Origin of the sequence: Massilia agilis, assembly GCF_024756255.1 — a bacterium.
Classification (GTDB): Bacteria; Pseudomonadota; Gammaproteobacteria; order Burkholderiales; family Burkholderiaceae_D; genus Telluria; species Telluria agilis.
Genome location: NZ_JANUHB010000001.1, coordinates 169246 through 226916, shown reverse-complemented (window position 1 = coordinate 226916; position 57671 = coordinate 169246). Strand labels below are relative to the sequence as shown.

Here is a 57671-nt window from a genome sequence, read left to right as displayed (position 1 = left end):
ACTATGACCCGGCCAAGCCGCTGGCGTACGACACCTACCTGACCAAGGCGTACACCAACACCGACCTGTCGCTCGCTTACCGCTTTACCCGGCCGGGCATGGGCATCAGGATGCTCAAGCTGCAGCTGAACGTGTTCAACCTGTTCAACCACCAGGACGTGACCTCGATTTCGCCGGCGAAGAACGTGGCCTATGACCAGTACACGTTCCAGGCGCCGCGCAGCTTCCAGGTGTCGCTCAAGGCGGACTTCTGACCAATGCGTAGCTACGCCTGGTTGTTGGTGTTCGGGCTGGCCGGGTGCGCATCGGTCACGCCCGATTCCGCCGTGGAGCATGCCTATCTGGTGCGCGCGCACGGGGCCTCGTTGATCGCCCGTGCGCTGGTGCGCTCTGCGCAGTGTCCGGCGATGATCGTCGACGGGCAGGCGCTGCCGCTGCAGGTGCGCGCCCCGGCCGGCGAGGTGCCGGCCCGTCCGGTTGCACAAGGCCTGACCAAGCCGGCCCGCTTTGACCTGACCGTGTGCGAGGCGGCGCTGCCTGCTGGGGCGCACAGCGCGCGCGTCGGGCCGTTCGCATTGCCGGTTCCGGTGTCGGCGCCGCAGCGTATCGTCGTCATTGGCGATACCGGCTGCCGCATGAAGCAGTCCGATGATGCATTCCAACCCTGCAACGACAGCGCAGCGTGGCCGTTCGCAAGGCTGGCCCGCAGTGCGGCCGCACAGAAGCCGGACCTGGTGATCCACGTTGGCGACTACCACTACCGCGAAAGCCCTTGCCCCGCGGGGCAGGCGGCATGCGCAGGCAGCCCATGGGGCTTCGGCCAGGACACCTGGACCGCGGATTTGTTCGAACCCGCGCGACCGCTGCTGCAGGCAGCGCCGTGGGTGTTCGTGCGCGGGAACCACGAGTCGTGCGCGCGCGCAGGGCAGGGCTGGTTTCGCTACCTTGATGCTGCGCCCTGGGTCGCCGCCCGTTCGTGCGACGATCCGGCCAACGATGCCAAAGCCGCGCACAGCGACCCCTTCGCAGTGGACCTCGATGGGCAGGCCCGGCTGATCGTATTCGATTCATCCGAACAGGCCGGCGCCGGCGAGGTGTTCGCGCGCGAGTTCGCGCAGGTGGACGTGCTGGCGCAGGGCGCGGCGCACGCGGTTTTTGTCAGCCACCATCCCGTCCTTGGCCTGGGCCTGCCGGGCAAGGGCGTGCCGATTCGGGTGGCGAGCAAGGGGATGCTGTCGTCGCTGCAGGCCGCGCGCGGGGGCGCGCTGTTCGCATCCCCGGTTGACCTTGCGTTGCACGGGCACGTGCACCTGTTCGAGGCGCTCGGCTTCACCGCGGGCGGCACGCCGACCTTCGTCCTTGGGAACAGCGGCTCGATGACGGAAGGCGCATTGCCGGACCAGCTGCCACCGGGGGCTGGCGCAATCGGCGAGGTGCGTCTCGATGCTTTCCATACGCGTGCCGGCTTTGGCTTTGCGCTGCTCGAGCGGGCCGGTTCCGGTTGGCGCCTTACGGAATTCGACGAGAACGGCGCCGCCGCGCTTGTATGTATGACGTCTGCGCCAAGCCTGCACTGCGACAGGGCTGGCCAACGCCCGCCCAGCCACTGAGGCACAGCGGGCGTCACGGACGTGACATATTCGCGCTGTACAGTGAAGACCGTTTCAACAAGCGCGGGCTTCCGCCTTCCGCATGGCGCAGAAAAAGCTTCTACTGTTAAGTGCTTCGGCCGGGGCGGGGCACATGCGCGCGGCCGAAGCCTTGCGGGCCTACGCCTGCGAGGCGGACAGCCAGATCGACGCGGCGCACCTGGATGCGCTGGCCTTCGTCAAACCGCACCTGCGTAAGGTCTATGGCGACGTTTACCTGTCGCTGGTGCGGCGCGCGCCATCGCTCTGGAGCCAGCTTTACCGGCTCACGAACGAGGCCAGGCCCGGCGGCTGGCCCCACCGGGTCCGGCGCCGGATCGAGGAAAATGCGAGCCGGGGACTGGTCCGCAAGATCGTCGCCATGGCGCCCGACATCATCGTCTGCACGCATTTCATGCCGGCCGAGCTGCTGTCGCGGCAACTCGCCGCAGGCGGCCTGGCCTGCCCGGTGTGGGTGCAGGTGACCGATTTCGACCTGCACCGGATGTGGGTGCACCCCAACGTGACAGGGTACTTTGCGCCCAATGATGAAGTGGCCGCCCGGCTGCGGGCGAGCGGCGTTGCGCGGGATGCGATCCACGTCACCGGCATACCGATCATGCCCGCCTTTTCGCGCCCGCTCGAGCGCAACGCCTGCGCGCGCGAGATCGGGCTCGACCCGAACATGCAGACCGTCCTGCTGATGGGCGGTGGCGCGGGGCTCGGTGGACTGTGCGGCATCGCGCGGCAGTTGCTGGGATTGCCCTGGAACCTGCAGGTCATTGCCATGGCCGGCAAGAACGCTGCCGAACTGGCAGCACTGGAAGCGCTCGCGGCGCAGTATCCCGGGCGGCTGGCGCCGCAAGGTTACACCGACCGGGTCGAGCGGCTGATGGCGTGTTCCGACCTGGCCGTGACGAAACCGGGCGGCGCCACCACGGCCGAATGCCTGGCGATGGGCCTGCCGATGGTGCTGGTTGCGCCGATCCCCGGACAGGAGGACCGCAACGCCAACTACTTGCTCGAGCACGGAGCGGCGCTGCGCGCGTATGACGCGGCGGCGCTGGATTACCGCATCCTTCGGCTGTTGCAGGATCGCGCCGCGCTGGAGGCCATGCGGCGCAAGGCCCGGTCCCTGGGCCGGCCGCACGCGGGGGCCGCGGCGACAGCCGCCATGTTAAGAAAGTCGAACCCGGAATATGTTCTTCGCTGATGCCGCGCTGGCGGCCCAAGTCTTGCTGCCGCTGGGCGCGGTCGCCGTACTCGCCTGGCTGTTCGCGAATGCCGAAATCCATATCGAAGGCGATGCCGGCTGGGCCGCGGCCCTGCCTACCTGGCGCATCGAGGAGCACTGGCTGCTCGATATCTTCTGGGGTGGCCGCCCGCTCACGGGTTACCACGTGTGGGTGTTCTCGTTCGTGGGGTTCGTGTTCCACTTCCCGCTGTTCTTCATGGCGCAGTGGTCCCCGCAACTGGAAGCGCGCGTAGCGGCCTGCGTCATGTTCTTCTGGATCGTCGAAGACTATTTGTGGTTCGTCCTCAACCCGGCCTTTGGCTGGCGCCGCTTCAAGCCTGCGTACGTGCCCTGGCATAAGCGCTGGGTGCTCGGGGCCCCGGTCGATTACTGGATGTTCGGTGGACTGGGCGCGCTCCTTTACTGGCTCTCGTTCTGACCGGCAGCCGGTTCAGTCGAGCGCCAGCGCATGGCGCACCCGGCGGCACAGCTCGTCGGGGGTACGCGAGATCACCTCACCGGGAATGTCGAACTTGGACGTCAGCCGGTTGTGATCTTCAAAACCGTAGGACACCATGAACGGGTGCATGCCGGTCTTCACGGCGGCCACGTAATCCTTGTGCTCGTCGCCGCACACGTACGCGAGCGCCGGATTGATGTCGAAGCGCTTGCGCAGCGCGCGGAACTGGTCGGTCTTGGTTTCGCTCAGGGGGACGTGGGCGATGAAGTCGAGCGCCTCGAGGTCGACATCGTGTCGCCGGAACAGCTGCCCAAGCGTTTGCAGCGGCTGCCGGGTAATGTTGCGGGTGACGAGGCCCACCATGACATCCGGCGCCGCAACCAGCGCCCGGATCAAGTCGGCAATGCCATCGTACAGGCGCGCTTCGGAACGGTAGACCTCGGTCAGGGTATCGACGATCTTTGCGCGGCTGCCCGGGCGGATGTTCTTGCGAATGATCGACGGGAACTCTTTTACCCCGCCCAGGTACTTGAACAGATGGTGGCGCTTCTGGAAATTGATCTCGTCACCGAGCGTCAGCCCGTGCTGGGAGAAGGCGGCTTCGATCGCGGGAAAGGCGTCGATGGTGGTGCCGTCCGCATCCAGGATGACAAGGCGTTTGCGGCTGTTGAACATGGCCTGATCCGTGCTTGTGGTTGTCGAATCGTTGCGGGTGCAACCCGCCTGATTGCGATCATGGAGCACGGCTGTTACATGCGTATGACAAAGCGCCGGCAGTCAGAAGCGGTGGGCCATGGCATCAGTCCGTCCGCAGCCCATCCCTGTGTTGCTATAGCGCAACCATTGCGCCTTCACGGTCGAGATATGCATGCCGGAACGCGAGTATCGATGGACTATGAAATACATATGCGTTTAGAGTTTCGGCTTGTAGGACGGTTCCTACTGTGACAGCCTTCCCATCGCTCTCTATGAAACTCTCTTTCCGTGCAAAGCTGTTCCTTCCACTGATCATCAGCTGGGTCTGCCTCATGGTCGTGATGATATTCAATCTCACGCAAACCAAGGCATTGCGCCTCGACGAGCGCAAGGCCCAATTGCGCAACGCCGGCGACATGGCCTTGTCGATCACGAAGGAATACGGCGATCTTGCGCAGACAGGTGCCATGCCGGAAGACGAAGCAAAAAAGCAGGCCCTCGCGCGGATCAAGAGTTTGCGCTACGGGGAGAATGGATACTTCACGGTCCTGGACTCCCATCAGGTCCTGATGCACCCGATGAAACCGGCGCTGGTAGGAACCGACCCGGCGGCATTCAAGGATCCGGATGGCGTGCAGGTGTACATAGACGCCCTGAACGCCTCGCGCGATGGCGCCGCCGGCTTCACCACCTACAAGTGGGCCAAACCGGGCGATGACAAACCTGTGCCTAAGCTGGCCTACGACAACAGCTACAAGCCATGGGGCTGGACATTCATGACCGGACTCTATATCGACGACCTGGACGCGGCGTTTCACCGCGATCTGGCCGTCGCCGGGACGCTGCTTGGCGTCATCGGGATCGGCCTGACGCTGGGCATTGTCCTGATCGTGCGCAACATCGAGCGGTCGATCGGAGGCGAGCCTGAGCTTGCGGCTGAGATTGCACGTCAAATTGCTGATGGCAACTTGAATGTCGACGTCGTGACCCGACCGCGCGACCAGTCCAGCCTGTTGTATGCGATGAAGAACATGCGCGGCAACTTGGCGGGCATTGTCAGCAGGGTCCGGACCAGTACCGATACCATCGCCACCGCCTCCAGCGAAATCGCTGCCGGTAATCTTGACCTGTCGTCACGAACCGAACAGCAGGCGAGTTCGCTCGAAGAGACTGCTGCGTCGATAGAAGAACTCACGTCGACCGTCAAGCAAACCGCCGACAATGCGCGCCACGCCAATGAGCTGGCCGTGACTGCTTCCCGCATTGCACAGGAGGGCGGAAGTGTCGTCGGCCAAGTCATCGATACGATGGCGGCGATTAACGAGTCGTCGAAGAAGATCGTCGACATCATCAGCGTGATCGACGGCATCGCTTTCCAGACAAACATCCTGGCACTGAACGCAGCGGTAGAGGCGGCTCGCGCGGGTGAACAGGGCAGGGGCTTTGCGGTGGTCGCGAGCGAGGTGCGCAACCTGGCCCAACGCTCCGGCGCCGCGGCCAAGGAGATCAAGGGTCTCATCGGCGACTCGGTTGAGAAGGTCAACACGGGTGCGCAGCTGGTGGACCAGGCCGGCACAACGATGGGCAGCATTGTCGAGAGCGTCGAGGGCGTTGCTACCATCATCAGCGAGATCATGAATGCCACCCAGGAACAAACGGCCGGGATCGCTGAGATCAACCAGGCCGTTGCCCAGATGGACCAAGTCACGCAGCAAAATGCAGCGCTGGTCGAAGAAGCCGCGGCCGCGTCGGAGTCGATGCAGGAACAGGCCTCGCAGTTGGCCGAAGTGGTCAGCGTGTTCAGGCTCGACCGCGAGTTCTCAGGACAACTCGCCGCCCGGCCGCAAACGCCGGCCAAGCCGATCATCGCGAAGCCGGCAAGGACAGCCCTGCCGACCAGCAGGAGCGCGATGCCTGCGAGAGGTCGCGCTGCCCCGGCCTCGAAAGCTGCGGCTGAGTGGGAAACGTTCTAACGCTTCCACAATGGATGGTCAGGTCCGCACATAGCTGCTATGTTGGATGAATAGAAACGTCACTGCGCGAGGCGGGGAAATCAGAACCGGCGCGCGTTGCTTTTCCTGTGTTCGGCTGCCTCCTGCAGCAGCGCTGCGGCCTCGGCGCTGTCCTTGGCGGTGAGGCTGTCGCCTGTTTGCTTGACCAGGGCCAGCTGCTGGATCGCGGCCGGATATTCCAGGTCGGCGGAACGCTCCAGCAATTGGCGCGCCTTTTTCGCATCAAGCGGCACGCCGTCGCCGTCGGCGTACGCGTTCGACAGCAGGAACATCGCGTGCGCGTTGCCCCCGTTTGCCGCGACCTCGAGCCAGCGAACGGCCTGGTGCTTGTCCAGCGCAACGCCGCTGCCGTTCTTGTACATCAAGGCCAGGGCGAGCGCGGCCTTGGGGTGACCGGTGGCGCCTGCAGCGCGGTACCATTGCGCGGCGATGTCCAGCGCATTGCGGGCCCGTTCCAGTTCGCCCATCTGGAAAGCGGCTTCGGCGTCTCCGCTTTGTGCCGCCTGGCGCAGCAGGCCCACCGCCGCCTCGGCCATCTCGGGCCGGTTGCGGTACAGCAGCGCCAGTTCGCGCTGCGCGACCGGCATGCCCTGGTTGGCCCAGCTGGCAAGGCGCTGCTCGGCCTGGTAGTCGCCGCGCTGGCTGGCGCCCATTGCCAGCAATTCGATCTGGTCGGCCGAGGGCTTGCCGGTGCAGCCCGCAAGCGCGAGCTGGAGCGAGCAGGCCGCAAGCAACAGGCCGGTTCGGATTCTCATCAGGTTTTCCTTAGGAATGAGGCGGGGAGCGAGCTCCCCGCCTTGCGCCTTACTTGCTCAGGTCGATGGCGTACTTCGCAAAGCCATTCGCGTCCAGGCCGCCTTCAGCCGTCACGAGCGCCAGGCCTGCCGCCTTGGCCAGGCCCAGGTGCCCAGGCGCCGAACGCAGGACGACGGGGCCAGCCGTTGCCACCTTGACGAAGCTCCAGCTGCGCGCGCTGCCGTTGCTGCCCAAGGTCACCTTGCCGCTGGTCTTGCCCAGCTGTTGCAGGTAGTTGCTCACCACCGACTGGTTCGCGTCCGGCGACTTGATGATGGTCTTGCTGCCATCGATGCCCGGGAAGTTGCCGCCACCGCCGGCGCGGTAGTCGTTGGTGGCCACCACGAAGTCGTCGCCATCCTGTACCGGCTTGCCCAGGTAGGTGAGGTTGACGATGCGGCTGCCGACCGGCTTGGTCACGTCGATCTGGTATTGCAGGGCGTTGTTCTCGGCATAGAACACGTCGTAGTTGTAGATCGTGCCGTACGAGGGAACCAGGTCCTGCTCGGCGGCCTTGGCCGGGTCGATCTGGGCGAATTGCTTGGCCGCGGTCTCCAGCCAGGCTTTCAGGTCCGCGCCCTTGATCTTCACCGCCTGCAGGTTGTTGTTGCTGTACAGGTAAAGGTCGCCCGGGTTGCGGACCTGCAGACCGAACGGCGATGCCGGGGTCGCGCCCGGGGCCACGTCGGTGAAGTCCGACGGACCGTTGCGGCCGGCCTTGAACGGGGCGCTGCACGAGATGACCGGGATGTTGCGGTAGCTCGCCAGGTCGGCGCTGGTGGCGATCATGTTCTTCACATAGTCGAGCTGGGCCTGGTTCACGAGCTGGATCGCGGTCACGTCGCCGACCAGCGAGAAGTACGACGACATCTCGAAGTCGGTGGACACGCCGAGCGGTTGCTTGGCGTAGGCGATGGTGGCCGCGTGTTCGGCCGAGACGGTGCCGGCGATCGCCGGGTCCGCAGCCACGCTGGTGGTGCCGTCCTTGTACTTGTAGCCGCGCGACTCGACCGTGGTCTGGCCCTGCTGCACTACCCACTTGCCGCCCTGGTAGGTGAGGGTCATCTTGATGATGCCCAGGCGCCGGCCCCAGCTTTGCGCCATCACGGTCGGCACACCGTTGACGAAGCCCTTGACGGCGTCGATGTTGGCGGACGCCGGCAGGGCCGCGAACGACGGGTCGAGCGCGGGCGCGCCCGGCTCTTTACCCTTGGGGAAGACCAGGTGCGAGTGGCCGATAAGCAGCGCGTCGATGCCGGTGCCGGCCAGGTGGTAGCTCTGGTTTTCCATCTTGGGGCTGTACGGGCTCGGGTCCAGGCCGCCGTGCGACAGCGCCACCACCAGGTCGGCGCCCTTGGAGCGCATTTCGGGAATGTACTGCTGGGCGGCTTCCTTGGAGCCGGTGACGGCCACCTTGCCGGCCAGGTTCTTCTGGTCCCAGTCCATGATCTGCGGCGGCACGAAGCTCATCACGCCGACGTTGATCTTCACCTTGGTCGTGGTGCCGTCCGGCTTGGTGGCGGTGAAGTCGCGCGGCAGGATGGTGTAGGGCTGGAAGATCGGCTTGTTGGTCGCCGCGCCGGTCACGTTGGTCAGCACCAGCGGATACGACGGGGCGCCGCAGGTGCCGGCCGGCTTGGTCACGCCCGGAATGCCGAAGTCGGTGTTGGTGACCTGGCTCAGGAACGGCAGGCCATAGTTGAATTCATGGTTGCCCAGGCCGCCCGCGTCGTACTTGATCGCGTTCATGGCCTTGTGCACGGCCAGCGTCTGCGAGCAGGTCACGGGCGAGGCCACCGCCTGCAAATCGGCCAGCAGCGTGCCCTGGATGACGTCGCCGTCGTCGAGCAGCAGGTTGTTCGGGTTTTCGGCGCGCGCCTGCTGGATCAGCGTCGAGGCCCGGTCCAGGCCAAGGGTCGCGTCGTCGCTCAGCGAATAATAGTTGTAGCCAAGGACGTTCGAGTGGATGTCGGTGGTCTCGAGCAGCGCGAGGGTGACGGTCGTACCTTCCGCGATCGCGGGCGGCTGGTTGGGCGAGGAGGAGTCGCCGCAGCCGGCAAGGCCAGCGGCGGCCAGTGCCGCGAGCAGGACGTGATTCGTTTTCAAGTGCAATCCCTGTGGTGTTGTTAAGAACGGCAGGGACTGTAGCTTCGCTCTGTGACGATGTGATGACGAAATGCAATGTCATTTGGAAAACCTCAGGTCACGGCGGTGTCATATTCGGGGGCTACAGTCCGGCGCATGGAACACGCGACCGTACTGAAAACGTCATCGATTTCCCCCGCGATCGCTCGCCCCGGGCAGCGAGCCGAGGCCTATTTGAATCGCGAGCTGTCGATGCTCGAATTTAACCGGCGCGTGCTGGCCCAGGCCGAGGACCCGGCAACGCCGACGCTGGAGCGGCTTCGCTTCCTGTGCATCGTCAGCAGCAACCTCGATGAATTCTTCGAGGTGCGCGTGGCCAGCCTGCTGGCCCAGCACCAGATGGAGGGCGCCGGCCCTGTTCCGCCGGAACTGGCGGCCACCATCGAGCGTGCCGCCACGGAGTGCCGCGCGCTGATCGAACGGCAGTATGCGCTGCTCAACCAGGACATTTTGCCGGCGCTGGCAGGCGAGGGCATCCAGCTGCTCAACCGCAGCGCGCGCAATCCCGCGCAGCGCGCGTGGGTCAAGCAGTTCTTCGACAAGGAGGTGCGGCCGCTGCTCACGCCGGTGGGGCTCGATCCGGCCCACCCGTTCCCGCGCGTGATCAACAAGAGCCTGAACTTCATCGTCGAGCTCTCCGGCAAGGACGCCTTCGGCCGCGGTACGGGCATTGCGATCATGAAGGCGCCGCGTGTGCTGCCGCGCGTGATCCGCCTGCCGGACGAGCTGTCCTCCACGCCCGGCGCCAGCTACTGCCTGCTGTCGTCGGTGATCCAGGCGCACATCGCAGAACTGTTTACCGGACGTGAGGTGCTGTCCTGTTCCCAGTTCCGCGTCACCCGCAACAGCGACCTGTGGGTGGACGAGGAAGAGGTCAAGAACCTGCGCCAGGCGCTGCAGGGCGAGCTGCACGGCCGGCAGTACGGCTTTGCGGTGCGGCTGGAGGTGGGGCGCACCTGCCTGCCGCACCTTGCCGATTTCCTGCTCGAGCAGTTCGGCATCGACCGCTCGCGGCTGTTCGTTGCGGACGGCCCGGTGAACATGGTGCGCCTGCTCGAAATCGTCAACGGGCCGGCCAAGCCGGCGCTGAAGTACCCGCCGTTCGTGCCGGGTTTTCCGGCCAAGCTGGGCAGCCGCGACATCTTCAGCCTGCTGGACAAGCAGGACGTGCTGCTGCACCACCCGTTCCAGTCGTTCCAGCCGGTGATCGATTTCATCCACAGCGCGGCGCTGGACCCGAACGTGGCGGCGATCAAGCAGACGGTGTACCGCGCCGGCATGAACTCGGAGCTGATGGAATCGCTGATCGGCGCGGCGTTGCGCGGCAAGGAGGTCACCGTGATCGTGGAGCTGATGGCGCGCTTCGACGAAGAGGCCAACATCAACTGGGCCGAGCGGCTGGAGCAGGCCGGCGCGCAAGTGGTGTACGGCGTGGTGGGCCTGAAGACACACGCCAAGATGGCGCTAGTGATGCGGCGCGAGGCGGGTGGCCTGCGCAAGTACGCGCACCTTGGCACCGGCAACTACAACCCGGCGACCGCCCGGCACTACACCGATTTCGGCCTGCTGACGGCCGATGCCGCCATCACCGACGAAGTGAACGAGGTGTTCCTGCACCTGACCAGCATGACGCGGCCGCGCCAGCTGTCCAGCCTGTGGCTGGCGCCGTTCTCGCTGCACAAGGAACTGCTGCGCGCGATCCGGAACGAAGCGGCCATTGCGCGCGATGGCGGACGCGGGCACATCATCGCCAAGATGAATTCGCTGACCGATGAAACGGTCATCCGGGCGCTGTACGCCGCGTCCGGCGACGGCGTGAAGATCGACCTGATCGTGCGCGGCGCGTGCGCATTGCGGCCGGGTGTGCCCGGGCTGTCGGAGAACATCCGGGTGCGCTCGATCGTGGGCCGCTTCCTCGAGCATAGCCGCGTGTACTACTTCCGCAACAACCTGGCGCATGACGTGTACCTGGGCAGTGCGGACTGGATGAACCGCAACCTGTTCCGGCGCGTCGAAGTCGCCTTCCCGGTGCGCGCGCCGGCCCTCAAGCGGCGTGTGATCCGCGAGGGCTTGCAGCCGTACCTGAAGGATAACGTGAATGCATGGGACCTCGGCGCCGACGGCCAGTACCGGCGCCGCAAGCCGCGCGCCAAGCAGGCGCGCTACAGCGCCCAGCTGGTACTGGCGCAATTGCTCGGCAATCCGGGCGCGTAAGTTGGCGAAAGGGGCGGCATGGAACTGATCTTGTGGCGTCACGCGGAAGCCGAGTTGGCCGCGGCCGGGCAGCACGACGCGCAGCGCGCGCTGACGGCGAAGGGCCGGCGCAACGCCGCGCGCGTCGGCGCCTGGCTGGACCGCCAGCTGCCGGCGCATTGCCGCATCCTGTCCAGCCCGGCCGTGCGCTGCCGCCAGACCGCGGAGGCGCTCGGGCGCAAGTTCAGTTGCGACCATGCGCTCGCGCTGGACTCCAGCGCCGCGCAAATCCTCGCCGCGAGCGGTTGGCCGGCGCACCGGCTGCCGGTCGTCGTGGTGGGGCACCAGCCGCTGCTGGGGCAACTGGCGGCGCTCATCCTCACCGGCCAGGAGCACGACTGGAAGATCCGCAAGGGCAGCGTGTTATGGCTGAGCCGCAAAGGGGAGGCGGAGGCACCTTACATCCGCTTGTCCGCCGGCCCTGACCTGATCGGCCGGCTGCGCTAGACCATCCGCACGGAACAGGGACGACCGACCTCGTTCCACGCCGCGCGCTCCTTGTCGAGCCAGGTTTCAACCGTCGGGTGGCGCGCCGTCCAGCTGGCCGGCGCGCAGATCTCGATGTCCGCTTCCATGCGCAGCCTGAGCTCCGCAAGCTCGCGCTTGTCGACGTGGGCGTGCATCAGCATGGTGGCAAGGCGCAGCGCCAGCACCGCGCGCGCGGTTTCCGGGTCCGCCAGTTCGGCCCGGATCTTGCGCAGGTTGCCCTTCTGGCCGAGGACCAGGGTCGCCATCGCGCGCTGCTCGCTGGTCGTAAAGCCCGGCAGGTCCGCGTGCTCGACGATATAGGCAGCGTGCTTGTGGGCGCCGCTGTGCGACACGGCCAGGCCCACTTCGTGCAGCATGGCGCTCCAGCCCAGCTGCCGCTGCAGGTGCGCCTCGCGCGGCCCCAGCCTGGCATGCAGTTCGCAGGCGAGGGTGGCTACACGCGCGGCCCGCTCCTCGTCCACCCCAAAGCGCCGCATGCAGGCAAGTACCGCCTGGTCGCGGCGGTCATGCTGGTTCGCGCGCAGTTCAAGGTCGGACAGCACGCCAAGCCGCAAGCCGGCGTTGATCGCGTTGACCCGTTCGATGCCCAGTTCCTGCATCACCGCCATCAGCACCGACAGGCCGCCCACCATCACCGGCACGCGCTCCGGCTTGATGCCGGGCAGGTCGAACGCGGCCACATGGCCCAGGGCCACCAGCACGTCGCGCAACGCCTTCAGGCTGGGCATGCTCATGGTGCCGTCGCCGATGCCGTTGCGGCCGATGACCTCGGCGATCGCGCGCATCGTGCCGGACGAGCCATACACGGCATCCCGCGGCTGGGCGCGGTACCAGTCGGCCGCGTCCTCGAAGCGCGCGCGCGCCGCCAGCACGGCGGCCTTGAAGGCGGCGGCGGTGATGCGGCCGTCCGGGAAGTACGCGGTGCTCTGGTCATGGGTGCCGACGGTGAACGATTCCACCGCCTGCACCTGGGCGCCCTGGCCCAGCACGATCTCGGTGGAGCCGCCGCCGATATCGACGACGAGACGGCGCTCGGCGGCGTCGTCCAGTGCGCGGGCCACGCCCATGTAGATCAGGCGGCCTTCCTCTTCGCCGGAAATGATCTCGATGGGGTGGCCGATCGCCTGCTCGGCGCGCGGCAGGATGTCCGCGGCATTGCGCGCCAGCCGCAGCGTGTTGGTGGCCACCACGCGCACGGCGTCCAGCCGGTATTCGCGCAGGATGCCGCCGAACTCGGCCAGGCAGCGCAGCGCGCGCGCAATGGCCGCGTCGTCGAGCATGCCCTGCGCGTCCAGGCCGGAAGCAAGGCGGATCGGGTCGCGCGCGCTGCGCACGATGCGCATCCGGGAGCCGTCGGGCTCGCCAATATGCAAGCGAAAACTGTTGGATCCAAGGTCAACTGCAGCAAACATGAGTACTCTTTCTTTAGCGGGCGCAACCGTCGCGCCAGGGACAGCGCATGGGGCTGGCCGCCAGTATGACATCGGAATATGACAGGAATGCGCCGTCGCCTGTCCCCAGGACGTGCGCAGCCGGCATGGACGATGGCGGGCGGACGACGTCGCGGTCGGCGGGGGCATATGTGTCGCGAGATCGAGCCGGTTTTATACTCTGTCGCTTGCATGCCACTACGTCAACGCTGTTTGCATCCTTGCAATTTCCAAAATGCATTCAAATTGACTACAATCGGCAGCCGTACCATCCATCCGCACGGCGCTGGGTGTTACTCGAGCGCTCGATCCGCATGTCGCCGGCTCTCCCACGCGGCCGGGCGATGCCAACGCAAGGTTCCGCCGGACGACCTTTTCCCACCGTTCTTTGGTGTCATGCTTAGTACCCAGGTCATTTTCCTCATCGCTGCGCTGTTATGCTTCATGACCTTCCTGGTCCTGCTGGGGGTGTCGACCGGGCGCATCGACGGCATGCGGCAGATCCGGCTGGCGGCGTTGCTCGGGATTGTCGGCAATATCCTGTATGCATTCGGCAGGGAGTTGCCGCCCTTGCTGGCTTACGAGGCAGCCAACGCGGTCTATGCCGCTGCCTCCGCCTCGCTGTTCGTGGGGTATCGCCTGCTGTTCAAGCGGCGGGCCTACGCGCGGGCCGCCGCCGTGTCGGTGGTGGCGTTCACGGCGCTGATCGCCATTTTTCACTACGGGTTCGATTCGTTCGTGGCGCGCAGCTCCGTGGTGTCGCTCTACCACGCGGCCCTCGGCGCCGGGATCGCGCTGACCCTGATCCGCTGCCGGTCGCAGTGGGACAGGCCGTTCTACGTGAAGCGGTTCATCCTGTTTGTCTGCAGCATGAAGGTGCTCGGCCACGTCACGCGCGTGGCCTGGCAATTCCTGGGGCCGGCACAACCGACGTCGTTACTGCAGCCGAGCGCCGGGTCGATCTTTTTTCTCAGCGTGGCAACCGTCGGCTTGCCGGCACTGGCCTTTGGCGGCATGCTGCTCGCGCATCGCAGGATTGTCGAATTCGCCCAGGAGGCGGCCGACCACGACTACCTGACCGGTGTCTTGTCGCGCCGCGCGTTTTCCAAGATCGGCGAACGTGAGCTGGGCCGGGCGTCGCGGACCGGGCGCCCGTTGTCGCTGCTGCTGATCGACCTGGACCACTTCAAGCCGATCAACGACAACTATGGGCATGACGCGGGTGACCGGGCCCTGGTCGCGTTCACGCTCAATGCAGAAAAGGTCTTGCGGGGCATGGACTTCCTGGGGCGCATCGGCGGCGACGAGTTCGCCGTCTGGATGCCCGAAACGGACCTGGCGGCGGCCACGGTGGCAGCGCATCGCCTGCGGCGGCGCGTGGCCGCCTTGGGCAAGACTGGCGTGCTGCCCGGTGTTACGCTCAGTATTGGCGTGTCGGTGCTGCGCGACGGCGACTCCCTGGAATCGGTGATGAAGCGTGCCGACGTGGCGCTTTATGAAGCCAAACGAAATGGCCGCGACCAGGTGGTGACCGAACCGGAAGGCGGACAGCCCGCTGGCGAATGCGTGACACCGCAAACCACCCGCACGAAAACCGGGTCAACGGCGACTTGAGTGTTCCCTGCCCAAGCGCGCTCGATGCGCGTTGGCCGTGGCCGCAAACCGGGCCTTCATCGACCGCCGGTTTGCTCATGTGTGATAATCAAATTGTCCAGCCGTTGGTGCTTGCGGCGACTTTTTGGAGAACCTATGTATTCACGAATTCTTGTGCCGCTCGATCGCAGTGCGACAGCTCTTTGCGCGCTGGAGCAGGCGGCCGTGCTGGCGCGCCTGAGCGGCGGTACGATCGTCCTGTTGCACGTCGTCGAGGAGCTTGATCACGCCACCGGCTTCGAGCCCGCCAAGGTGTACACCGAGGAGGTCGAGCCCACTTTCCTGGCGGCCGGACAGGCGATGCTCGAGGAAGCCGCGGCCCGCCTGCGCAAGGACGGCGTGACCGTGGAGACGATTCTGCGGCAGAGCAGGGGTGAACGCGTGGCCGCCCTGATCGTCAGGGAGACTGCCGCCGCCAACTGCGACATCGTCATCATGGGCACCCATGGCCGCCACGGTATTGGCCGCGTGCTGCTGGGCAGCGATGCGGAGCAGGTGGCGCGCCTGTCTCCCGTTCCCGTGATGTTGGTGCGGCATGCGCAGGCGCGGCCCGACTCGGGCGCAGGCAGCTGACACACCAGCGCGCAGCGGCCCGCCCGGGTGACCGCTGCGCCGGGCCAGCACGCTGGCCAAAAACCTCACACCATCTGCACGATCGTCTTGCGGAACCGCGCCAGCGACAGGCCGAACAGCACCGAGCCGATCGCCGCCAGCGCCAGCATCGAGGGCCAGGCGATCGCCAGGCCGGCGCCGCGGAACAGGATGGCCTGGCTCAGGCTCACGAAGTGGGTCGTGGGCGCGAGCGACATCAGGTAGCGCACCGCGTCGGGCATGCTCTCACGCGGGGTGATCGCGCCGGACAGCAGTTCCAGCGGAATCAAGGTCAGCATCAGCAGCAGGCCAAACTGCGGCATGCTGCGCGCGAGCGTGGCCATGAAGATGCCCATCGACGTGGTGGCGAACAGGTGCAGCGCCACGCAACACAGGAACAAGCCCAGCGACCCCTCGATGCGCACCCCGAGCGCGCCTTTGATCACCACGGTGAGCGACACCAGCGTGGCGACCATGACGATCAGTCCCATCGCCCAGACCTTGGACAGCATGATCTCGGTGGGCGTGACCGGCATGACCAGCAGGTGTTCCACCGTGCCGTGTTCGCGCTCGCGGATCAGCGCCGCCCCGGTCAGGATGATCGACAGCATGGTGATGTTGTTCGCCAGTTCGCTGATGGAACCGAACCAGGTCGGATCGAGTGCCTGGTTGAAGCGCTGGCGCACCGTCACCTCGACCGGGCTGGCCGCGCTGCCACGGTAGCGCTGCAGGAATTCGCCGACTTCCCCCAGCACGATCTGCTGGATCCAGCCGCTGCCGGTGAAGGCCTGGCTCATCCGGGTCGCGTCCACTGCCAGCTGCACCTGTGGGCTTCTGCCGGCCAGCACGTCGCGCTGGAAGTCGGGCGGAATGTCGAGCACGAAGGTATAGGTGCCTGCGTCGAGCGCGGCGTCGACTTCGGCCGGGGTGATGCGCGCGGGCGGCGCGAACTGGGGCGGGTAGAACGCGGTGACGATGCGCGCGGACAGCGCCGAATCGTCCTCGTCCACGATCGCGATCGCGGCGCGGTGCAGTCCCTCGGGCGCGGCCGTGGCGGCGATGTACAGGGCCGCCGTGAAGGTGTACACGATCAGGAGCAGCAGCCCGGGATCGCGCCACAGGCTCCACAGTTCCTTGACGCCCAGGCGGTAGATGTTGGAAAGGCGCGGCATCTTACTTCTCCTGCTTCTTGAGCAGCGCAATCGCGGCGGACAGCACCACCGGATAGGCCAGCGCCATCGGCCACATGGCGTGGTACAGGTCGGCCAATCCGAGCGCCTTGTTGAACACGCCGCGGCTGATGTTGAACATGTGGCTGGCCGGGTACAGCTCGCCGATTACCCGCCCCGCGCCCTCGAGTGAGGAAACGGGGTTGATCAGGCCGGAGAACTGGATCGCCGGCAGCATGGTGCCGATCAGGGTAAAGAACATGGCGGCGATCTGGCTGCGTGTCAGTGCCGAGGCGAGCAGGCCGATGGCGGTGGTGCCCAGCACGTACAGCAGCGTGGCCAGCGTCAGCGCGCCGAAGCTGCCGCTGACCGGCACCCGGAACACGGTCACTGCGGCTGCGCACATCAGCAAGAAGTTGAACATCGCCATGGCGACGTAGGGCATCTGCTTGCCGATCAAGAATTCGGTGCGCGTGGCCGGCGTGACGTACAGGTTGATGATGGAGCCAAGCTCCTTCTCGCGCACCACGGCCAGCGCGGTCAGCATGGCGGGCAGCATCAGCAGGAGCAGCGGGATGACGGCGGGGACGATTGCAGGCAGGCTGCGTACGTCCGGGTTGTAGCGAAAGCGCGTCTCCACGGTGGCTGGCATGGCCGGCGTGGGCATGCCGCGTTCGAGCGCCTGTCGCATCAGCCAGTGCTGGTGCAGGCCCTGCACGTAGCCGGTGATGGTCTCGGCCCGCTGCGGCATGGCGCCATCGACCCAGATCCCGACCTGTACCTGGCGGCCGTGGGTGAGGTCGCGCGCAAAGCCGGGCGGGATTTCGACTGCGAGCGATACGTCGCCGCTGCGCATGCGGTAGTCCAGGTCCGCATAGTCGCGTAGCGGCGGTGTTTGTGTGAAGTAGCGCGATCCGGCGATGTTGAGCACGTAGTCGCGGCTCAGCGCCGTCGCGTCGCGGTCCAGTACCGCAAAGCGCAGGTTTTCCACGTCCATGTTGATGCCGTAGCCGATCACGAACATCAGCAGCAGCGAACCGACCAGCGCCAGCGTGCGGCGAATCTTGTCGCGCTTGAGCTCGAGCGCCTCGCGCCACAGGTAGCTGACCATGCGGCCCAGGCTGCGCTGCACTGCGCCATGCCTGGACGGGGCGGCTGGGGCGGCGACGCTTTCCGTCGGGGTTGCTGGCGTGTCGGGGGCGCCGCCAGCATCGCGCAGGAAGGCGATGAAAGCCTCTTCGAGCGTGGCCGTGCCGCGCGCGGCGACCAGCGCCGACGGGGCGTCGCAGGCCAGCACGCGGCCGGCGTGCATCAGCGAGATGCGGTCGCAGCGCTCGGCCTCGTTCATGAAGTGGGTGGAAATGAAGATCGTCACCCGGTCCTTGCGCGCCAGGTCGATCATCAGGCGCCAGAAGGCGTCGCGCGCCAGCGGGTCAACGCCGGAGGTCGGTTCGTCCAGGATCAGCAGTTCCGGCTTGTGCACCATCGCCACCGCCAGCGACAGGCGCTGGCGGATCCCGAGCGGCACGCGGTCGGGGAGGGCATCGAGCACGTCCTGCAGGTCGAAGCGCTCGGCCATTTCGGCCACCCGCGCGTCGATCTGATCTTCGGGAACGTGGAACAGGCGCGCGTGCAGCACCAGGTTCTGGTGCACCGTCAGTTCGCCATACAGCGAGAACGACTGCGACATGTAGCCGACGCGGCGCCGCGTTGCCAGGTCGCGCGCGTCCACCGGCTGGCCGAACAACAGGGCCTGGCCGCCGCTGGCCGGCAGCAGGCCGGTCAGCATTTTCATGGTGGTGGTCTTGCCGCAGCCATTGGAACCGAGGAAGCCGAAGATCTCGCCGCGCCGGATGCGAAAGCTCACGTGGTCCACGGCGGTGAAGTCGCCGAAGCGCATCGTCAGTTCCTTCGCCTCGATCGCGATTTCATCGTCACCGCCGGCGACCATCGGGGGCACGTGCAGCGGCGCGTAGCCGGCACGCTCATCTTCCGGCAGCAGGGCGATGAAGGCCTGCTCCAGCGTGGCGCTGCCGGTGCGCTCGAGCAGTTCGGCGGGCGCGCCGGTCGCCAGCACGCGGCCCGCGTCCATCGCGACCAGCCAGTCGAAACGCATGGCCTCGTCCATGTAGGCGGTGGCCACCATCACGCTCATGCCGGGGCGCTCGGCACGGATGCGCGCGATCAGGTCCCAGAACTGGGTGCGCGCCAGCGGGTCCACGCCGGTGGTCGGCTCGTCCAGGATGAGCAGGTCCGGGTCGTGGATCAGCGCGCAGCACAGGCCGAGCTTTTGCTTCATCCCGCCGGAGAGCTTGCCGGCGGGGCGGTCGAGGAAGGGGAACAGGCCGGTGCTGCGCGTGAGCTGGTCGATGCGGCGCCGGCGCTCGGGGCCGTCGTGTCCGAACAGGCGCCCGAAGAACTGCAGGTTTTCTTCCACCGACAGGGTGGGGTACAGGTTCTTGCCCAGCCCCTGCGGCATGTAGGCGATGCGCGGGCAAACCTGTTCGCGGTGGCGCTGTTCGGCCATGTCGCCGCCCAGCACCTCGATCCTGCCGTGCTGCATGCGGCGCGCGCCCGACAGCAGGGCGAGCAGGGTGGACTTGCCAACGCCGTCCGGGCCGATCAGTCCCACCACGCAGCCGGACGGCACGTCCAGCGTCAGCCGGTCCAGCGCCCGGGTCTTGCCGTACTCGATGCTGACATCTTCCAGCCTGGCGACGCAAGCAGGCTGGCTGGCGTGCGTCATGGCGTTACCTTGGCCGCCACTTCAGCAGGCCATGGTGCTTTCGGGTCCAGGCGGACCCAGGCTACGCCCGGCAGGCCGGTCTTCACTTGCTGGAGGTGTGCTTCCAGCAGCTTGCGGTCGATCCGGGCCTTGACCCGGAACATCAGCTTCTGGCGTTCGCTGGCGGTTTCCACCGTCTTGGGCGTGAACTGGGCGGTGCTGGCCACGTACGACACCCTGGCCGGGATCGCGTATTGGGGCACGGCGTCGAGCACCACGCGCACCTCGGCGCCAAGGCCCACCCGGCCGGCCACGGTTTCGGGCAGGAAGAAGGTCATGTACACGTCGGCCAGGTCGACCAGGTTGAGCACCTTGCCGCCGGCGCCGAGCACTTCGCCCGGCTGGGCCACGCGGTATTGCACCCGTCCGGCGCGCGGCGCGGTCAGCACCGTATCGGCCAGTTCGGCGTCGATGCGCGCGATGGTTGCGGCCGCTGCCTTTTCGTTGGCCTGCGCACTGAGCACCTGGGTACGCGTGGCGTTCACCGCGGCCTGGGCCGCACGCACCTGTGCCCGCGCCGCGGCCAGCGCGGCCAGCGTGCCGTTCACCCGGGCGCGGTCGTCGTCCAGTTCCTGGCGCGACGATGCGCCTTCGTTGGCCAGGGTCTCGGAGCGGGCCAGCCGGCGGCGCGCGGCGTCCAGGTCGCTTTCGCGCTGGCCGACCAGCGCCTTCGCGGCCAGCTGGTCGCTTTCGCGCAGGGTCACTTCGGCGCGCGCGCCTGCCAGGGCAGCGGCCGCCTGCTGCTGGCGCGCCACCGCTTCCTCGCGCTGGGCCTGCATGCTGCGGGTATCCATCCTGGCGAGCACTTGCCCGGCCTTGACGAACTCGCCTTCCTGCGCCGTGATCTCGCTGATCCGCCCTGGCACCTTGGTGGCTACGTCAACTTCGGTGGCTTCGATGCGGCCATTGCCCTTGACGAAGCCGTCAATCTTGTCGCGCTGCGAGAACGGCCCCCAGTTCACGAAGGCCCACGCGGCCACAGCGGCGACGAGCGCTACGGGCACCCACAACTTCAGTTTCTTTTCCATGGTTTTGTATTGTAGAAGACTAGTCATCGGATGGCGCCCGCGTCAGTGGCCGGCAAGCGCTGGGCGCCGCCGCCGAGCGCGCGGTACAGCGCCACCTGCGCCGACAGCTGCTGCCTGCGCAGCTGCACCAGCTGCTGCTCGGCGCCGAAGCGCTCGCGCTCCGCGTCCAACACCTCGAGGTAGGCGGCCGCGCCGCTCTCGAAGCGCAGTTGCGCCAGGCGGGCGCGCTCGGCCTGCAGCACCAGCGTGGCGCGCGTGGCCTCGGCCTGGGCGGCCAGCCCGCGCCGCGCGGCGAGCGCGTCGGCCACGTCGCGGAAGGCGCCCTGGATCGCCCGCTCGTATTGGGCCACAGCCTCTTCGCTGCGCAGCTGGGCCACCGACAGTTGCCCCTTCAGGCGCCCTCCATTGAAGATCGGCAGCGCGAGCGAAGGCGCAAAGTTCCAGGCCCGGCTGTCGTCGTTGAACAGCTCGTTGAGCGAGGTGCTGGACGCGCCCGCGGTGGCGGTGAGCGCAATGCGCGGGAAGAACGCGGCGCGTGCGGCCTGCACGTTGGCGTGGGCGGCACGCAGCTGCTGTTCGGCAGCGGCGATGTCGGCGCGCTCGAGCAGCAGGTCCGACGGCAGGCCGGGGGCGGGCTCGCGGGCCAGCGGCACGGTGCCCAGGGCGTCCAGTGCCGGCGCGAGCGTGACCGGGGCGCCGGCCAGCAGGTCGAGCACTGCGCCTTGCTGCGCGCGCGCCTGCTCCAGCTGGGCCACCTGGGCAATCGCCTGCTGCTGCAGCAGCTCGACCTGGGTCAGGTTCAGGCGCGACGCGGCGCCCAGTTCGTAGCGGCGCCGGAAGATGCGCACCGTCTCGTCGCGCAGTTCGCGCGTGCGCCGGGCCAGCGCCAGCCGCTCGTCGATCTCGCGCAGGCCCAGGTAAGCGTCGGCGACTTGCGCGATCAGGCTCACCGTGGTGGCGCGGCGCGCCTCATCGCTGGCCAGCCAGCTTGCCAGCGCGGATTCGTTCAGGCTGCGCAGGCGCCCCCACACATCCAGTTCCCACTGCGAGAAGCCGATGCCCGCCTGGAACTGGTTGCCCATGATCGGGCGGCCGATGAAGCTCTGCGCCGGCGGCACCAGTGCGCGCGTGGCTTGCAGGCTGCCGTTCACCACCGGCAGCTGTTCAGCGCGCTGGATGCCATAGGCGGCTGCGGCCTCCTGCACGCGCAGTGCCGCTGTGCGCAGCTCGCGGCTGTTCTCCAGCGCCACGCCAATGACGCGGCGCAGTTCAGGGTCCAGGAAGAAGTCCTGCCAGCCCGGCTGCGGCGCCACGGCCGCAGTGTCGCGGGCCTGCAACGGCTGCTCCGGATAGGTGGCGGGCACGGGAAAGCCGGCGGCCGGTGTGGCGCGCGGCAGCGGCGCACACGCGGCAAGGCTCAGGCAGACCGGCACGGCCGCCATCGCCGCACGCAAGCGCCGGCGCCCCGGCCGGTGCGCCTGGCTCTGTTTTGTTATTTGATCCATCTGTTTTTGTTCATTCATGGGTGTGTGGCAGCGCTCAGGACCTGAGCTCGTTTACCGCCGCACGGGTTTGCTGCGCGATCACCGCTTCTTCGTCGGCCGGCAGTACCCAGACCGCGACCGCGCTGTCCGCCGCATCCAGGCGCGGGCCGCCGGCCGCGTTGGCGGCGGGGTCGAGGCGCACGCCAAGCCAGGCCGCCTGCTCGCAGACGCGCGCGCGGATCTCGGGCGCGTGCTCGCCGATGCCGCCGGTGAAGACCAGCACGTCGAGCCCGCCGGCGGCAGCGGCAAGCGAGCCGAGTTCGCGCCCGATGCGGTACACGAACACGTCCAGCGCTTCGCGCGCGGCCGGCTCCTGGCTTGCCATCAGCTCGCGCATGTCGCCGCTGATCCCGGACAGGCCCAGCAGGCCCGACTCCTGGTACAGCAAGCGCTGCATCGCCTGCGGCGTCATCTGCTTTTCCTGCAGCAGGTACAGCAGCAGGCCGGGGTCGATGCTGCCGCAGCGCGTCGCCATGGGCAGGCCGTCGAGGGCGGAAAAGCCCATCGTGCTGGCCACGCTCCTGCCGCCCACCATGGCGCACATGCTGGCGCCGCTGCCCAGGTGCGCGGCGACGACGCGCCCGCCGGCGCGCGGTTCCAGCGCCGGCAAGGTATTGGCCACGTGCTGGTACGACAGGCCGTGGAAGCCGTAGCGCAGCACCTGCTGCTCGGCCAGCGCGCGCGGCAGCGCGTACAGGCGCGACACGCGCGGGCTGCCCAGGTGGAAGGCGGTGTCGAAGCAGGCCACTTGCGGCAGGTCCGGATGCAGCTTGGCCATGGCCTGCATCGCCGCCAGGTTGTGCGGCTGGTGAAGCGGCGCGAGCGGGTTCAGCGCGGCCAGTTCGGCCAGCAGGGCCGGCGTGACCAGCGCAGGGCCGGCGTGCGCGTTACCGCCGTGGACCACGCGGTGGCCGATGGCGGCCAGCCGCGCCGGGGCAAGGTGGCCCTCCACCCAGCCGATCACCGCCGCCAGTTGGTCGGCATAGCCGTTGATCCCTTCCAGCGGTCGGTCTTCGGTAAGCTCTCCTTGCGGCGACCAGGCGAGCAGGCGGTGCTGGTGGCCGCCGCTGTCGATCTCGCCGCGGCTGGAAAGCGCGAGCGCATCGCCGCGCTCCACGAACACCGCGAACTTGATGCTGGACGAACCGGCGTTGAAGCAGGCGTATCCCTTCATGGCGTACCAATCACGCCTGGCGTGGCCTGGTGGCGCGCGAGCAGCGCCGCCAGCGCGCACGAGGCCAGGCGCGCCAGCGGCCCGTCGGCGCGGCTGGTGAGCATGATGGGCACGCGTGCGCCGAGCACGATGCCGGCAATCTGGGCGTCGGCCAGGTATTCCAGCTGCTTGGCGAGCATGTTGCCCGCTTCGAGGTCGGGCACGACCAGGATGTCGGCGCGCCCGGCCACCGGCGACACGAAGCCCTTGGTGGCCGCCGCTTCGGCCGACACCGCCAGGTCGAACGCCATCGGCCCGTCCACGATCGCGCCGCTGATCTGGCCGCGTTCGGCCATCTTGCACAGTGCCGCCGCCTCGATGGTGGACGCGATCTTGGGATACACCGTCTCCAGCGCCGACAGGATGGCCACGCGCGGCGCCGCGATCCCGAGTGCGTGCGCCAGGTCGATGGCGTTCTGCACGATGTCGCGCTTGTCCTCCAGCGTCGGATAGACGTTGATCGCGGCGTCGGTGATCAGCAGCGGGCGCGGATAGGTGGGCACGTCCATGGCGAACACGTGGCTGATGCGGCGCGCCGTGCGCAGGCCGCTGTCCTTGGCGACCACGGCGCGCATCAGCTCGTCCGTGTGGAGCGCGCCCTTCATCAGGGCCTGCACCTCGCCGGCGCGCGCCATGGCGACCGCGGCCTCGGCCGCCGCGTGACTGTGTTCGGTCGATACGATGCGCAGGTTCGCAAGGTCGATGCCGGCGTCCGCCGCGGCGCGCCGGATCTTCGCTTCAGGGCCGACCAGCACCGGCTCGATCAGGCCCTCGCGCGCCGCCTCCACCGCGCCCAGCAGCGAGACCGCGTCCACCGGATGGACGACCGCGGTGCGCACGCGCGGCGCGTTATGCGCTGCGGCCAGCAGTTCGCGGTAGCGTCCGCCGGGCTCGTGCAGGCGCACTTCGGGCAGCGCCACGCGGGGACGCGCGACTCTCTCGGCCGGGGCAATGACCTCGGCGGTGCCGGCCACCACCTGCTCGTGACGCTGGTTGGCGACCACGCAATCGAGCGTGACGCGGCGCTTGGCCGGATCGAGCGCGGTCACGGTAACGCTGACGGTGACGCTGTCGCCCAGGCAGACCGGCTTGAGAAAGCGCAGCGACTGGCCGAGATAGATCGTGCCCGGCCCCGGGAGTTGGGTGCCCAGCACGGCCGAGACCAGCGCGCCGCTCCACATGCCGTGCGCGACCACCTCGTGGAAGGTGTCGCCGCGTGCGTATTCGTCGTCCAGGTGGGCCGGGTTGACGTCGCCCGACATCACGGCGAACAGTTCGATGTCCCTGCGGGTAAGGGTGCGGGTCAGGCTGGCGCTGTCGCCAACCGCCAGCTCGTCGAAGGTGCGGTTTTCGATCATGTCCATGGTTTCAGCGCTCCAGCACGTACTGGCCGGGCGCGGCGCAGACCGGCAGATAGCCCCGGCCAGCGGCCCCCATGGTCGGTGGCGCGGTCCGGCCGCTGGAGGATGATTCCAGCCAGTCGGTCCACGCCGGCCACCACGAGCCGTCGCGCTGGGCGGTTGCGGCCACCCAGTCGTCCGGCGCCAGGTAGGTGTCGCCATTGGTGCGGCGCGCCAGCCGGTAGTGGCGGTTGCGGTGGCCCGGCTCGCTGACGATGCCGGCATTGTGGCCGCCACTGGTCAGCACGAAGGTCACGTCGGCGCCTGCCACCAGGTTGATCTTGTACACCGACTTCCACGGGGCCACATGGTCGGTCTCGGTGGCGACCACGAACATGGGAACGTGGATGTCGGCCAGCGCGACCGGGGCATCGTCGATGCGGTAGCGTCCCTCGAACAGGTCGTTCTTCAGGAACAGGCGGCGCAGGTATTCGCTGTGCATGCGGTAGGGCATGCGCGTGGCGTCGGCATTCCACGCCATCAGGTCGTTCATCGGCTGGCGCTTGCCGAGCAGGTATTCGTTGACCACGCGCGACCACACCAGGTCGTTCGAGCGCAGCAGCTGGAAGGCCCCGGCCATTTGGCGCGTCTGCAGGTAGCCCTGGCGCCACATGATGTCCTCGAGGTAGTTCAGCTGGCTGTCGTCGATGAACAGGCGCAGTTCGCCGGCCTCGGTGAAATCGGTCTGGGCCGCGAGCAGCGTCATTGAATGGATGCGCCGGTCGCGCCGGCCCGCGAGCCAGGCCGCGGCGATCGCGAGCAGCGTGCCGCCCAGGCAGTAGCCGACCGTGTTGATGCCGCGGTCCGGAACGATGGCGGCCACCGCGTCGAGCGCGGCCAGCACGCCCATGCGCAGGTAGTCGTCCATGCCCAGGTCGCGGTCGGCTTCGACCGGGTTGTGCCACGAGATCATGAAGACCGTGTGGCCCCGGTCCACCAGGTATTTCACCAGCGAGTTCTGCGGCGACAGGTCGAGGATGTAGTACTTCATGATCCAGGCCGGCACGATCAGGATCGGCTCGGCATGCACGTCGGGCGTGGCGGGCGAGTACTGGATCAGCTCGATCAGGCGGTTGCGCAGCACGACCTGGCCCGGCGTGACCGCCACCTGCTGTCCCGGCACGAATTGGTCGGCCCCGGCCGGCGGCTGATTGAGCAGCATGCGGCGCCAGTCGTCGGCCAGGTGGGTGGCGCCGCGCACCAGGTTCTGGCCGCCTTCCTGCAGCGTCGCTTCCAGCACTTCCGGGTTCGTGGCGATGTAATTGACCGGCGAGAACATGTCGAGTGCCTGGCGGGCGACGAAGGAAACCACTTGCTCGTGGTGCGGCGACACGCCGCCAATGCCGGTGGTCACGTTGTACCACCACTGCTGGTTCAGCAGGAATCCCTGCTGCATCACGTTGAATGGCCAGCGCTGCCAGCCCGGGCCGCTGAAGCGGTGGTCCTGCGGCAGCGGCGCAATGCACGGCTCGGTGCCGCCGATGGCCGCACGGACGGCATACTCGCCGAAGCGGCCGGCCTTGCTGGTGGCCTTTTCGCACAGGCGCGCCCATTTGCCGGGCGATTGCGCCAGGTGCAGCGCCCAGTCGGTCCAGGCCAGGGCCATGGCGGCTGGAGAAATGCCGGAGGTGAGCCGGCCGAGGGCGGCGTGCAGCACGCGGTCGGTTCGGCTGGGCGTTTCGATGTCGTCACTGGAGCCCATTGCGGGCGCGGTGGCGGGGAGGGCGGTGCGAGCGGGGGGGAGTACGGCAGCGAGATTCAGCTTGAGCTTGTCCATGCGTGTACCTTACGTTCTTGATCCGCGTCAAATCCTTGACATGGATCAAGATGCTAACACTTCCGGTATTATTACCTAGAGAAAACCTTCTAAATTTCGTCTAATTGCCGCGAAAAACGATGGTCTTGTTCCCATCGACGAAAACCCGGCGCTCGATGTGGAACTTGACGGCGGCGGCCAGCGCCAGGCATTCGTTGTCGCGGCCCACGCGCACCAGTTGTTCCGGCTTGTAGCTGTGATCGACGCGGGTGACGACCTGCTCGATGATCGGGCCCTCGTCCAGGTCCGGGGTGGCGTAGTGGGCGGTGGCGCCGATCAGCTTCACCCCGCGGTCGTAGGCCTGGTGGTAAGGCTTGGCGCCCTTGAAGCCGGGCAGGAAGGAGTGGTGGATGTTGATGCAGCGGCCGGCCAGCTGGCGCGACAAGTCGTCGGACAGGATCTGCATGTAGCGCGCCAGGATCACCAGTTCCGCGCCGGTCTCATCCAGCAGTTCGAGGATGCGTGCCTCCTGCCGCTGCTTGGTGTCGCGGGTGACGGGCAGGTGCACGAAACGGATGCCCTCGCGTTCCACCATCGGCCGCAGGTCCTGGTGGTTCGACACCACCGCCGTGATTTCCATGTTCAGCTCGCCATTGCGGCGGCGGTACAGCAGGTCGTCCAGGCAGTGGTCGTATTTGGACACCATGATGACCGTCTTGACCGGCTCGGCCGGGTCGTAGATGGCCCATTCCATCTCGAGCTGGCCGGCCACTTCGGCCGGGAACTCCGCGCGGATCTGCTCGATGCCGATGTCGGCGGACATCGGCCGGAAGACCGCGCGCATGAAAAAGCGCTGGGTCGAATCGTCGTCGAACTGCTCCAGCGCGCAGATGTAGCAGTCGCGCCGGGCCAGGAAGCCCGATACGGCGGCGACGATGCCAATGGCCGCCGTGCAGCTGGCGGTAAGGATGTATTGCTTCTGTGAGGGTTGTTGCTCGATGGTGCTCATGCTCGGTCCAGGGTCCAGGTGTCTTTACTGCAATGCAGCAAGATTACCATGACGCCTGCCGAGCATGCTTCCCGGTTGCAATCTTAGCGCCCGAGCGTCCCCAGCACAGCCAGGCTCATCGCCTGCGCGGCCGTCTTGATCGAGGGCTCGGGCACCGGCGCATAGTAGGGCGAGTGGTTGAACGCAACGGGCTTGCCGTTGGTGCGTTGCGCGTCCGCCACCGCCTGCGGGTCATAGATGCCGGTGAAGAAGAACATCGAGGGCACGCCTTCGTTGACGAACTGCGAGAAGTCCTCGCTTGCGGTCATCGGCGGCATGCGCTGTGCCTTGTCGCCGAACGCGGCCTTGAACACCGCCTCGGTCTTTTGCACCAGCGCCTCGTTGTTGACGACGGCGTCGCCGCCGCGGCCTTGCAGCGACACCTCGGGCGCGGGCGCACCGGCCATGGCCGCCGATGCATTGGCGACGCGCCGCACGCCATCGAGCAGTTTGGCGCGCACCTCGGGCTTGTACGAGCGGATCGTGCCGCGGACCACGACGGTATCGGGAATGATGTTACCGACCGTGCCGCCCTGGATCGCGCCGATCGTCACCACGCCGAACTCCTTCGGGTCCTTTTCGCGGCTGATCACGGTCTGCACGTCGGTCACGAAGCGCGCCGCGATCGCGATCGGGTCGATCGTCTTGTCCGGTGCCGAGCCATGGCCGCCGCGGCCCTTGAACACGATTTCCAGCGCATCCGAGTTGGACGAGACCGGGCCGGCGTTGTAGCCCACGGTGCCATAAGCGAGCGGCCACGAATGCAGCGCAAATGCGTAGTCCGGCTTGCCGAAGCGCTTGAACAGGCCATCGTCCAGCATGGCGCGCGCGCCGGACACGATCTCCTCGGCCGGCTGGCCCACGAACATCAGCGTGCCGCTCCACTGCGACTTCAGTTCGACCAGCGTGCGCGCGGCGCCCAGCCAGCTGGCCATGTGGATGTCGTGGCCGCAGCTGTGCGCCACAAAGGTGTCGCGGCCGTCGCTTTGCGCGCGCGCGTGGCTGGCGTAGGGCAGGCCGGTCTTTTCTTCCATCGGCAAGCCATCCAGTTCGGTACGCACCAGCACCAGCGGGCCCGGGCCGTTGCGGTAGATTGCGACCACGCCGGTCTTGCCGACCTTCTCGGTCACCTCGAAGCCCAGCTTGCGCATCTCGGCCGCCAGCTTGCCGGCGGTGCGCGCTTCCTGGAACGCGATCTCCGGATGCGCATGCAGGTCCTTGTACACCCCGTCCAGCCAGGGGTACATGGCGTCGATGCGGGAGCTGACCTGGGTCGAGAGCGCTGCGGGAGCCGCTGCGTGGGCGGCGGGGAGGGCGGAAAGCAGGATGGCTGCGATGGCGAGGCGGGAAAGTCGCGTTTTCAAGGAGATCCCTTTCTGGGTCGGCTGGCTGCGGGTTGAGCAGCGGTTAGCCTAACACAGCAGGACAGGGAATTCCTGCGGCTCAGAATCGCAGCTCGCGTTCGGCCAGCGCGCTCCCCCAGTCGCGGATGATGCGCCGGTACTCGACCCCGACCTTGCGGATGCGCCGCTCCAGGTCGAACAGGCCGCAGCTGTTGACGTGGCCCAGCTGCTCGCGCAGGTCCATGTCCCAGTCCACCTGGTCGGTCAGGCTGTACCAGGTGAAGCCGATGATCGGAAAGCCCTCCTGGCGCAGGCGCAGCACGTTGCCCCATTGGCGCTCGAGCCAGTGGGCCGCGTTCAGCAGCTGGAAGTGGTTGGTCTCGGTGTGCATGATCGGCAGCCGGAACCGGCTGTAGTACTGGCGCGTCAGCCCGTAGTACCCCAGCACGTTGACGCGCCTGGTGCTGCCGTCCGCGAACACGGCCATTTCGCTGGTCTCGTAGTAGTCGGTGCCCATCACGCACCAGGGACGAATGGTGCGGTTCATGAAGTAGTCGAACTTGTCCAGCGACAGCCCGTTCTCGACCAGGTAGCGCAGCATGACCGCGGAAGGCGGATGGCTGTAGTTCAGGTCCAGCGACAGGAAGCGGCGCTCGTTCAGGTGGGCGGTGCGCTCGACGGCGGCCGGGTCGTGCGGGTGGTAGTAGCGCGTTGATTCGCTCTGCACGAACCACACCGTGCGCACCGCGCGGATCGCCTCGCTGGCGCGGATGTTCGCCTCCACGCAGTTCGACAGCGCCGTGACGAACGCGCGGTGGTCGCGCAGCTGCTCGTTCCAGTAGCCGAACAGGGCCGAGTACTCGGCGGTGATGAGCATCTCGTTGACCGGCGTGTACATCCACACCCACGGGTAGCGGCGCGCGAACGCCTCGGCGTATTCGGCGAAGTAGCGCGGAAAGTCCGGGTTCTGGAAGTTGCCGAGCCAGTCGGGCAGGCCGAAGTGGCACAGGTCGGCGATCGGCTCGATGCCGAGCCGGCTCAACTCGGCAAAAGCCTCGTCCGCAAATGACCAGTCGTACTGGCCGGGCGCGACGTGGGTGCGGTAGTAGGGCGGACCGAAGCGCAGGCAGCGCAGGCCCATGTCGTGCACGAGCCGGAAGTCCTCGCGCCAGCGCTGGTAGTGGCCGCAGGCAGCCATCTCGTCCACCCGGCGCGGCTTGCCGTCGTGGCCGGTGACGATGGGCGCGCTGTTCTCGATGCCCGTACAGAACGAGAACGAGCGCGTCAGGTTGTCGGGGTTGGGATGCGCCGGCAGGCGCGACGTGCTGGACATGGGCACACCTCGGAGTCGTTCCGTCAGACCGCTTGTGGCCGCAGTGGTTCAGCCGGCGTGATTTGGTACACTGCCGCTTTTGTTGTGCGGGACTGAACATGGCGGTATCTGGCGAGCTGCGCGCACGCGCGCTTGAATGTCTGGTGGAGACGGACCCTGCTGCAAAGACAGCGGGCGTGGCGGCACTGGCTGCGGCCAGCGCGAGCGGCGCGGCGCACCTGGACAGCGCGGCCGTCCTGCACCCGGGCGCCGCCATTCCGGGGCGTCCGCCGCGCCCGGAGCTGGTGCCGCCGCGCCTGGTGGGGCGCCGCTCGATGGCGACCGTCGAGGGCCGGGCCATGCTCATCCACGCGCTGGCGCACATTGAATTCAATGCGGTGAACCTGGCGCTGGACGCGATGTGGCGCTTCCCCGGCATGCCGCCGCGCTTTTACACCGACTGGCTGCGCGTGGCCAAGGAAGAGGCCGCGCATTTTTCGATGCTGTCCGCGCACCTGCAAACCCTGGGGCACCAATACGGCGATTTTCCCGCGCACGACAGCCTGTGGGAGATGGCCGAGAAGACCCGCGGCGACATCCTCGCTCGCATGGCGCTGGTGCCGCGCACGCTCGAGGCGCGCGGGCTGGACGCGATTCCGCCGGTACGGGCCAAGCTGGCCCAGGCCGGCGACCTGGCGGCCGCCGCGATCCTGGACGTGATCCTGCGCGAGGAGGTTGGCCATGTCGAGATCGGCAACCGCTGGTACGGCCACCTGTGTGCGCTGCGCGGGCTGGACCCGGTGCCGACCTACGCAGAGCTGGCCACGCGCTACGAGGCGCCCGTGCTCAAGGGCCCTTTCAATATCGAAGCGCGCCGCCAGGCGGGCTTTACCGAAGCCGAGCTGGCGCGCTTCGCGTGAGGGCGGCTGCTTTGCGCTAAGCTGTCGCAACGATGAGCGAACAAGCAAACGCGAATGGCAGCGGTGCCGGCTTCCTGCTGACCCGGCACTGGCGCGACCTGGACGATGGCGTGCAGGTCGAATTCTGGCTCGCGACCGACGAGGGGCCGCGCCTGGTCCGGCTTGCGCCGCAGGCCGCGGTCGCGTTCATCCCGCAGGAGCAGCGCGCAGCGGCCGAGCAGCTGCTGGCGCGCGAGCGCGGCTGGGAGCTGCGCGAGCTGGCGCTGTCCGACTTCCGGCACCGCCCCGTGGCAGGCCTGTACTGTCGCCAGTACCGCCAGCTGCTGCGGCTTGAAAAGCGCCTGCGCCAGCACGGCATCGACGTGTACGAAGCCGACGTGCGCCCGCCCGAGCGCTACCTGATGGAGCGCTTCATCACCGCCCCGGTCGAGTATTCCGGCCAGGCCGCTGCCACCGATCCGGCGCTGCTGGACGCGGGGCAGTTGAAGCCTGCCGCCGGCTACCGGCCGCGCCTGCGCACTGTGTCGCTCGACATCGAGACCACGTTCCAGGGCGAGCTCTATTCGATCGCGCTGGAAGGGTGCGGCCAGCGCCAGGTGTACATGCTCGGCCCGCCGAACGGGGAGGCCGGCGCGCTCGACTTTGCGCTCGAGTACTGCGAGACCCGGCGCGACCTGCTGGTCCGCCTGGAGGAGTGGATGGCACGGCATGACCCGGATGCGATCATCGGCTGGAACCTGGTGCAGTTCGACCTGCGCGTGCTGCAGCAGAACGCCGAGCGCGTACAGCACCTGCTCCGCCTTGGCCGTGGCGGGGCGCCGGTCGAGTGGCGCGAACACAGCAGGCAGGAGCACTTCTTCGTGTCGATTCCGGGCCGGCTCGTCATCGACGGCATCGAGGCGCTGCGCTCGGCGACCTGGAGCTTTCCGTCCTTTAGCCTGGAGCACGTTGCGCAAACCCTGCTGGGCGAAGGCAAGGAGATTGACAACGCCTACGACCGCATGGACGAGATCGACCGCATGTTCGCCGAGGACAAGCCGGCGCTGGCACGCTACAACCTCAAGGACTGCGAACTGGTCACCCGCATCTTCGACAAGACCGGGCTGATGGCCTTTTTGCTCGAACGCGCGAGCGTGACCGGCCTGGCGGCCGACCGCAGCGGCGGGTCGGTGGCGGCATTCGAGCACCTGTACATGCCGGTGATGCACCGCCAGGGCTTTGTTGCGCCGAACATCGGCGACGTGGTGGGCGGCGAGAGCCCGGGCGGCTTCGTGATGGATTCGCGCTCCGGGCTGTACGATTCGGTGCTGGTGCTCGACTACAAGAGCCTGTACCCGTCGATCATCCGCACCTTCCTGATCGACCCGGTGGGCCTGGTCGAAGGGCTGTGCGAGGACGAAGCCGGCACCGTGCCCGGCTTTCGCAACGCGCGCTTCTCGCGCACCAAGCACTGCCTGCCCGCGATCGTGCGCCAGGTGTGGGAGGGCAGGGACGCCGCCAAGCGCGAGCGCAACGCGCACCTGTCGCAGGCGCTCAAGATCATCATGAACTCGTTTTACGGGGTGCTCGGCTCGCCCGGCTGCCGTTTCCTCGACCCGCGGCTGGCCTCGTCGATCACCCTGCGCGGCCACCAGATCATGCACCGCACGCGCGAGCTGATCGAGGACCAGGGCTACCAGGTGATCTATGGCGATACCGATTCGACCTTCGTCTGGCTGGGGCGCGCGCATGAGAGCGAGGACGCCGAACGGATCGGTCGCGCACTGGTCGCGCACGTGAACGACTGGTGGCGTCGCCACCTGCGCGAGGAATATGGCCTGGACTGCGCGCTCGAGCTGCAGTTCGAGCGGCACTTCCGCCGCTTCCTGATGCCCACTGTGCGCGGTTCCGAAGAAGGCAGCAAGAAGCGCTACGCCGGGCTGGTGACCAGGCCTGACGGGCTGGAGGAGGTGGTGTACAAAGGGCTGGAGACCGTGCGCACCGACTGGACGCCACTGGCCCAGCAGTTCCAGCAGGGGCTGTACGAGCGCATCTTCAAGGGCGAGCCGTACCAGGAATTCGTGCGCGACTATGCCCAGCGCACGCTGCGCGGCGAACTGGACGAGCTGCTGGTGTACCGCAAGCGGCTGCGCCGCAAGCTCGACGATTACGAGCGCAACGTGCCGCCCCACGTGCGCGCCGCGCGTGCGGCCGACGAGTTCCACCTCAGCCAGGGACGGCCGGCGCAGTACCGCAACGGCGGCTGGATTCGCTACGTGGTCACCACCGCGGGGCCGGAGCCGCTGGAGACGCGGCGTTCACCGATCGATTACGAGCACTACCTGAGCCGCCAGCTCGAGCCGGTGGCCGACGCCATCCTGCCCTTCCTGGGCGACTCGTTCGCGCGCCTGACCAGCCGGCAGCAGGAGCTGTTCTGAGCCGCTTCAGCCGGCGGCCCGAAAGTCGTTGACCACGAACTGGCGTTTGCCGCCGGGCGCGCGCGCCAGTTCCGGCACCTCGGCCACTTCCATCTCGAAGCGGGTGCCCCAGTGCTCCAGCGGCGCGGCGAGCAGCTCGGCCTTTTGCTCGGGTGTCAGCGGCCCGTTGCGCGGCACCACGGCAATGGTCAGCTTGCCCGGCTCGCGCTGGCGGATCTGGCACGACCGCACAAAGTCCCAGGTGCCCGCCTCCAGCGCAATGGTCAGGCCGGGCAGGCGGTTGCCGTCGCGGTCGAGCACGAACTCGTGCACGCGCCCCAAAATTTCGGGGCACTGGCCGTGTTCGTCGATGTCGGCAAAGTCGCCGGTGCAGTAGCGGATCAAGGGCATCACCTCGTTCCATGCCGAGGTGCCGACGATCTCGGGTTGGCCGTCGCTGGAGAGCCGGGTCTCGGTCCAGCCGTAAAGGGACTCGAACTGGTAGGCGCTGGTGTGGCCGCGCTGGTGGTGCGCGAACGCGAGGTTGGTGCGTTCGGTCAGGCCGTAGCTGATCGAGACCGGGCAATCGAACACGCGGCCGACGAGCGCGAGCTGCACCGGCGTGGCCGGCTCGGAAGCGAGCAGCACGCCCTTCAGCCGGAACTGCAGGTCGCCAGGCGCAAGCAGTTCGGCCAGCGACAGGGCCGCGCTCGGGTAGGCGTGGATGAATTCGGGGCGAAAGCGGTTCAGCGCGTCGACGATGCTCGCCTTGTGCGCAGCCTGCAGGTGGTTGGGCGAGACCATCAGCCGGTTGCCGAAGCGGTAGCAGGGCGCGTCGTCCAGCGGCCGCGCCGAATCGGCGCCCAGGCGGGCGTAGCGCGATTTGTCGAAACTGAAGCCCAGGCGCCCCCAGGCGTGGAAGTAGAACGCCTTTTCGATATCGCCCTGGCGCTTGTCGCGCCACACGCCGATGCCGGTGCCGGACGAGCCGTGGCTCTGCGCATACACCAGGAAGCGCGGGTTCACGCGATCGTCCACGAAGTCGCGCTGGCATTCCATCACGTCCTGCTTGCCGATGTAGGGGAAGCGTTCCAGCAGTTCCGCCACCGGCGCATGCGCAAGCTCCGCCGGGCGCAGCGACACGCGGCGGCGGTACCAGGGAACGTGGGCCACCGCGCTGCCCAGCACATGGCGCAGCCGGTGTTCGGCCGCCGCGCGCTGCACTTCGGGCGGCGCGGCAAGCAGGCGCCGCACCGCGAAATGGTCGGGGTGGTACAGCAGCTTGGCCGGCACCACACCGCGCCAGCGATGGTAGAGACGAAGCAGTGTTCCCTTCGCGCGCTCGTAATCCATGCCGTCCACCTCTCCCGCAAAAGCCAAAGTCGGTCCAAGCTCAGTCGTCGAAATCATGGTAGTGCCTGTCTTGTTTGCGTGTCGCACAAATGGCCGAGTCCGCTTGAAGCGTCACGGGATCAGCATCGTCATCTCGGCAAAACCGAGCCAGCCGCGGTCGAGCAGGTCGACGCGGGCATCCGAATAGGTGAAGCTGAACTGCTGGGTATGGGTGCGGTTGTGCGGCTCGGTTCCGCTGCGCTGGGTGTACTGCGCCACCACGTACACGGCCTGTCCCAGCACCGCCTCGACCGGGAACTGCGCCGGCGACAGCGCGTTCGGGTAGCGCCGCGCCGCGCTTTCGGGGTAGCTGGGCGGCTGCTGGACCCTGTACACACCGGGATCGGACAGCGGGGCATAGTCGATGTCGGTGACGCCGCCGAGCTGGTCGGACACGCGGCAGACCAGGTCCGGATACGGTCCGCGCGACAGGTAGGTGTGCACGACCGGCACGCCGTCGCCGTCCGGCGCAATGCGCACCAGGTCGCCCTTGCCGTCGCCGTTGACGTCGCCCACCAGCACCAGTCCCGCGTCGCCCATCATGCCGGCGCCGTTCTCGCTGTGGCGCCGGAACAAGCCCGTTGCGGAAGCGGCGTACACGGTAAACATGAGCTCACCGTCATCGGCGCGCCAGGCGTTGAGCAGCTGGGTCTGGCCGCCGCCGGTAAAACCGATCGGATGGAACTGGCCCGGCGCGAAGCCCTGGCCGTGAAAGCTGCTGTCGGGGCCTGCGACGAAGCCACCCGCGCCGTCGGCGAAAAAGGTGCGCAGGTGCAGCAGCGCTCCGTCCTCCGTTTGTTCCTGCCACGCCTGGACCAGGTCCATCATGCCGTCGCCATTGACGTCCAGCGGCAGGAAGGCGAGGTGGCTGGCCAGGTCGATGGTGGCCAGCACGGTGTCGCGCCGCGCCGCAAAGTGCACCCGGTCCACCGCGCTGGAAACGGAGAGGTAGGCGGTGAGGTGTGTCTTGCCTTGCTCGTCGGCCCAGGCGCGCACCAGGTCGACCATGCCGTCGCCGTTCACGTCCATCGGCCACAGGGCGAGCTGGCGCGCGGGCTGGGCCGGGTCCTCGGTGGGGCTCACCAGCGCCTGGCTGAACACCGCGGTGCCGGCTGCGCCGGGCAGGGACAGGTAGCTGCGGAAGTAAAGCAGCTGGCCGCGCCGCGGGTCGGCGTGGCCGTAGGCTTCCACCAGGTCGAGGCGCCCGTCGCCGTTCACGTCCATCACGAAGAATCCGAGGTGGTGCTCGCTCCAGGCGTCGCCCGTATCGTGCACGGCCAGCGCATCGAACGACGCGCCGTTGGACGCGAAGGACGCCAGCACCAGGTTGCCGCTGTGCGGGTCGCGGTAGGCCACCAGCAGGTCGGCGCGGCCGTCACCGTCCAGGTCCGCCGCCAGGATCCGGTGCTCGTTCGGGAACACGCCGAGCGGGCAGATGGCGCCGCAGTCGTAGGCGCCGTTGCCGTCGGCCAGCCAGGTGGTCGCGTTGAGCCGGCCGCGCCCGTCGATCCAGAGCTGGACCAGGTCGGTGCAGCCGTTCCCGCTCACGTCCATCGGCAGGAAGCCGGTTGTCTGCGCATGCCGGCCGAGCGTCACCAGCGCGGCGGCGTCGAAACCGGGGACTGGCGTGTCCTGCCAACCGATGGTGATGAGCTGCTCGAAGCGGCGCGCGCCATCGGACGCGCTGCGCTCGGTGACACTGCACAGGCGGCTCTGGCGCGTGGCGGCGCTGCAGCCGTAGTCCAGGTCGTAGCTGTGCACCAGGGTGGAGGCGTCGAGCCAGGTGTTGATCTGGGCGAGGCGGTACAGGGTGGCCACGCCACAGCCGGCGGCAAACGCGGTGATCGGGTCCGGCCGCTCCTCGTAGGTGAAGGTGATGATGCTGCCCGGCGCCGCCTCGTTGCATGCACGGTAGCTGATGCGGTCCAGGTAGTACTGCCCGCAGTCCGCCGCGCCCTCCACCGGCGTGGTGGTGTAGTGGTACTCGACCCGGTTGCCGTGCAGGTCTTCCACCGAATGCAGCGCCCACACGCGCACCTGCCCGCTGCCGTGGGCCTTGATGCGGCTGTCCGGCGAGGCGCCGTAGGTCCAGATCTCGCCATCCATCATGACGGTGATGAACCCGTCCTCCACGGTGCCGCCGGCGCGGATCTGCTTCCACTCGTGCATCTGCGTGTGGTACAGCGTGCCGGGCTGGCCGTAGTCGCCGTCCACGCTGATCAGGCGCTGGCCGTCCAGCGCCAGGCGGTCGCGCGCGTCGTAGTTCACCGAACCGTTGAACCCGTCCACCGCGTACGTGGCCTTGGTGCGGGTGATGGACGACAGGCCGCCAATGCTCCAGCCCACACCCAGCGCCCCATTCGGCTGGCGGTGGCTGTACACCAGTTCGAGCCCGGGCCGCATGCCGGTCAGGCTGGCCGGAGTCGGCAACACCAGGCGGTAGGTGGCCTGGCCGCTCGCATCGACATTGAAGACGCCTTGCGGCAAACCGCGGCCGGACAGGGGAAAGTCGGAGTGCATGTTGGTGGACACGATTACCTGAGCGAGAAGTGGTTCTGGATGGCGCGGCAGATCGACAGCGCCAGGAATTCCTGCTGCGCGATGCCGAACGGGAGGCCCGCATCGAATTGCTCGGACATGGGGATGCACAGGGACAGCCGGTCCACCAGCCGCACGGTCGTTCGCAGCCGGTCGCCATCGATGCGCAGGCTGGCTTCGACCACATGGGTCGCGCCGGCGGCGCCGGGACCGTAGGGAACGACCTGGGCGCCGAACACGCAATGCAGGCGGTGCTCCAGTTCGGCCTGCAGTGCCTGGGCGCACTCGGTCGCGGCGCGGTGCGCGCCCACGCTGCGCAGCGGAGCCACGGCCAGGCGGCGCACGTTCAGGGGTGTCGGGGGGAACTTGTCGGGACTGGCGGGCAGGGCTTGCAGGGTGTCGGCGGACGGGGTGACCGCAGGCGGGCAAAGGGTGCGCAGGCGTTCGCGCAGGCGCTCGGCCAGGACGCTTTGCGCGGCATCGGGCCGATGGGGGCTCCCGCGGTTTGCACGCTCGACCGGAAATGGGGACACGGTGGCGCCTCCCGGCGGAACGTCCGGTGCTTGCGGTCGCCGGGCCGTGGGACGCCGGGCATCCAGCGCGACGACAGCGCTTTCGAGCGCAGCCGAACCGTAACTAAAATTCAATGTTTTGTGCATTTTGGAAATTATTTTGTTGGCAAGCTGTCTGATGCCGGATAAACTCTAGCCCTAAAGCAATAAATAAACCTTCCGGTTTCCTTCCGGTTTTCAAGTCCTTGATTTGCTTGGATTTCTAGCGACCCTGCGCAGGCTTCCAGGCGTTCGGAGAAGATGACGACAGAGCAGTTCCGCTTCGGGGAATGGGACGTCAGCCGCGCCGGCAACAGCCTGCAGCGCGGTGACGAACGGTTCCAGATCGAGCCGCGTGCGATGGACGTGCTGTTCGCGTTATGCGCTCGTGCCAACGAAGTGATCAGCACCGAAGAGCTCCTGCTCGAATGCTGGGGCAGCACCGTCTACGGCGACAATCCGGTCCACAAGACCATCACCCAGCTGCGCCGGGTGCTGGCGGACAGCGCCGCCAATCCCTCTTATATACAAACGATTCGCAAACGCGGGTACCGGGCAATCGCGCCGGTCAGTTTTGGCGATCCTGCCGTCCAGGTACAGCCCGGGAGCTGGCGCGACGGTTCCCCGTTCCGCGGCCTGCAGCCGTTCGACGCGGAGCATGCGGCCATCTTTTTTGGCCGGGACACGGCGGTCAATGCGCTGCGCTCCTCGCTGGCCGGGCAGGCGCGCGCGGGGCGGCCGCTGGTGGTGGTGCTGGGGCCGAGCGGCTCGGGCAAGACCTCGCTGATCCTGGCCGGGCTGGTGCCGGCACTCATGCGCGAACAACGGGCGGGGGAGCCGCATGCGCTGTCTTCGGCCTTCATCGACCTGGGTGAATTGCACGATGGGCAGGTGTTCGCAGGGCTGGCCTCGGCCATGCTGGACTGGCAGTTGGGGGACGATGCCGTGTTCGGCGGCGAGAGCGGGGTGTCGCTGGGGCGCTTGTTACAGGCCGACCCGGCCGAGGTGGCCGCGCGCATCGACAAGGCGCTGGGCGCCCGTGGCGCAGGCCGGGACCACCGGCTCGTCGTGGTCATCGACCGCTTCGAGGCCTTGTTCACCCATCCGCAGGTGACCGCAGCGCAGCGCGAGGCGGTGGTTTCGGCGCTCGATACGCTGGCGCGCGCGGGCCGGGTGATGGTGATCATCGCCTGCCGCAACGACTTCTACCCGCGCATTGCCGAATTCCCGCCGCTACTGGAAGGGAAGGCCCAAGGCGCCCATTTTGACGTCGAGCGTCCCAGTCTTGCCGAGATCATGCAAATGATCCGGCTGCCCGCACTGGCCGCCGACCTGACCTACGGCGTCGATCCGCAAACGCAGGAACGCTGCGACGAGCTGCTGGCGCGCAGCGCCGCCGCAAGTCCCGATTCGCTGCCGCTGCTGCAGTACACGCTGCAGGAACTGTACCGGCTGCGCAGCCCGGCGGGCGAGCTGTCGGTGGAGGCATACCACCGCATCGGCGGGCTGGAGGGCGCGATCGGCGCGCGTGCCGAGGAAGTGATTGCCGGGCTCATGGCGGGCCAGGTGGCGGCGCTGCCGCGCGTGCTGTCGCTGGTGGTGACGGTGTCGGCGGACAGCGAGGCGGTGACCAGCCGGCGCGCGCCATGGTCCGCGCTCAGGTCCGACACCGAGCGTGAGTTGGTCAACGCGCTCGTCGATGCGCGGCTGTTCTTGAGCGAGTTGGTCGACGGCGAAGGGGGCTTTGGCGTGGCGCACGAGGCGCTGCTGCGGCGCTGGCCGCGTGCGGCCAACTGGATCGCCTCGCACCGCGACGGCTTGCAGGTGCGCTCGCGGATTGCGCAGTGGACCGCGCGCTGGGCAGTTGAAGGGCGGCGCGCTGACCTGCTGCTTCCGCACGGTAAGCAGCTGGACGAGGCGCGCGGACTGCTCGATATGCACGAATTGTCGCTGTCGGCACTGGAGCGCGAGCTGATCGACGCCTCAACGAGGAAAGCCAAGCGCCGAGATCAGGTCAGACTGATGGTCATGGCGTCCATTGTGATCCTCGCGGTGCTCGCCGGCGCCGCATCGCTCGTCGCGTTTTCTTCGAAGCGCGTTGCGCAACAGCGGCGGGCAGAAGCCGAAGGGCTGATGGGCTTCATGCTTGGCGATTTCGCGGACAAGCTCCGACCGCTCGGGCGTCTTGATCTGTTGGATTCGGTGAGCGGGAAAGCGCTCGAATACCTTGCGGTCAATGACGACAGCAACGCGGCCTCGCAGACAAACCGAGCAAAGGCGCTTCAAGTAATCGCGGAAGTGAGCTACGCGCGGAGCGACGCGAAGGCGGCGATATCAGCGCTCGATTCGGCCCGCGCCATCCTGCTGCGTCAATTGGTGGGGGGGGGCCAGAACTGGGAAGTCGTCAAGGGGTTGGGGGGCAATGCATTCTGGCATGGACAAATTTATTTGAACCAAGGCGATATGGCGCGGGCGGAGGAACAGTTCAAACTGTACCAGCAGTACACCGACCGCCTCAATCGGATTGACTCGAACAATATCGAAGGATGGGTCGAGCAATCGTATGCACATACTAATTTAGGGCAACTGGCACTCAAGCGCGGAAACCTCGACCGCGCCGCGGCCGACTTCGCGGCATCGATTGAACTGAAACAGCGGGCACTCGTACTCAGACCGAACGATAAAACGCTGTTGGCCGAACTTGCCAACAGTCTGTCGTGGCTGGCTAGCACTCGTGAAGCGCTTGGAGCGCTCGAGGAGGCCCTGCGGCTTTACAACCACCAGGTAGAGGTGGTATCCCGACTTTACGAAAGTTCGCCAAGTGACTCCCTTTGGGCAAAAAATACCGCAGTCGCGCTGCAACGTCGCGGATGGTTGAAGGCGATGATGGGGCAGACCGGGGGCGGGATCGCCGATCTTACGGAGGCCCAGCAATTGCTGCAGGCTGTCGTGTTACGGGAGCCAAAACATCGCGTTTGGGAGATTCTACTGACGGGCGTTCGGTTTGAGCTTCTACGCGTTCAGCTAGCTGAGGGCAGCCCGTCGGTGCTTCGTTCACTGCATTCGGTCGCCGAAACTGCCAAGAGACTTCTCGTACTTGATCCAAAGTCCCGCGAGTCTGCCCTTACGCTCGCGCTCGCTTACCAAAATATCGGCGTCGCCGCGCTTAGCTCTGGACGATACGAGGAGGCGACTATGTTCCTCTCGCAGAGTCTGGAAAGCCTTCAAGTGCTTTTCGCAAGCAACCGTGACCAGATCCGCTACCGGGGCGATGTGGCACGGACGCTCGTATTTCTAGGGCAAGCAAATGCCGGGATCGGCAATACAGTCGAAGCGAAACGGGCTTGCGGCTCGGCTCTTGAGCTACTTGACGAGAGCATCAAGGGTTCGGACTATCGTCTATTGGACCCGTGGGTTCGCGCGCAACTTTGTCTTGGCAGAATGGCAGCGGCAGCAGCCGGACATGAGCGACTGAAATCGATCGGTTACCGGGAGGCCTCATACAGCCGTTTTTTCTCAACCCATCAAAAGAAGGAGTCACTAACTAATGGCCATTACTAGCAATACCGATTCGTCCGGCGTTGTTCCCGCGCCGGAATTTCATAACATTACGGTTGTAGTTGAGCCAGTATCGGATGGCAGCGGCAACGCCGGCGGCGGTAAGTGGAAAGTGACCTGTACGCCGTACTCGTCTCCCGTGTTCACTGGCGATGCGATCCTGAACTATCAACTGGTTGCACCGACTCCATCGGGTATTGTATTTGCAGGTTATGAGGCATGCGCGCCGCTGCCAGGTCGTCAGCTTAGCAAGCCCTCCATTTCTGTGGACGGCAAGATGATGACCTTCAGTGATCGAAACTCGAAGGGCGAGGTAATCCTTGTGACGCTCCGTTTTAAGGACATCATGGAAATTCTCTATGATCCGGAAGTACCCAACGATGGCGTACATTAATCCACTCGGCGCTACGCTTACAAACTAGGAGTACAAGACCATGCCAGAAGTACCAAACGACGGGACGCGTTTAACAAGCGAAACTGCGGCTGCGACCGATACGACGCTAAGCACGCCCGCTCTTGCCCTGCAAGCTGTCGAAATCCAGACGAATCCAGTCGAAGCTGAGCTTATCGGTGTGCCGGTTGTGGCAGTCTCGGGCGGGTAGACGCCAGCTCACCGCGGGTTAATCCGAGTTTAGATTTTAAGAGGAGGTTTTTATGCCAGAAGTACCAAACGATGGACCGCACTTCACTACTGAAGTCACTACGGTGACGAGCGAAGTGTCAAGCGTACAGGCCAGCGACATTACATACGTGACTGGTGACATCCAGAACATGGAGCCTGTGGTGGAGATTGTCGGCTCAGCTGCGACACCAGTGCTGGGTACTTAGAGTAACAGCCGATCGACCGCGGTTGTTGAGGTGACTTGCGCGGATGATTCCGCCGCTACGATTGTAGGGGTGCCGGCCGGTTAGAAATCGTCCCGCAACACCAAACTGATCCAAGTGTCCTATCCCCCGGTGGTCATACCGGCCGATCGAGCGACCTAACGACAGCAACATATAGCCAGCGCGGGCAACACAGCCGCGTTGGCTTTTCTATGCGATGCTTCCGCGCCAGGACACGCTGCCACTGTCGAGGTGCGTCCGGAACGCTTCGGCGCAGTCGTATCAACGATAATCCCCCGATGGAACTCGAATTCCTCGGCACCTCATCCGGTACGCCCACCAAGACGCGCAATGTCTCCGCGCTCGCGCTGCGCTCGCCTTTGGCGGGCCGCTGGTACCTGGTCGACTGCGGCGAAGGGACGCAACACCGCCTGCTGCACACCAGCCTGTCGTTGATGGGCCTGCGCGCCATTTTCATCACGCATGTGCACGGCGACCACTGCTACGGCTTGCCGGGCTTGCTGGCGAGCGCGGGCCTGCTCAACCGCACAGACGAACTGCTGCTGGTCGGACCCGCAGCCATTGCCGCTTTCGTCCAGGGCGTGATGGAAACGACGCAGCTCGGCCTTCCGTACCCGCTCGCCTTCCTGCCGGTCGAACAGGGCATCCCGAACGGCCTGCTGCCGGACTTCGAGGTGCGCGCCACGGCGCTGTCGCACCGGGTCCCCTCGTATGCCTATTCCTTTACCGAATCCACTGTGGAGCGAAAACTCGACGCAGCCCGGCTCAGGGCCGATGGCGTGCCGCGCGGGCCCGCGTGGGGCGAGCTGCAGCGCGGGCGCGATGTGAGGCTGGCCAACGGTCGCGCGCTGCGTGCGCAGGACTATCTTCTACCGCCCCGCAAGCCGCGCACGATCATCATTGGCGGCGACAACGATACGCCGGAACTACTGGCGGACGAAGCCGTCGGCGCCGACGTACTGGTGCACGAGGCAACCTACACCGAGGAGATACTGGAAAAGGTGGGGCCGGCACCGCAGCACAGCACGGCGCGCCGAACAGCGCGTTTTGCTGCCGACGCGAACATTCCGAACCTCGTGCTGACCCATTTCAGCCCACGCTACCAGCAGCACAACGGGCCACAAACCTTGGCCGACGTGGAGCGCGAGGCGCGCGCCGCCTATCACGGCAACCTGTTCCTGGCGAATGACCTCGACAGGTTCAGCCTGGACAGGCAAGGGCGCCTGTCGCGCATCGCCCAAGCCGGATAATTACTGCACCCGGCGCACCTTCGGCGACTGGTTGGTACCCTCGATCTCCAGGAAAATGGTGCCGAAGAAGTTGCGCGACACCTTGACCTTGGGGTTTTGCAGCGGCGCCAGCACGGCTTCGCTGCCGTCGACCACTTTCCAGACCTGCCCGTTGGCCAGTTTGATCTGCGAACCGGGGCGCCAGCCGTCAAAGGTGCCGGCGATCGTGCTCTCGATCGATTTGGGCTGCTCGTCGGCCTGCTTCTTCACCGCTTCCATGCCAAAGTTTTGCTCGGGCGTCCGCGACGGCGCGGCAGCCGGCGCTGCGGCCAAGGCGGCGGTGGCCGGGGCGGCCTGGCCAAGCGGGATCGCGTCGTAGCAGCTCAGGCGGGTGGCGGCGTCGGCCAGCGCGCGGCATTTCTGGAGCGCGGCGTCATCGGCAAACGCGGCGCCGGATACGAGCAGGAGCAAGTACAGGGCTTTTTTCATCGTCTTTCCAACCAGATGCGCGTACCACACCGGTACGGCTGGGGACGATTATAGCGTCAAGGCAACCTGTCGTTGGCGAGGAAGGCCCAGGCCACCGTGATGACGATGGTCCCGGTGAGCGTGACGCAGGACCAGGTGAAGAACCACGCAGACACCATGCTGGCCTGCAGCGCGCGCTCGAACAGGCAGCCCATGCCGAAATCGAACGCCGTCAGGATCGACCAGCGCCGCAGGTACACGGGCAGGAACTTGCACATGCGCCGGTTGTGCTGGCGGGCGGCATGTCGCTCGATGCGGTTGCGCGCGGCGCTGACGTCCGCGAACAGCCAGTCGAAGAACATGAAACGGTAGAGGAGCCGCCAGAACGGCAACTCCGGCTGTTCTGCGGCAGGTGTCGGCTTGTCGGTCATCGTGCTGCGCCTGAATGCTTTTCCTGCATACTAAGCCGAAGCCGCACGCGGCACGATGACAAATGGCCAATCGTGCGTTGCGCGCGGCATCATTGCAGGGTGCACAGCACCAGTTCGGGATCGGCGTTGATACGCAGTGGCAACGCGCTGCAGCCGATGCCGCGGCTGACGATCAGCGGGCCGTTGGCGAACTCGTACCTACCGTAGCAATGGTCGCGCGACAAGGGGCCGCGCGGGCGCCTGACCGGCGTGCCGTTCGCGAATGCGATCTGGCCGCCGTGGGTGTGGCCGGCAAAGCCGACATCGAAGGTCTCTGCCAGGTTGCACATGCCGTCGGGCGAATGCATCAGGTAGATGCGCACCGGAGCGGCCCCGGCAAACGCGGCGCGCGGCGAGGGCGCCCCGGTCCAGGGATCGTCCACGCCGCAGATACTGACCATGTCGAAGGGGGCCGGCAGCGCAAGGTTGCGGTTCACCAGCACGTGCACGCCGGCGTCCTGCAACGCGGCCTGGATCGGCTCGCGGCCGTGCCAGATGTCGTGGTTGCCCATGACCGCGTAGGCGCCAAGCGGCGCCAGTTCGGCGGCCCGGGCGAACAGGCCGCGCAGCTGGGCGATGTGGCGCGCGCCGAGCGAGACGTAGTCGCCACCGAGCAGCACCACGTCCGGCCGCGCCGCTTCGAGCTGGTGCGCGAGTGCGTCGAACAGGGCCGGGTGCGTGGTCGGGCCGGCGTGCAGGTCCGATGCGAACGCGATGACCAGCGGCGCAGGCAGGCGCTGCGCCGCGTCCAGCGCCAGCGCGTGCCGGGTGATGCCCAGGTTCCCGTGCCAGCCGCGGCGGTAGCTCCACGCGGCGACCTTGCCGTCCATCAGCAAAGTGTCGATCAAGCGTTCGACGCCGTAACGGATCGGGCGGCGACGGTGCTGGCCGGGCGCGCTCATGGCGGTTGCACCGTGAATGCGCCTTCGACGGCGATGCGGCCAGAGCAGACCGCGGTGTATGCGCTCCCCGCGGGATCAGCGAACAGGCGCACTTCGCTTTGCAGCGGCACCGGCGCGCGGAAGCGGGCAGAGATGGCGGTGAGCCTTGCGCCGCTGTCTTGTTCGAGTGCGGCACAGGCCCGGGCGACCGTGTGCATGCCGTGGATGATCGGTGCGCGCAGCCCCATCAGGCGGGCGGACCAGGGCCACAGGTGGATCGGGTTCCAGTCGCCCGAAATGGCCGCATAGGCGCGGCCGGCGGATGCGTCGACGGTCCAGCTGGCAATCTGCGCGCCGGGGACGGGTTCCTGGTGCCGGGCGTCCTTGCGCGCAGCGCGCACGCCGCGCACGGCCACGTAGTCGCTGCGGCAGGTGAACCTCGTCTGGCCGTCCTGTTCGCCTGCCGTGTCGAGCACGACGTGGATGGCGCCGCTGGGCTTGGGCGGCGCGATTGCGACGCTGGTGGTGATGACGAGCGGCCTGCCGGCATCGACCCGGCAGTGCTCGGTGATATCGTTACCGGCGTGGATCATGCCCGCAATGCGGAAAGGAAAGGCCGGGTCGAGCATCGTCGCCATGTGCGCGCGCTGGGCGACCAGGTAGTAGAACGTCACCGGCAAAGCGTCCGCGGCAAAGCCGAGGGCGGCGTTGTAGCGCTGCAGGTGAGCGGTGTCCAGGTGCCCCGCCTCGTAGCGCGTGCGCAGCGCGCCAGCCGCCCGTTGGGAACCCGCGTGCTTGAAGAGGGCGCGCGCCAGCAGCAGGGCGTTCAGCGGCGGAAGCGGGGCGGTCTGTGTCGGCGTGGTCATCCCGGGCAAAAGAGGTTCGAACAGCCGCATCGTACCCGACCCGGCTGCGAACCTCCAGTTTGCCCGGGCATACCGGATCAACGCGAACGCGTCCCGCCCTGGATGTTGGGGTTCGCTGCGGTCTGGCTGTCCTCGCGCTGCTGCTCGGCGTCGCCCGGGCCGGACAGCGATCCGCCCTGGCCGCTCTGCTGGCTTTGCTGTCCGCCCTGGCCGCCCTGCGCGTTTTGCTGTCCCTGCTGCTGGCCGCCCTGGCGGCTGTGCGGTCCGCGTACCCGGCTGCCCAGCGCGGGTGTGTCGCCGTGTTCACCCAGGTCCGCATTCTGCAGGTTGCCTGCGTCGTTACGGCTCGGCATGCCTACGCCCCCGTCGCGGCCGCCGGTGTTCAGGTTGCCCGTGGTCCCGGTGACGCCCGCTTCGCTGGTGCCAATCCCGCTCAGCTCGTCATAGTTGGCGCCCTTGACGCCCCTGCCTTTGTTCTCAGCCATGGTGACCTCCTGTCTGGTGAAACGGACAAACCTTGATGGTAGTCCCGTGGGCGCCAGGGCCAATCGGAAAACGGACGTGGACTTTGTGGGACCGGTCCTACAAATTCTTCTCTTGGTCTATTTCCCTTATGACAAAAGGGGATTATTATTGCCGGATGGAATTTCTCAACGGAGCATCATGACCGGCCAACCCACCGCCAAGGAACGCATCCTCGCCCGTGCCAACGCCGACTACCAGCCCGAGCTGGTGGCCGTCGATGCCGAGGCCATTGCCCGCATGCCCGCGCGGGCCGACCGCTTCAGCCACATGGCCGTTGGCCTGTTCGGCAAGCCGGCCGGCCAGACGCCGGAAGGCGCGGCTGCCTACAGCATTGCATTGAACAGCCTGAACTTCATGTTCTGGACGCCGACCACCGACGGCATCACGCGCTACCACTGGGGCGATGAAGGCGGTGCGCACGGCCTGAAGGCGGCGCTGGACTATGCATGGGGCGAGGAGCCGACGCCGGCGCGGCTGCGCGAACTGCTGGGGTCGGGCCAGGAGCAGGCGGTGCTCGACGTGCTGGGCGAGATTTCGCTGGCGCGGCGCCGGGCCCAGTTCCTGCGCGAGGTGCTGGCGGGCGAGCGCCTGGAGGAGGCCGCGGCCGAGCTGGTGCAGGCAGCGGGCAGCGGCAACCTGACCAGCGATGACGCCGAGCGGCTGGCCCGGCGCTTCCCGATGGCGTATGGCCAGGACCCGTACCTGGTGCGGGCCCAGCTGGCGGTAATGTGGTACGCCGGGTTCCTGCGCGAGCAGGGTAGCGAAGTCGATTGCGACATCACGGTGGCAGCCAGCTACCAGATGCCGCGCGTGATGCGCTCGATTAAGGTGCTCAAGTTCGACCCCGCGCTGGCGGCCAAGATCGACAGCCACACCCTCATCATGCGCGAAAGCGACGAAGAGCGCGCGATCCGCGCCGCCACTGTGCTCGGCTGCCAGATGCTGGCGCGGCATGTGGGGGTGTCCGAACATGCGATGGTCAATGTGCTGTGGCAGAACCGGCATGCGTGCGGCACGATTCCTTACCACCTGACGATCACGACGGATTACTGACTGCGGCCAGCTCTGGGGGCGCGGGCGGCGAACACACTGCTTGAACGCGTGGGCAGAATCTGCCCACCCTACGCGTGCTGACCGAGGCCAGCCCAAGGGGCGCGGGCAGCGATCCCACTGTCTGAATCCCCGTCGTTCCGGCGAAAGCCGGAACCCATACGCCGCGTGAATTTTGGCTCAGCATGGGTCCCGGCCTGCGCCGGGACGACGGGCGAAATGTGCGGCGCGACGCGTGGGCAGAATCTGCCCACCCTACGTGGCTAATGCGCGGCACTGACGGCTCAGTGGCCGTGCTGGCGCTCGTATTCGTCGGCTTCGGCCTTGGTCTTGTGGATGATGCCGTCCGGGTGCTCGGGCGGCGTGTACAGCGTGTACAGCCGCATCGGGGCACTGCCCGAGGTGTTGATCACGTTGTGCTCGGTGCCGGCCGGGATCACGACCGCCACGCCATCTTCGAGCGCGTGCTTTTCGCCGTCGAGGATGGCCACGCCTTCGCCTTCTTCCACGCGGATGAACTGGTCGTGCCCTTCGTGGCGCTCCATGCCGATCTCTTCGCCCGGCTGCAGCGTCATGATCACGAGCTGGCTGCGGGCGGTGGTGTACAGCACTTCACGGAAGTTGTTGCCCTCGAGGGTCTTCTGTTCGATGTTGATGCTAAAGCCCGACATGGTCGCTCCGGTCGCTGGTTGAACTGATGCCGATTGTATCGGAGCCGGCAGTTCCGTGCCGGGTTCAGTCGCGCGCCAGCGGTCGCACGTATTCGAGCAGGCTGACCAAGAGCTTGCCCGGTTCCTCGAACTGCACCAGGTGCGACGAGCGCTCGAACCACACGCCTTTCTTGTACGGCGCCTTCACCTTGTCGAGCCAGGCAGCGGTCGGCTGCGACGGGGTCGAATAGTCGTGGCGCCCCATGAACATCAGCACCGGGATCGGGAACCGGGTCACGCCCTTGAAATCCACCTCGAGCATTTCGTCGATGACGCTGCCCAGCGTGAGCAGGCTGCCCTTGTCGATCGCGTCCACGGCGGCCTTGTCGTATTCCGGCGAGAGCGCCGCCGCGTTGAAGTAGTAGCCCGATTCGCTGCGGAAGGCCGACAGGCCGCCGTAGTACTGCGCCCACTTGCGCGCGATGATGATGCGCTCGCGCGTGATCGGCTGGTTGCCGGGGTAGGGCGCGATGGTGGCCAGCTCGTCCAGCGCCGCCTGGTTGTGCGCGGCGCGCGCCTGCTGCAAGCCGTGGTCGAAGCTGATCCGCTCGTTGTCGTGCGCGTTGATGACCTGGCCGATGCCCACGTAGGCGTAGAACAGGTCGGGCCGCGCCAGCGCCGCCTTCATCGCCACGATGGTGCCCCAGCTGTGGCCCACCAGGATCACCTTGCGCTTGCCGTAGCGCTGGGCCACCTGCTGCGCGATCTCGACCGCGTCCTGGACGTAGCGGTCGATTTTCAGGGTCGGCTTGACCGTGGCCGGGTCGCTTTCGAGGTAGGTCTTGCCGGCGCCGCGCTGGTCGTAGTTGACGACGGTGAAATACTCTTCCAGCGGACGCTGGTAGGTCCACATCACCGGCGCCGCCGGCGAGGCCGGGCCGCCGTGCACGAACAGGATCACCGGGTTGGCCTTGTCCTGGCCGCGCACGTACAGCCATTGGTCGATGCCGCCGATGTGCAGCTTGAAGTTTTCCTGGATGCCCGCGGGGCTGACGATGCGCCCGAGGTCGCCGATGACGTCGCGCGGCGGCGGTTCGGCGGCCAGCGCAAACAGGGGCAGGGCAAGGAGCAGCAGGCAGCGGTACAGCGTGCGGATCATGGGGGCCTCGTCGGAATGGATGGGGCTGCTAGTGTAGCAGAGCAATATTGACAACGCTGGACCACGCGGATCGTGCGCCACGATCAACCTTGCCGTGTTAGTGTTATTTCCTTGTGGAAACTTCGCGAGGAAGAGCGCATGGAGAACGAGATCAGGGAATCGGTCATGGATGCAATCGGCAATACGCCGGTGGTACGGCTGGAACGGCTGTTTCCGGCCGCGGACGTGGTCGCCAAACTCGAATACATGAACCCGGGCGGCAGCATCAAGGACAGGATGGTGCGCTACATGTTGCGGCACATGCCGGAGGGCACGACGCGGCTGGTCGAGAGCTCATCCGGCAACACCGGCGCCGCGCTGGCGATGGCCAGTGCCGTGCTTGGGCTGGAGTGCGAGGTTGCGGTGCCGGAGTGCACCAGCGTCGAGAAGGTCCGGCGCATCGGGGCCTACGGCGCGCGCGTTCACCTGTGCGCGCAGGCGAGCGGCGAGGGGGATTACCACGCCGTGGCGCGGCGCATCGCGGCCGAGCGCGGCGCCTTTCATCTGGACCAGTACGCGTCCGAGCTCAATCGGCTGGCGCACTACCACGACACCGCGCCGGAGCTGTGGCGGCAGCTCGGCGGCGAGCTCGACGTGTTCGTGTGCGGCATCGGCTCGGGCGGCACCATTTCCGGCATCGGCCGCTACCTCAAGGAGCGCAACCCGAACGTGCGCGTGATCGGCGTGGAGCCGCTGAACTCGTCGTATCGCAAGCTGGTGACCGACCGCCCGGCCGCGGGCGAATTCGACACCGTGATCGAGGGCGTGGGCAAGCGCGAGCCCTCGCACAGCTTCGACCCGGCCGTGGTGGACGACGTGGTGCAGGTGCCGGACGGGCAGACGCTGGCCTGGTGCCGGGCGCTTGCGACCGAGGAGGGCATCCTGGCCGGTGGCTCGAGCGGTTGCGTGGTGGCCGGCATCGCCGAGATCCTGCCGCGCTTTCACGGCGCGCGGGTGGCGGCGGTGCTGCCCGATTCGGGCGCCTACTACTTGTCGAAGTACTTCTGACGCCTCGGGGCGTTGCGTAATGAAGTTGAGCTTTTCATACTTTTTCGTGTTTCGGAGAAACTATTGTGTAAGATAGCTGGCTGTACCGCACTCCCGGTTTCCCCTTGAGCACACTGAGCCTCCTTCTCGTCACGGCCGCCATGTCGGCCGTCATGCTGCTGGTCCTGTCGTCGCTGTCGCGCAGCGAGGTGAAGGGCATCCGCTGCTGGGCGCGCGCCAACTGGCTGGCGGTGCTGGCGCTGCCGCTGTTCGCCGGGCGAGGCGTGCTGCCCGACCTGGTTTCGATCGAGCTGGCCAACGGGCTGTACCTGTGGGCCATTGCGACGATGCTGGTGGGCTTTCGCAGCCACCTGGGAGTGCCTACCGGCGCGCGCGCCCTGGCTGCCTGCGCCGTGCTTGCGCTGGGCGCGCTCACCATTTTCCACTACGCGATCGAGTCATTCCCACTGCGCGTGGTGGTGGCCTCGCTGTTCCACGGCGGGTCCACGCTGGCCATCGGGCTGGCGGTCCGGCGCGCGCTGGGCAAGGCGCCGGCACGCTATCCCTACGTGTTCACCAGCGTGGCGGCGTTCGTACTGGCGAGCGGCCATGCGGTGCGGGCGGCCGTGTCGCTGGCCCAGCATGCGGGCATGGCGCCGCTGTTCGACGCGGCCACCTGGACCCTGATCTTCTTTTCGCTCGGTACGCTCGCCATGCCGCTCCTGACGCTGGGCGCGGTGATGATGGCCAATGCCGACATCGTGGCCAGGGCCAGGTATGCGGCGGACCACGATTACCTGACCGGGGCCTGGTCGCGGCGCGCGTTCTTCAACCTGGCCGAGCACGAGCGCGCGCGCGTGACGCGAAGCGGCGCCGAGCTGTCGGTGCTGCTGTTCGACGTGGACCACTTCAAGCGCATCAACGACACCTTCGGCCACGCGGTCGGCGACCGGGTGCTGGAGGACATCGTGCGGCGCACCGCGAGCGTGATCCGCGAGGCCGACTGCTGCGCGCGCCTGGGCGGGGAGGAATTCGCCGTGCTGCTGCCGGACGCATCGATCGAAACGGCGAGCTCCGTGGCCGAGCGCCTGCGCGATGCGCTTGCCCATTCGCCGCTGCTGCTGCCGCCCACCGTGGTGGTGGCATACACGGTGAGCATCGGCGTGGCGCGGCTGGAGCCCGGCGAAAGCATCACCGCGCTGCTGTGCCGCGCCGACCGCGCGCTGTACCTGGCCAAGGCCGCGGGCCGCAACGTGGCCGTGTGCGCCGCCGCGGCGTGCGATGCCGAGGATGCGTTGCGCGCGCACCCGGCGCCAATGACGCTGGCGGTGAGCCAGGTGTTAGCGGGCGACCAGCAGCTTTAGGCCGAGCGCAACGAAGATGCCGCCGGCCAGGCGGTCGAGCCACATGCCGGCACTGGGCCGCCTGGCCAGCCACGCGCCAACCGATCCCGAGAAGAAGCCGAGCAGCCCGAACAGCAGGGCCGCCTGTACCGTGAAGATGATGCCCAGCGCCGCCGTCTGCAGGTTGGCGTGGCCGTGCGCCGCGACCACGAACTGCGGCAGGAAGGACAGGAAGAACAGCACCACCTTGGGGTTGATGGCGTTGGCCAGCAGCCCTTTGGCGAACAGCGTGGACAGCGGCTCGCTGGCGGTGACAGTGGCCGCCCTGGCGCCGCCGCGGCTGCGTAAGGCCTGCAGGCCGAGCCAGACCAGGTACAGGCCGCCCGCCACCTTGAGCAGCGTGAAAGCGGCGGGCGACGCGGCGATCAGCGCCGATACGCCGAGCGTGGCCAGCACGGTGTGGCTCAGGCAGCCCAGCGCGCAGCCCAGGCCAAAGGCCATGCCGCGCGCACGGCCCTTGGCCATGCCGATGCCAAGTACCATCATGTTGTCCGGTCCCGGCGACAGGGTGATCAGGACGGCGGCGGTGAGAAAGCCAAGGACTTGTTCGATCGAGAGCATGTTGCGTCGCTTCAGGCGGCAAACGGCAGCAGCAGGGCGTGCTGGGTGGCGGTGTGCAGGTCGCGCCACACGCGGCCGATCTCGCTGCGGCCGTCGCAGGCGGACAGGCCGCACAGGGGGTACAGCTCGTCCACGGCGCGGCGTGCGGCCTGCACCATGCGCAGCGCCACCTCGTGCAGGTTGCGGATGTCGGCCTCAAGCACCTGCTCGCGGCGGCACACCTGGTCCCACATCCGGTCCAGCAGTGCGTAGAAGTGCTCGCGCAGTTGCGCAAGTTCAGCGGGGCCGTCGGCCAGCGCGCTGGCCACCTGCGGCAGTTCGGCCAGCGGCTGCCTGGTCACATGATGGCGCCGCTGCCCGATGACGTCGCGCGCAAGGCCGATGAAGTTGGCGGCCATGCCGGCCATGTTGGCGCCCAGCGTGACGAAGGCGAGCGACAGGAACGGGAAGCGGTACAGCGGGCCCTCGGCCACCGCGCCCTCGGGCGTCAGGTCGAATGCCTGGTGCGCGCCGGCGAACACGCCCTCAAGGCTGAAAGTGTGCGAAGCGGTCGCCTTCTGGCCGATGGTGTGCCAGTTTTCGTGCACCGTCACGTCGGATGCGGGCACGATGAAGGCGCGCATGCGCGGTGCGCCCGCCTCGTCCAGCAGCGGCTGGCCGTCGCGGCGCAGGATCGCGTTCATCGTGAAGTGCGTGGTCATGGGCGCGCCGGTGGCAAAGTCCCAGCGGCCGGTCAGGCGATAGCCGTCGCCATCGACGTCGGCATGGCCCGAGGGCGCGCCGCTGCCGCCCAGGCACAGGCCACGCGTGGCCATCACCTCGCGCGCGTAGGCCGGCGGCAGGAAGCCGGCAAACCAGGCGGCGCCGGCGCACAGCGTGACGGTCCAGCCGGTGCTGCCGTCGGCGGCGGCAATGGCTTCCTCAAGGCGCACCGCCTGCGGCAGGGGCAGCTCGGCGCCGCCGACGGAGCGGGGCGCCAGCATGCGCAGCCAGTCGCGGGCGTGAATCAGTTCCTGCACCGGCGCGGTCAGCATGCCGGCCTGCTCGGATGGGCGGGCCTGGCTGCGGATCAGGGCGGCGTCGGCGGGGGAAAGGGTGTAGTCGGTGTCGGGTACTGCTTGGTCGGGCATCTTCAGGTCCGGTGATGTGTTACGAGACCGACAGCGCGGTCATGCCATGTTCGCCCAGCCGCACCGCGACCGCGCCGCGCGCCACCATGCGGTCGATGGCGCGCGAGCCGTCGCCCGGGTGCACGTCCACGGCGCGCATCGCCTCGGGCACGATCAGGGTCTCAAAGCCTTCTTCCAGCGCGTCGGTGACGGTGTTCAGCACGCAGTAGTCGGTGGCCAGGCCGCACACCGCAACGCGCGTCACGCCGCGCGCGCGCAGCTGGCTGGCCAGCGTCGTGCCGTTGAAGGCGGAATAGGCGTCGGCTTGCGCGGTGTCGGCCTTGGAAATGACGATGGTGTCGTCGGGGAAGGCCAGTTCGGCGGAGAATTCGGCGCCGTGGGTGCCGGCCACGCAATGCGCGGGCCACGGCCCGCCCTGCTCGCGGAACGAGCAGTGGTCGGCGGGATGCCAGTCGCGCGAGGCAAAGATCGGCAGCTTGCAGTCGCCGTACAGCGCGAGCAGGTGGTTGATCGGGGCGATCACCTCGTGCCCTGCCGGCACACCCAGGCTGCCGCCGGGCAGGAAGTCATACTGCATGTCGACGACGATCAGGGCGTCTCCCTTGCCGAGTTTTATCGCGCTCATGGTGGTTCCGGTCAAATGGTTGGCGGGCAGGTTGCCATTGTAATCGTTCCGGCGTCCCGGCCCGAAAGTCAGGCGTCGAGCTCGACCCAGGTGGGCGCATGGTCGCTCGGCTTTTCGCGCGCGCGCACGTTGCGGTCCACATCGGCGGCGCGCAGCGCGGGGGCCAGCGCGGGACTGAGCAGCAGGTGGTCGATGCGCAGGCCCGCGTCGCGCCCGAAGGCATTGCGGAAGTAGTCCCAGAAAGTGTAGATCGTTTCGTCGGGGTGCATGGTGCGCAGCGCGTCGGTCCAGCCCTGGTCCACCAGGCGCCGGAAGGCTGCGCGCGTCTCGGGCCGGAACAGGGCGTCGTTGACCCAGCGCTCGGGCTTGTACACGTCCAGTTCGGTGGGCATCACGTTGAAGTCGCCGGCCAGGATCACCTTCTCGCCGCTGGCGATCAGTTCGGCGCCGCGCGCGATCAGGCGTTCGAACCACGCCAGCTTGTAGTCGAACTTGGGTCCGGGCGCCGGGTTCCCGTTGGGCAGGTAGAGGCAGGCGATGCGGATCCCGTTCACGACCGCCTCGATGTAGCGGCTTTGTTCGTCGGCCGGGTCGCCCGGCAGGCCGCGGCCCACCTCCTGCGGCTGGCAACCGCGCGCGAGGATCGCCACGCCGTTCCAGCTCTTCTGGCCATGCCAGATCGCGCCGTAGCCGGCCTCGCGGATCGCATCCAGCGGGAACTTCTCTTGCGGCGCCTTGAGTTCCTGCAGGCAGGCCACGTCGGGCCGGGTTTCGTCCAGCCACTGCAGGAGGGCGGGCAGGCGGCTGCCGATGCCGTTGACGTTGAAGGTGGCGACACGCATGTTTACTCCGGGATGTTATTGATTCTCCAATTTTGCCTGCAGGTTGCACTGTCGTGACGCACGCGTCAAGAGACGGTTCTTGTTGGCCGGTTGGCAATTGCCTATACTCGACAGCTCGATCGACTCTGCACTGGGATCAAGATGCCTGCTTGCCGCAAACTCATCGTGTCCACCGTTTTGCTGGCTGCGCAGGTGGCCGCGCATGCCGCCGAGCCGCTGGTCATCCGCATCGGCCTGGCCGACGCGCTGACCGGCCCGTTGTCGCACTTCGGCAAGGACGACGAGAACGGCGCGCGCATGGCCATCGACGAGCTCAACGCGCGCGGTGTGACGATCGGCGGGCGCAAGGCGCGCTTCGCGCTGCTGGTGGAGGACGACGCCAGCGAGCCGCGCATCGCAACCACGGTGGCGCAAAAACTGGTGGACGCGAAAGTGAACGCGGTGATCGGGCACGAGACCTCGGGCACCAGCATCCCGGCGTCGCGGATCTATTTCGATGCCGGCATACCGCAAATCTCGACCTCGGCCACCAGCCCGAAGTACACCGAGCAGGGCTTCAGCACCACCTTCCGCACGGTGAACAACGACAAGCAGCTGGGACGCGCGCTGGGACGCTATGCGGGCAAAAGCATGGGCGTCAAGCGCCTGGCCCTGATCGACGATCGCAGCGCCTACGGCCAGGGCGTGGCAAGCGAATTCCTCAAGGGCTTCCAGGAGGCTGGCGGCACGGTGGTGGCCAAGGAATTCACCAACGACAAGGCCACCGAGTTCGGTGCCATTCTCACCCGCATCCGCGCGGCGCGGCCGGACATGGTGTTTTTCGGTGGCATGACCCCGGTCGCGGCGCCGATGCTGCGGCAGATGAAGTCGCTCGGCATGGGCAGCGTGCGCTTCATGGGCGGCGATGGCATCTGCACCGAGGAGATGACCAGCCTGGCGCAAGGCGCCATGGGCGACGGGCAGGTGCTGTGCGCCGGCTCGGGCGGCGTGGAGGACGCGGAGCAGGCCGCCTTGCAGCGCTTTCGCGCCGCGTACCGCAAGCGCTACGGCATCGACAGCCTGATCTATTCGCCCTACGTGTACGACTCGGTGATGACGCTTGCCGCCGCCATGGAGAAGGCCGGCTCGGCCCAGCCCGCGCGCTACCTGCCGGTGCTGGCGAAAATCGAATACAAGGGCATCACCGGCCCGATCGCGTTCGACCAGCACGGCGACATCCGCAACGGCACGCTGACGCTGTACACGTTCAGGAACGGCCAGCGTGCGAGCCTGGGCGTGATCCGGTAAATACGGCTGTTGCTTTATAGCAGGCGCGTCTTTCGATATTGCCAATCGATCCTTCTGGCGCGCCCGCGCATCGCCTATACTCGACGGTTCGATTCAACAGCCGTCTGGAGCAACCATGGTCATTCGTCGTAAAGTTCTCGTATCCGCCGTCGCACTCGCCCTCGCCGCGGGGGCCGCGCAGGCCCAGCAGCAAGTGGTCAAGATCGGCCACGTCGCTGCCGTGTCGGGGCCGCTGTCGTACTTCGGCAAGGACAACGAGAACGGCGCGCGCATCGCCATCGACGAACTGAACGCCAAGGGCGTGACCATCGGCGGCAAGAAGGTCAAGTTCCAGCTCATGGCCGAGGACGACGCCGGCGAGCCGCGCAACGCGACCGTGGTGGCGCAAAAGCTGGTCGATGCCAGGGTCAACGCCGTCATCGGCCACGAGACGTCCGGCACCACGATCCCGGCGTCGAAGATCTACCACGATGCCGGTATCCCCGAAATTTCGGCCGCCACCACCAGCCCGAAGTACACCGAACAAGGCTTCAATACGGCGTTCCGGGTCGTGGTCAACGACAAGCAGCTGGGCCGCACGCTGGGCCGCTACGCGGTGAAGAACATGGGCGTCAAGCGCGTGGCGCTGATCGATGACCGCACCGCGTACGGCCAGGGCATCGCCACCGAATTCGTCAAGGGACTGCAGGAGGCCGGCGGCACGGTGGTGACCAAGGAGTTCACCAACGACAAGGCCACCGAGTTCGGCGCGATCCTGACCAAGATCCGCGCTTCGCGCCCGGACATGATCTTCTTCGGCGGGATGAGCGCGGTGGCCGGGCCGATGCTGCACCAGATGAAGGCGCTCGGCATGGGCAATCTGCGCCTGATGGGCGGCGACGGCATCTGCTCGGACGAAATCGGCACGCTGGCGCAAGGTGCGATGGCGGACGGCCAGGTCGTGTGCGCCGAGGCCGGCGGCATCGAGGATTCGGCCAAGGCCGCGCTCGAGAAGTTCAATGCCGGGTACAAGAAGCGCTTCGGGATCGACGTGCAGATCTACGCGCCGTACGTGTACGACTCGATCATGACCATTGTGGACGCGATGGTGAAGGCCGGTTCGGCCGAGCCGGCCAAGTACCTGCCGGTGCTGGCGAAGATCGAACACAAGGGCATCACCGGCACCATCGCTTTTGATGCGCGCGGCGATATCCGCGACGGCACGCTGACCCTGTACACGTTCAAGAAGGGGCACCGCACCACCATCGCGGTGACGAAATAAGCTGGCGTAGGGTGGGCGGGTTTCCCGCCCACGCGTTCAACGGTGGCGTGCGC

General features: G+C 67.1%; 47 protein-coding genes (1 of these 47 running past the window's edge). 19 read left to right on the top strand and 28 right to left on the bottom strand.

Annotated elements, in window-relative coordinates; translation table 11 throughout:
• The 4 genes from NX774_RS01000 to NX774_RS00985 form a co-directional block, all read left to right on the top strand.
• Positions 1 to 254: the end of a TonB-dependent receptor gene (locus NX774_RS01000; RefSeq protein ID WP_258820291.1), read on the top strand. It extends 1981 nt beyond the left edge of the window; only the last 254 of its 2235 coding nucleotides appear in the window; its start codon lies off the left edge, out of view; it ends in the stop codon at positions 252 to 254.
• A 3-nt stretch (positions 255 to 257) separates the two neighbouring features.
• The gene (locus tag NX774_RS00995) at positions 258 to 1610 is read left to right on the top strand and encodes a metallophosphoesterase family protein (protein ID WP_258820290.1); all 1353 of its coding nucleotides are present in this window, start codon (positions 258 to 260) and stop codon (positions 1608 to 1610) included.
• An 82-nt stretch (positions 1611 to 1692) separates the two neighbouring features.
• On the top strand, positions 1693 to 2841 hold the full coding sequence (locus NX774_RS00990; RefSeq protein ID WP_441294958.1) for an MGDG synthase family glycosyltransferase: 1149 nt from the start codon (positions 1693 to 1695) through the stop codon (positions 2839 to 2841).
• Positions 2828 to 3301, top strand: coding sequence for a hypothetical protein (locus tag NX774_RS00985; protein WP_258820288.1), 474 nt, complete (start codon positions 2828 to 2830; stop codon positions 3299 to 3301). The genes NX774_RS00990 and NX774_RS00985 overlap by 14 nt, the downstream gene beginning before the upstream one ends.
• A 12-nt stretch (positions 3302 to 3313) precedes the next feature.
• Here the strand turns inward: NX774_RS00985 and NX774_RS00980 are convergent, their stop codons facing one another.
• Positions 3314 to 3997 carry an HAD family hydrolase gene (locus tag NX774_RS00980; RefSeq protein WP_258820287.1) on the bottom strand — a complete coding sequence of 228 codons (684 nt, stop codon included), beginning with the start codon at positions 3995 to 3997 and terminating at the stop codon, positions 3314 to 3316.
• Positions 3998 to 4290: 293 nt separating this feature from the next.
• Here NX774_RS00980 and NX774_RS23355 point away from each other — a divergent pair, with 293 nt between their 5' ends.
• On the top strand, positions 4291 to 5991 hold the full coding sequence (locus NX774_RS23355) for a methyl-accepting chemotaxis protein (protein ID WP_307731081.1): 1701 nt from the start codon (positions 4291 to 4293) through the stop codon (positions 5989 to 5991).
• An 80-nt stretch (positions 5992 to 6071) separates the two neighbouring features.
• On the opposite strand, the gene NX774_RS00965 is transcribed toward NX774_RS23355, so the two are convergent.
• Together NX774_RS00965 and NX774_RS00960 are read right to left on the bottom strand one after the other, a co-directional pair.
• A complete protein-coding gene (locus NX774_RS00965; protein WP_258820286.1) occupies positions 6072 to 6785 on the bottom strand; it encodes a tetratricopeptide repeat protein in 714 nt (237 codons plus the stop codon).
• A gap of 49 nt (positions 6786 to 6834) precedes the next feature.
• The gene (locus NX774_RS00960) at positions 6835 to 8931 is read right to left on the bottom strand and encodes a bifunctional 2',3'-cyclic-nucleotide 2'-phosphodiesterase/3'-nucleotidase (RefSeq protein WP_258820285.1); all 2097 of its coding nucleotides are present in this window, start codon (positions 8929 to 8931) and stop codon (positions 6835 to 6837) included.
• 231 nt (positions 8932 to 9162) lie between these two features.
• Here NX774_RS00960 and ppk1 point away from each other — a divergent pair, with 231 nt between their 5' ends.
• Positions 9163 to 11184, top strand: a complete 2022-nt coding sequence (ppk1, locus tag NX774_RS00955; protein ID WP_258820284.1) for a polyphosphate kinase 1 — start codon at positions 9163 to 9165, stop codon at positions 11182 to 11184.
• 18 nt (positions 11185 to 11202) lie between these two features.
• Positions 11203 to 11670, top strand: a complete 468-nt coding sequence (locus NX774_RS00950) for a SixA phosphatase family protein (RefSeq protein ID WP_258820283.1) — start codon at positions 11203 to 11205, stop codon at positions 11668 to 11670.
• Here NX774_RS00950 and NX774_RS00945 read toward each other — a convergent pair.
• The gene (locus tag NX774_RS00945; protein WP_258820282.1) at positions 11667 to 13124 is read right to left on the bottom strand and encodes a Ppx/GppA phosphatase family protein; all 1458 of its coding nucleotides are present in this window, start codon (positions 13122 to 13124) and stop codon (positions 11667 to 11669) included. The two genes, NX774_RS00950 and NX774_RS00945, sit on opposite strands and share 4 nt — an antisense overlap.
• 414 nt (positions 13125 to 13538) lie before the next feature.
• Between NX774_RS00945 and NX774_RS00940 the strand changes: the two genes are divergently transcribed.
• Both NX774_RS00940 and NX774_RS00935 read left to right on the top strand, forming a co-directional pair.
• On the top strand, positions 13539 to 14756 hold the full coding sequence (locus NX774_RS00940; RefSeq protein WP_258820281.1) for a GGDEF domain-containing protein: 1218 nt from the start codon (positions 13539 to 13541) through the stop codon (positions 14754 to 14756).
• Between the two features lie 135 nt (positions 14757 to 14891).
• A complete protein-coding gene (locus NX774_RS00935) occupies positions 14892 to 15368 on the top strand; it encodes a universal stress protein (protein WP_258820280.1) in 477 nt (158 codons plus the stop codon).
• A 65-nt stretch (positions 15369 to 15433) separates the two neighbouring features.
• Here the strand turns inward: NX774_RS00935 and NX774_RS00930 are convergent, their stop codons facing one another.
• The 10 genes from NX774_RS00930 to NX774_RS00885 form a co-directional block, all read right to left on the bottom strand.
• Positions 15434 to 16558 carry an ABC transporter permease gene (locus NX774_RS00930; protein ID WP_258820279.1) on the bottom strand — a complete coding sequence of 375 codons (1125 nt, stop codon included), beginning with the start codon at positions 16556 to 16558 and terminating at the stop codon, positions 15434 to 15436.
• A 1-nt stretch (position 16559) separates the two neighbouring features.
• Entirely contained in the window at positions 16560 to 19301 is a 2742-nt protein-coding gene (gene rbbA, locus NX774_RS00925; protein ID WP_258820278.1) for a ribosome-associated ATPase/putative transporter RbbA, read from the bottom strand.
• Positions 19298 to 20368 carry an HlyD family secretion protein gene (locus NX774_RS00920; RefSeq protein ID WP_258820277.1) on the bottom strand — a complete coding sequence of 357 codons (1071 nt, stop codon included), beginning with the start codon at positions 20366 to 20368 and terminating at the stop codon, positions 19298 to 19300. Before NX774_RS00920 ends, rbbA begins: the two co-directional genes overlap by 4 nt.
• Before the next feature lie 23 nt (positions 20369 to 20391).
• Entirely contained in the window at positions 20392 to 21891 is a 1500-nt protein-coding gene (locus NX774_RS00915; RefSeq protein WP_258820276.1) for an efflux transporter outer membrane subunit, read from the bottom strand.
• A gap of 16 nt (positions 21892 to 21907) precedes the next feature.
• Entirely contained in the window at positions 21908 to 23086 is a 1179-nt protein-coding gene (locus NX774_RS00910) for an acetate/propionate family kinase (RefSeq protein ID WP_258820275.1), read from the bottom strand.
• Entirely contained in the window at positions 23083 to 24489 is a 1407-nt protein-coding gene (locus NX774_RS00905; RefSeq protein ID WP_258820274.1) for a bifunctional enoyl-CoA hydratase/phosphate acetyltransferase, read from the bottom strand. Before NX774_RS00905 ends, NX774_RS00910 begins: the two co-directional genes overlap by 4 nt.
• Before the next feature lie 4 nt (positions 24490 to 24493).
• The gene (locus NX774_RS00900) at positions 24494 to 26227 is read right to left on the bottom strand and encodes a PHA/PHB synthase family protein (RefSeq protein WP_258820273.1); all 1734 of its coding nucleotides are present in this window, start codon (positions 26225 to 26227) and stop codon (positions 24494 to 24496) included.
• 175 nt (positions 26228 to 26402) lie between these two features.
• Positions 26403 to 27290: a formyltetrahydrofolate deformylase gene (purU, locus tag NX774_RS00895; protein ID WP_258820272.1), complete on the bottom strand. Its 888-nt coding sequence runs from the start codon at positions 27288 to 27290 to the stop codon at positions 26403 to 26405.
• Positions 27291 to 27373: 83 nt separating this feature from the next.
• Positions 27374 to 28699 (bottom strand): amidohydrolase, encoded by a 1326-nt coding sequence (locus NX774_RS00890; protein WP_370660404.1) that lies wholly within the window; start codon positions 28697 to 28699, stop codon positions 27374 to 27376.
• A 73-nt stretch (positions 28700 to 28772) separates the two neighbouring features.
• Positions 28773 to 30005: a family 1 glycosylhydrolase gene (locus NX774_RS00885; protein ID WP_258820270.1), complete on the bottom strand. Its 1233-nt coding sequence runs from the start codon at positions 30003 to 30005 to the stop codon at positions 28773 to 28775.
• A gap of 98 nt (positions 30006 to 30103) precedes the next feature.
• Here NX774_RS00885 and NX774_RS00880 point away from each other — a divergent pair, with 98 nt between their 5' ends.
• Both NX774_RS00880 and NX774_RS00875 read left to right on the top strand, forming a co-directional pair.
• Positions 30104 to 30904 carry a ferritin-like domain-containing protein gene (locus NX774_RS00880; protein ID WP_258820269.1) on the top strand — a complete coding sequence of 267 codons (801 nt, stop codon included), beginning with the start codon at positions 30104 to 30106 and terminating at the stop codon, positions 30902 to 30904.
• Positions 30905 to 30936: 32 nt separating this feature from the next.
• Positions 30937 to 33321, top strand: a complete 2385-nt coding sequence (locus tag NX774_RS00875; protein ID WP_258820268.1) for a DNA polymerase II — start codon at positions 30937 to 30939, stop codon at positions 33319 to 33321.
• A gap of 6 nt (positions 33322 to 33327) precedes the next feature.
• On the opposite strand, the gene NX774_RS00870 is transcribed toward NX774_RS00875, so the two are convergent.
• The 3 genes from NX774_RS00870 to NX774_RS00860 are packed head-to-tail and all read right to left on the bottom strand — an operon-like array spanning position 33328 to position 37763.
• Complete coding sequence (locus tag NX774_RS00870) at positions 33328 to 34710, bottom strand: phenylacetate--CoA ligase family protein (RefSeq protein ID WP_258820267.1); 1383 nt, start codon at positions 34708 to 34710, stop codon at positions 33328 to 33330.
• 54 nt (positions 34711 to 34764) lie between these two features.
• Positions 34765 to 37224: an FG-GAP-like repeat-containing protein gene (locus tag NX774_RS00865; protein WP_258820266.1), complete on the bottom strand. Its 2460-nt coding sequence runs from the start codon at positions 37222 to 37224 to the stop codon at positions 34765 to 34767.
• A 2-nt stretch (positions 37225 to 37226) separates the two neighbouring features.
• Entirely contained in the window at positions 37227 to 37763 is a 537-nt protein-coding gene (locus NX774_RS00860) for a hypothetical protein (protein WP_258820265.1), read from the bottom strand.
• A 279-nt stretch (positions 37764 to 38042) separates the two neighbouring features.
• On the opposite strand from NX774_RS00860, the gene NX774_RS00855 reads away from it, so the two are divergent.
• From NX774_RS00855 to NX774_RS00845, 3 genes are all read left to right on the top strand, one after another.
• Positions 38043 to 41342 carry an nSTAND1 domain-containing NTPase gene (locus NX774_RS00855; RefSeq protein WP_258820264.1) on the top strand — a complete coding sequence of 1100 codons (3300 nt, stop codon included), beginning with the start codon at positions 38043 to 38045 and terminating at the stop codon, positions 41340 to 41342.
• Positions 41329 to 41733 (top strand): DP-EP family protein, encoded by a 405-nt coding sequence (locus NX774_RS00850; protein ID WP_258820263.1) that lies wholly within the window; start codon positions 41329 to 41331, stop codon positions 41731 to 41733. The genes NX774_RS00855 and NX774_RS00850 overlap by 14 nt, the downstream gene beginning before the upstream one ends.
• Positions 41734 to 42463: 730 nt before the next feature.
• Entirely contained in the window at positions 42464 to 43435 is a 972-nt protein-coding gene (locus NX774_RS00845) for a ribonuclease Z (protein ID WP_258820262.1), read from the top strand.
• Here the strand turns inward: NX774_RS00845 and NX774_RS00840 are convergent, their stop codons facing one another.
• The 5 genes from NX774_RS00840 to NX774_RS00820 form a co-directional block, all read right to left on the bottom strand.
• Entirely contained in the window at positions 43436 to 43903 is a 468-nt protein-coding gene (locus NX774_RS00840) for a hypothetical protein (protein ID WP_258820261.1), read from the bottom strand.
• A 56-nt stretch (positions 43904 to 43959) separates the two neighbouring features.
• Complete coding sequence (locus tag NX774_RS00835; RefSeq protein ID WP_258820260.1) at positions 43960 to 44313, bottom strand: hypothetical protein; 354 nt, start codon at positions 44311 to 44313, stop codon at positions 43960 to 43962.
• Between the two features lie 89 nt (positions 44314 to 44402).
• A complete protein-coding gene (locus NX774_RS00830; protein ID WP_258820259.1) occupies positions 44403 to 45254 on the bottom strand; it encodes a metallophosphoesterase in 852 nt (283 codons plus the stop codon).
• Positions 45251 to 46099 carry a MaoC/PaaZ C-terminal domain-containing protein gene (locus NX774_RS00825; protein WP_258820258.1) on the bottom strand — a complete coding sequence of 283 codons (849 nt, stop codon included), beginning with the start codon at positions 46097 to 46099 and terminating at the stop codon, positions 45251 to 45253. The genes NX774_RS00830 and NX774_RS00825 overlap by 4 nt, the downstream gene beginning before the upstream one ends.
• Before the next feature lie 77 nt (positions 46100 to 46176).
• Positions 46177 to 46584, bottom strand: a complete 408-nt coding sequence (locus tag NX774_RS00820; RefSeq protein ID WP_258820257.1) for a hypothetical protein — start codon at positions 46582 to 46584, stop codon at positions 46177 to 46179.
• A 178-nt stretch (positions 46585 to 46762) separates the two neighbouring features.
• Between NX774_RS00820 and NX774_RS00815 the strand changes: the two genes are divergently transcribed.
• A complete protein-coding gene (locus NX774_RS00815; protein WP_258820256.1) occupies positions 46763 to 47677 on the top strand; it encodes a queuosine salvage family protein in 915 nt (304 codons plus the stop codon).
• Between the two features lie 281 nt (positions 47678 to 47958).
• Here NX774_RS00815 and NX774_RS00810 read toward each other — a convergent pair whose 3' ends face one another.
• On the bottom strand, positions 47959 to 48345 hold the full coding sequence (locus NX774_RS00810) for a cupin domain-containing protein (RefSeq protein ID WP_258820255.1): 387 nt from the start codon (positions 48343 to 48345) through the stop codon (positions 47959 to 47961).
• 64 nt (positions 48346 to 48409) lie between these two features.
• Positions 48410 to 49483, bottom strand: coding sequence for an alpha/beta hydrolase (locus NX774_RS00805; protein WP_258820254.1), 1074 nt, complete (start codon positions 49481 to 49483; stop codon positions 48410 to 48412).
• 138 nt (positions 49484 to 49621) lie between these two features.
• Here NX774_RS00805 and NX774_RS00800 point away from each other — a divergent pair, with 138 nt between their 5' ends.
• Positions 49622 to 50530, top strand: a complete 909-nt coding sequence (locus tag NX774_RS00800; protein ID WP_258820253.1) for a PLP-dependent cysteine synthase family protein — start codon at positions 49622 to 49624, stop codon at positions 50528 to 50530.
• A gap of 104 nt (positions 50531 to 50634) precedes the next feature.
• A complete protein-coding gene (locus NX774_RS00795; RefSeq protein WP_258820252.1) occupies positions 50635 to 51873 on the top strand; it encodes a GGDEF domain-containing protein in 1239 nt (412 codons plus the stop codon).
• Here NX774_RS00795 and NX774_RS00790 read toward each other — a convergent pair.
• The 4 genes from NX774_RS00790 to xth form a co-directional block, all read right to left on the bottom strand.
• Complete coding sequence (locus NX774_RS00790; RefSeq protein ID WP_258820251.1) at positions 51850 to 52473, bottom strand: LysE family translocator; 624 nt, start codon at positions 52471 to 52473, stop codon at positions 51850 to 51852. The genes NX774_RS00795 and NX774_RS00790 overlap by 24 nt on opposite strands.
• A gap of 11 nt (positions 52474 to 52484) precedes the next feature.
• Entirely contained in the window at positions 52485 to 53603 is a 1119-nt protein-coding gene (locus NX774_RS00785; protein WP_258820250.1) for an acyl-CoA dehydrogenase family protein, read from the bottom strand.
• A 19-nt stretch (positions 53604 to 53622) separates the two neighbouring features.
• Positions 53623 to 54228, bottom strand: a complete 606-nt coding sequence (locus NX774_RS00780) for an isochorismatase family protein (protein WP_258820249.1) — start codon at positions 54226 to 54228, stop codon at positions 53623 to 53625.
• Between the two features lie 68 nt (positions 54229 to 54296).
• Entirely contained in the window at positions 54297 to 55070 is a 774-nt protein-coding gene (gene xth, locus NX774_RS00775) for an exodeoxyribonuclease III (RefSeq protein ID WP_258820248.1), read from the bottom strand.
• A 141-nt stretch (positions 55071 to 55211) separates the two neighbouring features.
• Here xth and NX774_RS00770 point away from each other — a divergent pair, with 141 nt between their 5' ends.
• Both NX774_RS00770 and NX774_RS00765 read left to right on the top strand, forming a co-directional pair.
• Positions 55212 to 56357, top strand: coding sequence for a branched-chain amino acid ABC transporter substrate-binding protein (locus NX774_RS00770; protein ID WP_258820247.1), 1146 nt, complete (start codon positions 55212 to 55214; stop codon positions 56355 to 56357).
• Positions 56358 to 56472: 115 nt separating this feature from the next.
• Positions 56473 to 57618 carry a branched-chain amino acid ABC transporter substrate-binding protein gene (locus NX774_RS00765; protein ID WP_258820246.1) on the top strand — a complete coding sequence of 382 codons (1146 nt, stop codon included), beginning with the start codon at positions 56473 to 56475 and terminating at the stop codon, positions 57616 to 57618.
• Positions 57619 to 57671: the final 53 nt, after the last annotated feature.

Coding starts and splice junctions, on each gene's coding strand:
- NX774_RS00940 (WP_258820281.1), top strand. CDS start 13,539: ATGCTTAGTACCCAGGTCATTTTCCTCATCGCTGCGCTGTTATGCTTC.
- NX774_RS00995 (WP_258820290.1), top strand. CDS start 258: ATGCGTAGCTACGCCTGGTTGTTGGTGTTCGGGCTGGCCGGGTGCGCA.
- NX774_RS00985 (WP_258820288.1), top strand. CDS start 2,828: ATGTTCTTCGCTGATGCCGCGCTGGCGGCCCAAGTCTTGCTGCCGCTG.
- NX774_RS00935 (WP_258820280.1), top strand. CDS start 14,892: ATGTATTCACGAATTCTTGTGCCGCTCGATCGCAGTGCGACAGCTCTT.
- NX774_RS00885 (WP_258820270.1), bottom strand. CDS start 30,005: ATGTCCAGCACGTCGCGCCTGCCGGCGCATCCCAACCCCGACAACCTG.
- NX774_RS00785 (WP_258820250.1), bottom strand. CDS start 53,603: ATGCCCGACCAAGCAGTACCCGACACCGACTACACCCTTTCCCCCGCC.
- NX774_RS00965 (WP_258820286.1), bottom strand. CDS start 6,785: ATGAGAATCCGAACCGGCCTGTTGCTTGCGGCCTGCTCGCTCCAGCTC.
- NX774_RS00780 (WP_258820249.1), bottom strand. CDS start 54,228: ATGAGCGCGATAAAACTCGGCAAGGGAGACGCCCTGATCGTCGTCGAC.
- NX774_RS00835 (WP_258820260.1), bottom strand. CDS start 44,313: ATGACCGACAAGCCGACACCTGCCGCAGAACAGCCGGAGTTGCCGTTC.
- NX774_RS00825 (WP_258820258.1), bottom strand. CDS start 46,099: ATGACCACGCCGACACAGACCGCCCCGCTTCCGCCGCTGAACGCCCTG.
- NX774_RS00840 (WP_258820261.1), bottom strand. CDS start 43,903: ATGAAAAAAGCCCTGTACTTGCTCCTGCTCGTATCCGGCGCCGCGTTT.
- NX774_RS00815 (WP_258820256.1), top strand. CDS start 46,763: ATGACCGGCCAACCCACCGCCAAGGAACGCATCCTCGCCCGTGCCAAC.
- NX774_RS00980 (WP_258820287.1), bottom strand. CDS start 3,997: ATGTTCAACAGCCGCAAACGCCTTGTCATCCTGGATGCGGACGGCACC.
- NX774_RS00870 (WP_258820267.1), bottom strand. CDS start 34,710: ATGATTTCGACGACTGAGCTTGGACCGACTTTGGCTTTTGCGGGAGAG.
- NX774_RS00800 (WP_258820253.1), top strand. CDS start 49,622: ATGGAGAACGAGATCAGGGAATCGGTCATGGATGCAATCGGCAATACG.
- NX774_RS00900 (WP_258820273.1), bottom strand. CDS start 26,227: ATGGGCTCCAGTGACGACATCGAAACGCCCAGCCGAACCGACCGCGTG.
- NX774_RS00910 (WP_258820275.1), bottom strand. CDS start 23,086: ATGAAGGGATACGCCTGCTTCAACGCCGGTTCGTCCAGCATCAAGTTC.
- NX774_RS00920 (WP_258820277.1), bottom strand. CDS start 20,368: ATGGAAAAGAAACTGAAGTTGTGGGTGCCCGTAGCGCTCGTCGCCGCT.
- NX774_RS00770 (WP_258820247.1), top strand. CDS start 55,212: ATGCCTGCTTGCCGCAAACTCATCGTGTCCACCGTTTTGCTGGCTGCG.
- NX774_RS00990 (WP_441294958.1), top strand. CDS start 1,693: ATGGCGCAGAAAAAGCTTCTACTGTTAAGTGCTTCGGCCGGGGCGGGG.
- NX774_RS00805 (WP_258820254.1), bottom strand. CDS start 49,483: ATGATCCGCACGCTGTACCGCTGCCTGCTGCTCCTTGCCCTGCCCCTG.
- NX774_RS00855 (WP_258820264.1), top strand. CDS start 38,043: ATGACGACAGAGCAGTTCCGCTTCGGGGAATGGGACGTCAGCCGCGCC.
- NX774_RS00880 (WP_258820269.1), top strand. CDS start 30,104: ATGGCGGTATCTGGCGAGCTGCGCGCACGCGCGCTTGAATGTCTGGTG.
- NX774_RS00850 (WP_258820263.1), top strand. CDS start 41,329: ATGGCCATTACTAGCAATACCGATTCGTCCGGCGTTGTTCCCGCGCCG.
- NX774_RS00845 (WP_258820262.1), top strand. CDS start 42,464: ATGGAACTCGAATTCCTCGGCACCTCATCCGGTACGCCCACCAAGACG.
- purU (WP_258820272.1), bottom strand. CDS start 27,290: ATGAGCACCATCGAGCAACAACCCTCACAGAAGCAATACATCCTTACC.
- NX774_RS00905 (WP_258820274.1), bottom strand. CDS start 24,489: ATGGACATGATCGAAAACCGCACCTTCGACGAGCTGGCGGTTGGCGAC.
- NX774_RS00875 (WP_258820268.1), top strand. CDS start 30,937: ATGAGCGAACAAGCAAACGCGAATGGCAGCGGTGCCGGCTTCCTGCTG.
- NX774_RS00810 (WP_258820255.1), bottom strand. CDS start 48,345: ATGTCGGGCTTTAGCATCAACATCGAACAGAAGACCCTCGAGGGCAAC.
- ppk1 (WP_258820284.1), top strand. CDS start 9,163: ATGCTCGAATTTAACCGGCGCGTGCTGGCCCAGGCCGAGGACCCGGCA.
- NX774_RS00790 (WP_258820251.1), bottom strand. CDS start 52,473: ATGCTCTCGATCGAACAAGTCCTTGGCTTTCTCACCGCCGCCGTCCTG.
- NX774_RS00915 (WP_258820276.1), bottom strand. CDS start 21,891: ATGAATGAACAAAAACAGATGGATCAAATAACAAAACAGAGCCAGGCG.
- NX774_RS00945 (WP_258820282.1), bottom strand. CDS start 13,124: ATGTTTGCTGCAGTTGACCTTGGATCCAACAGTTTTCGCTTGCATATT.
- NX774_RS00930 (WP_258820279.1), bottom strand. CDS start 16,558: ATGCCGCGCCTTTCCAACATCTACCGCCTGGGCGTCAAGGAACTGTGG.
- NX774_RS00765 (WP_258820246.1), top strand. CDS start 56,473: ATGGTCATTCGTCGTAAAGTTCTCGTATCCGCCGTCGCACTCGCCCTC.
- NX774_RS23355 (WP_307731081.1), top strand. CDS start 4,291: ATGAAACTCTCTTTCCGTGCAAAGCTGTTCCTTCCACTGATCATCAGC.
- xth (WP_258820248.1), bottom strand. CDS start 55,070: ATGCGTGTCGCCACCTTCAACGTCAACGGCATCGGCAGCCGCCTGCCC.
- NX774_RS00820 (WP_258820257.1), bottom strand. CDS start 46,584: ATGGCTGAGAACAAAGGCAGGGGCGTCAAGGGCGCCAACTATGACGAG.
- NX774_RS00950 (WP_258820283.1), top strand. CDS start 11,203: ATGGAACTGATCTTGTGGCGTCACGCGGAAGCCGAGTTGGCCGCGGCC.
- NX774_RS00830 (WP_258820259.1), bottom strand. CDS start 45,254: ATGAGCGCGCCCGGCCAGCACCGTCGCCGCCCGATCCGTTACGGCGTC.
- rbbA (WP_258820278.1), bottom strand. CDS start 19,301: ATGACGCACGCCAGCCAGCCTGCTTGCGTCGCCAGGCTGGAAGATGTC.